Raw genomic sequence first — 57671 nt, 5'->3', positions numbered from 1 at the left:
ACAACGGCGCGCCCCGGCCGGGAACAGGACCCCCGTGAAGACCATGGAACCCGGGCACACCGCGCCCCCAGGCAGAGAAGAAGGCCCGCCCGTGACCTCTGCGCAGTCCGCGCGGCCGAAGCGGCCGACGCGTTCAGGGCCCAGGAAACACGACTGGCTGCACGGACTGCTCATGTCCACCCCCGCCGTCGCCGGGATCATCGCCTTCGTCGGCGTCCCGTTCGGCTACGCCGTCGTCCTCTCCTTCTACAACGTGCGCCTCGGCTCCCCCTTGGCGCCCACGTTCTTCGGCCTGGAGCAGTACCGGCGGCTGTTCACCGACCCGGACCTGTCCGGCCCGTTCCTGCGGGCCCTGCTCAACAACCTGACCTTCGCCGTGGTCGTCGTACCGCTCCAGACGGGCCTGGCGCTCGCCCTCGCGATCCTCCTCAACCGCAAGCTGAAGGCGATCGGCCTGTTCCGGTCGCTGTTCTTCATGCCGGTCGTCTTCCCCATGACGCTGGTCGCCGTCATCTGGCGGCTCATCCTCGCCCGCAGTGACCAGGGCCTGCTCAACTCCGCACTGCACGCGGTGAGTTTCGGAAACTGGGGCGCCTTCGACTGGCTCGGCGACGCCGCCACCGCCATGGCCTCGATCATCGTGCTGTCCGTCTGGCAGGGCGTCGGCTTCCAGATGGTCATCCTGCTCGCCGGCCTCCAGCAGATCCCCGGCGAGCTCTACGAGGCCGCCGAACTCGACCGCGCCTCCCGCTGGCAGCGGTTCCGGCACATCACCCTGCCCGGCATCCGCGGCACACTCGTGTTCGTCGCCATGCTCACCTCGGTGCTGTCCTTCCGCGTCTTCGACCAGGTCTACGTCCTCATCCATGGCGGCGGCCTCGACGAGGACGCCACCCGCACGGTCATGTACCAGGCCGTCACCACCGCCTTCGACCAGAACAACATCGGCCAGGCGTCCGCGATCACCGTCGTCTTCTTCCTGATCGTCGTCGTCCTGACCCTCGTCCAGCGCCGCGTCGTCCGGCCCGACAACGAGGACTGACAACCATGGCCACGATCCTCGCGCCGCACCGCCGTCTGCGCCGCCTTGCCGACTACGCCGTCCTCAGCATCCTGGCGTTCGTCTTCGTCCTGCCCGTCCTGTACCTGCTCCTGGGCAGCCTCAAGCCCTCCGACCAGGTGCTCGGCGGCCTGACCGGCTTCCTGCCCACCCATCTGTCCTTCGACAACTACGCGCAGGTCCTCGACGCCCTGAACTCCGACAGCACCGGCTACTTCTGGCGCTTCACGGGTGTCTCGCTGGTCGTGGCGTTCGTGGTCGTGACCGGCGGCCTCTTCGTCAACTCGATGGCGGCATACGGCATGTCACGGCTGAAGTGGCGCGGCCGGGAAGCCGTCTTCACACTCGTTCTGCTGCTGATGCTGGTGCCGTTCGAGTCGGTGGCCGTACCGCTCTTCTACATGTTCAACGACCAGCGCAACACCCTCTACATCCAGGCGGTCCCCTTCATCGCCAACGCCTTCTCCATCTACCAGTTCCACACGTTCTTCCGGAAGATCCCGCCCAGCATCGAAGAGGCGGCCCGGCTGGACGGCGCGGGCCCCTGGCGCACCTTCTTCGCGATCATCGTCCCGATGTCGAAACCGGTGTTCGCCTCGGTCGCGATCCTCACCTTCCTCACGCAGTGGGGCTCGTTCCTCTGGCCGGTCCTGATGGTCTCCGATCCCTCCGTTCGCCCCCTCCCCCTGGAGATGAGCGTCTTCCAGGGCCAACAGCCCCCGGACTGGGGGCAGATCCTCGCCTTCGGGGTTCTCCTCGTCCTGCCCGTCCTGGTCGTCTTCGCCTTCTTCCAGCGCTGGTTCGTCCAGGGAGTCGCCAGCTCCGCGGTCAAGGGGTGAGACCGAGAGTCTTTTCAACAGGTCAGCACGCATGCGGCCAGAACGTCAGTACCATCACCGCCCATGGACTGGCTTGAGCGCACCGCGAAGCTGAGGCAGTGGAGCAGGAGCGGGACACGGGCTCCGCACAAGCCGCTACTGCTCCTCTACGCCCTCGGCCGGTTCCAGGAGGATGCCGACGGCGCGTTGCGGTACAGCGCGGTGGAGCAGGACCTGCAGCGGCTGCTGGCCGAGTACGGGCCGCCCAACAGAACGACGCCCGCCTACCCGTTCCATCACCTGGTGAGCGACGGAGTCTGGGAGGTACGCACCGACCGCGGGCCCGGCAGCCCCGGAAGCGGAGTGCGGGATCTCCGGGAGACGGGGGCCACCGGGCGCCTCTCCCAGGACCTGAGAGCGGCGCTGCGACGCGAACCGCCTCTGCTCGGCAGGATCGCGCGGTTGCTGCTCGATCTGCACTTCCCGCCCTCCCTCCACAGTGAGCTGTGCGAAGCCGCCGGCCTGGAACTGGAGCCGGCGGAGACCGAGGGGCTCTCGACGGCGCGCAGGCAGCGGGACCGGCGGATGCGGGAACGAGTACTGACCGCTTACGAGTACCGGTGCGCCTTCTGCGGTTACGACGGCAGGATCGGCGTCGTACCGGTCGGGCTGGAAGCCGCCCACGTGCGCTGGTGGGCGTTCGGCGGCCCCGACGACGTCGAGAACGGGCTCTGTCTGTGCTCGCTGCACCACAAGCTCTTCGACAAGGGCGTCCTCGGTGTCGGATGGGGTTCCCCCCGCTCGAGCGAAGCCGAGAGTGGGGGAGGTCACCGCATCCTGGTCTCGCAACGCTTCGTCGGTCACAGTCCCGCCGCCCGTGAGCAGGTGACCGCGCTCGCGGGCCGTCCGCTCGTCGGCCCGCAGCCGGGCATGCATCCCGTCGCGGCCGCCCACCGCGACTGGCACACCAGTCAGGTCTTCCACGGCGAGCCACGCCCAGCTACGGCCGCCGTACTGTCGGGGCTTTGAAAAATCTCCGTACTGCACCAAGAAGCCCCAGCGCGTGGTCCTACTTGGTGCCGGCCGTGCGCAGCACCGTGAGGACCAGCGTGCGCGTCACCTCCACGATCTCCGGCAGCCTGACGCGCTCGCGCGCGCTGTGGCCGTGGCGGATGTCGCCGGGCCCGTACTGGAGGGTCGGGATGCCCGCCGCGGTGTACAGCCGCAGGTCACTTCCGTACGGGGCGCCGCGCTCGCGCACCCGCACGCCCCCGTTCGCGTCCGCGTGCGCGTCTCGTACGGTGTCCCGGAGCGGGTGCCCGGCAGTCAGGCGGCCGCTGGCGAACCGGCCGCCCGGCCAGGTCACCGTCACCGGGTGCTCGCGCAGCCACGGGTCGGCCGCGCACGCCTCGGCCACACACCGCTCCAGCGCGGCACGGGCTACCGCCGGGTCCTCGTCGAGCCGTACGCCCAACCGCCCCTCGGCGACGAGGAGATCGGGCACGCTGCTCGCCCAGTCACCGGAGCGCAGGGTGCCGACCGAGAGCGCGTACGGGATCGGGTACTCGGCCATCAGGGGGTCCGGGGCAGTGTTCCGTTCGGCCTCCAGTTCCGACAGGGCGCGGTGGACCGGCAGGTACGCGTCGATGGCGCTCACCCCCTCGTCGCGCGAACTCGCGTGGGCGGAGCGGCCCGGGACGCCGAGCCGGAAGGTCAGCGCGCCGGCATTCGCCGTGATCAGCGTGCTCGCGGTCGGCTCGGCGATGACGCACGCGTCACCGGTGTGACCACGCTGGAGCGTGCCGAAGGCGCCCAGCCCGCCGTCCTCCTCCCCCACCACGAAGTGCACCGCCGCCCGACCGCGCAGTCGCACCCCGCTCGCCCGGATCGCCGCGAGCGCCGCGAGGTGGGCGGCGAGCCCGGCCTTCATGTCGCAGGCGCCGCGGCCGTGCACGGTGTCCCCGGTCACCCGCGGCACGAACGGATCGCCCTCCCACTGCTCCGGGTCGCCCGGCGGCACGACGTCGACGTGCCCCTGGAGGATCAGCGTCGGCCCGTCCCCACCGTCCCGCGTCGTCCCCACCAGTCCCCACGCCTCGTCCCGCGGCGCCTCCGAGCCGGGGAAGTCCGGGTGCGCCAGCAGCGCGGGCAGGTCCATCGGCCACAGGTCCACGTCCAGGCCGAGCCGGTCCAGGCGCCGGGACAGGTCGTGCTGGAGCTCGGACTCGGCGGGGCTGCCGGTCACGCTCGGTATCGCGATCAGCTCCAGCAGGGTCCGGGCGAGGGCCGCCTCGTCGATCGCCGCGAGGGCCGCGGCCTCCTGGGCGCTCAACTCACTGGTGGTCATGGGTGGTTGCTCCCTTCGCGGCACGGTCCGGGTTCGGGTCCGGGTCCGGGTCCGGGTCCGGGTTCGGGTCCGGGTCCGGGTTCGGGTTCGGTCCAGTTCCAGGTCCGCGGCCCGGCTGCAGAGCGTCTCTATCAGTCCGGATCGTACGAGGAGGCCGGTAGGAGGAGAAGGTGGGCGTGAGACGACGACCGGGAGCAGGAGTGGATGCGCGTCAGCGGTCCTCAGCCGCCCCCGTCCCCACCGTGAACCCGATGACCGTCCCCCCGCCCTCCCGCCGGAACGCGAAGGGCTCGCCCCCGTGTGCCGTGGCGACCTCGCGGACGATGGACAGGCCGAGTCCGGAGCCGGGCAGGCTGCGGGCGGCCGGGGCGCGGTAGAAGCGGTCGAAGACGCGGATCAGGTCGGCGTCGGCGATCCCCGGCCCACGGTCGAGCACCTCCACGCGGACGGCGCCGTCCCTGTGTCCGTCGCTCCCGCTGTCACGGCCCGCGGTTCCCTCCGACTCCGTACCCGGCAGACCCGACAGCACGCCCCCGCTCGCGCCCGTACCCGGCCCCGTCACCACGACCTCGATCGCCCCCGTCCACCCGCGATCGAACTTCGCCGCGTTCTCCACCAGGTTCGACACCGCCCGCTGCAGCGCCCCCACCCGCCCGGCGACCGTCGTGTCCCCGTGTGCCAGCACCACGACCTCCCGCCCGGTCCGCCGGCGGGCGACCGCCGCCACGTCCTCGACGATGTCCGCGAGCTCCACCCGCTCGACGGGCTCGGTGCTGGACTGGCCGGCCGCGAGGTCGACCAACTCGTTGACGAGGTCGGTGAGTTCGCGGGCCTCCTGGGCGAGGTCGGCGACCAGTTCCTCACGGACCGACGCCGGGAACTCGTCGATCCGGCGCAGCAGGGAGATGTTCGTACGCAACGACGTCAGCGGGGTGCGCAGTTCGTGGCCCGCGTCCTGGACCAGCCGCCGCTGGTCCTCCTCCGACTGGGCGAGCCGTACCAGCATCCGGTCGAAGGAGCGGCCGAGCCGGCCCACCTCGTCGCGCCCGGTGACCGGCACCTGGATGGAGAGGCGACCGGTGCGGGCCACGTCCTCCGCCGCGCCGGCGAGCCGCACCAGACGCCGGGTCATACGCCGCGCCAGCCACCAGCCGAACAGCCCGGCCGAGACGACGACGGCCGCCTCCAGCAGCACGGTCCGCTGCTGCAGCTCCCGCAGCAGGTCCTCGGTGTCGCTGAACTCCTGCGCGACCTGGATGGCACCCCGGCCGTGCCCGAGGGCGACGGTGGCCACGCGGTAACGGCCATCGCCCAGGGCGACCGTGTCGTGCTGGACCGTGCGGCCCGCCAACGCCTCGTCGGCCGTACCGCGGTCACTGGCGCGCACGGGCAGGGCGGGGCTGCCCTTGTCGACGAGTTTGCCGCGCGGACCGAGCACCTGGACGTCCGTACGGCCCGAGTCCATCAGCTCTTCGCGCGGTCCGCCCCGGTCGGAGGGCGCGTAGTCGTCGGGGCCGAGCTCCCGTTCCCGTACCTGTTGCTGCACGTCACGCACGACCCCGGCGAACACCGTCTGCTGGTCCACCCGCACCAGCCGGGCGGCCGCGCTGTAGCTGAGGACCCCGACGACGACCGTGACGGCGGCGGCCACGGCGGCGAAGGACAAGGTGAAGGTCGCCCGCAGGGAGGAGACCCGGCGCAGGCGGGGACGGAGGCGCACTCAGTCCTCCCTCAACACGTACCCCACGCCGCGCACCGTGTGGATCAGCACCGGCGCGTCCGGCTCGTCGAGCTTGCGCCGCAGGTAGCCGACGTACACCGCGAGGTTCTTGGAGCCCGGGCCGAAGTCGTAGCCCCAGATGCGGTCGTAGATCGTCGCGTGGTCGAGGACGATCCCGGCGTTGCGCATGAGCAGTTCGAGGAGGTCGAACTCGGTCCGGGTGAGCTCCAGCTCGCGCGCCCCGCGCCAGACCCGCCGGGCGTGCACGTCCATCCGCAGTCCGGCGGCGGACAGCAGCCCGGCGATGTCGCGGTCACCGGGCGGCTTGGGCGCCGCGACGGCGTTACCTGTTCGGCGCAACAGGGCCCTCAGGCGGGCGAAGACCTCGTCTACGTCGAATGGCTTAACGACGTAATCGTCCGCTCCGGCGTCCAGACCGGCGATCCGGTCGGCCGTCTCGACGAGCGCGGTGAGCATCAGGATCGGCGTCCGATCACCCTCCGCCCGCAGGACACGGCACACCTGGAGGCCGTCGATGCCCGGCATCATCACGTCCAGTACGAGGACGTCCGGGGTCGTGCGGTGCGCCTGCGCGAGCGCCTCCACGCCGTCAGCGACGGCCGTGACCTCGTAACCCTCCAGGGTCAGCGCGCGTTCCAGGGCATGTCGGATGGCGCGGTCGTCCTCGGCGAGCAGCACATTCTGGGGCACCCCACCAGTCTGCCAAGGTCGCGGCCGCGAACCACCTGACGGAGTCGGACAGAGGTGGGCTTCTTACCCGCCTCTCACCCGGGCCGGGCGGGTGCCTTACCTCGCCGGGCCACCGTGTCCGGTGTGCCAGGCGGACCACCGGACCGAGGTCACGCCGGGAAGGATCGTATGGATCACATGGGTCGCGTGGGTCATATGGGTCGCAGGGAGCGCGGGGAAGGCAGCGCGCGCGGTGAAGGCGATGAGGCCGCGGAGGGCGGGGATCGGAATCAGACGATCCGCGTGGATCGCACGGACCGTACGGAGCGAACGTACCGGCCGGACCGGACGGACCAGCCGGGGCAGGGCACGCACGGGGATCACGGCGACGGGACGGACTGCGGCGAGCAGCACGGGTACGCGTCCCCTACGGGACTGACGACGAGCAGGTCCCACACCGGGCGGCCACCCGCCCCGCGCACGACGATCCACCGCACGACGACGAAGGTCCAGCGCATGAAGATCGTGTTCCTGCTGCACAACGCGTACGCCATCGGCGGCACCGTCCGCACGACGCTCAACCTGGCGTCGGCGCTGGCGGACCACCACGACGTGGAGATCGTGTCGATGTCCCGGCACCGCGACACCCCGCGCTTCGCGGTCGACCCGCGGATCGCACTGGTCCCGCTGGTGGACACGCGCCCGGGCAGCAGAGACCTCGGCGACCCCGCCTTCGCGCAGCCGGCCATCGACTTCCCCGCCGAGGACAAACGCCACCACCAGTACACACGCCTCACCGACCGGCGGGTCCGCGCCCTTCTCGCCCGCTGCCACGCGGACGTCGTGATCGGCACCCGCCCCGGCCTCAACGTGTACGTCGCCCGCTTCGCGCCCCGCCGCGCCCTGCGCATCGGCCAGGAGCACCTGCGCCACGACGCGCACGACAAGCGGCTGCGCAAGGTGCTGGCCCGGCACTACCGGGCCCTGGACGCGTTGGTCACGACCACCGAGGCGGACGCGAACGCGTACCGCGCCCACATGCCCCTGCAGGGCGTGCAGGTGATGTCGGTGCCGAACATCGTGCCGGCGGCCGGCGTCTCCCCCTCCCCCGGCACCGCCCCGGTCATCGCGGCGGCGGGCCGACTGGCCCCCGGCAAACGCTTCGACCTGCTCCTGGAGGCGTTCGCGCAGGTCGCGTCGAAGGAACCGGACTGGCGGCTGCGCATCTACGGCGGCGGCAAGCAGAAGGAACGCCTGAACCGCCTCATCGACGAGCTCGGCCTCTCCGGCCGGGCCCGCCTCATGGGCCCGCGCACCCCCATCGAGGCCGAGTTCGCCAAGGCGTCGCTGGTGGTGAGCGCCTCGGACGCGGAGTCGTTCGGGATGACGCTGGTCGAGGCGATGCGCTGCGGGGTGCCGGTCGTCAGTACGGACTGCCCGCTCGGGCCCGCCGAGATCATCACCGACGGCGTCGACGGCCGCCTCGTCCCGGTCGGCGACTCCCGCACCCTCGCCGACGCCATCCTCGAACTGATCGCCGACGAGCCGACCCGCCGCGCCATGGGTACCGCCGCCCTCAACAGCGCCCACCGCTACGACGCGGCCCCCATTCTCGCCCGCTACGAGCTCCTCTTCGCCGAACTCCGCGAGACCCGCTGCCGCCGCGCCTGGGATCGGGAACGGTCCCGGATGACGGCCTGGACCCTCCGCCGGAACCGCTCGCTGCGCCGCCGGGTACGGGCCTGGGCCACCCGCATGGGGTGGCCGGGGACGCGGGCGGCCCGGGAGACGTGAGGGCACCCGAATCCGGCCGGCCGGCCCCGGTGTGCCCTCAGCCCGGGGCCGGCCGTGCCACCTGCGCGCCTACGCGCTCCGTGAAGGGTTCAACGCCGCGAGCTGCTGCTCGAAGGGAATCACGGCCGGCAACTCCGACTCCGTCCGACGGAGCAGGGGCTCGGGGCTTGACGGGAACGCGGACGCGAGCTCAGGGCTCGACGCGGGCCCGGACGCGAGCTCGGACCCGGACCCCGACGCGAGCTCGGGCTCGGGCGCTGACTCGGATACGGACCCGGCCGCGCCGCCCCGCAGCCCGCCCATCAGCCCCGCCAGCTCCCCCGCCGCCCTCTGGACCCGCCCGGCGAGCCCCTCGGCCCCCCAGTCCTCGGACGCCGCGTACACGGCCGTCGGTACGACGATCGCGCGCAGGTAGGCGAACAGCGGGCGCAACGCGTGCTCCAGGACCAGCGAGTGGCGGGCCGTACCACCGGTCGCCGCGACCAGCACCGGCTTCCCCACCAGCGCGTCCCGGTCGAGCACGTCGAAGAACGACTTGAACAGCCCGCTGTACGAGGCGGAGAACACGGGCGTGACCACGATCAGCCCGTCGGCGGCCTTCACCGCGTCCAGCGCGGAGGTCAGCCGCGGCCCCGGGAAGCCGTTGGTGAGGTTGTGGGCGATCTCCACGGCCAGGTCGCGCAGCTCGACGACCTGGACCTCGGCGTCGGTGCGCTCGGCGGTCGCGGCGGCGAGCCGGTCCCCCAGCAGCCGCGTGGACGACGGAACGCTCAGCCCGGCCGACACGACGACGAGCCTCATGCGGTACGCACCTCCTCGGCGGACGCCCCGCCCTTGTCGCCGTTCTGCTTGTTGCTGTTCAGCTTGTTGTCGTTCTGCTTGTTGTCGTTCTGCGTGTCCTGGTCCTTGGCGGCCAGCAGTGACGCGTGCGTCGGCGCGTCCGGGACATCCGCCGGGCGTCCCTTCGCGAACTCCTCGCGCAGCACCGGCACGACCTCCTCGCCGAGCAGCTCGATCTGCTCCAGCACGGTCTTCAGCGGCAGCCCCGCGTGGTCGACCAGGAACAGCTGGCGCTGGTAGTCACCGGCGTACTCCCGGAAGGCCAGCGTCTTCTCGATCACCTGCTCCGGCGTCCCGACCGTCAGCGGCGTCTGGTCCGTGAAGTCCTCCAGGGAGGGCCCGTGACCGTACACCGGCGCGACATCGAAGTACGGCCGGAACTCGCGCACCGCGTCCTGGGAGTTCTTCCGCATGAAGACGTGCCCGCCCAGTCCGACGATCGCCTGCTCGGGCGTGCCGTGCCCGTAGTGGGCGTACCGGGTGCGGTACAGCTCGACCATCTGCTTGGTGTGGGAGGCCGGCCAGAAGATGTTGTTGTGGAAGAAGCCGTCGCCGTAGTACGCGGCCTGCTCGGCGATCTCCGGGGAGCGGATGGAGCCGTGCCAGACGAACGGGGGTACGCCGTCCATCGGTCGCGGTGTGGACGTGAAGCCCTGGAGCGGCGTACGGAACTTGCCCTTCCAGTTCACGACGTCCTCGCGCCACAGCCGGTGCAGCAGGGCGTAGTTCTCGATGGCGAGGTTGATGCCCTGCCGGATGTCCTGCCCGAACCACGGGTACACCGGCCCGGTGTTGCCGCGCCCCATCATGAGGTCCACCCGGCCGTCGGCCAGGTGCTGGAGCATCGCGTAGTCCTCGGCGATCTTCACCGGGTCGTTGGTGGTGATGAGGGTGGTCGAGGTGGAGAGAACCAGCCGCTCGGTGCGGGCGGCGATCCAGCCCAGCATGGTCGTGGGCGACGACGGCACGAACGGCGGGTTGTGGTGCTCCCCCGTCGCGAACACGTCGAGCCCGACCTCCTCGGCCTTCTGCGCGATCGCGACCATGGCCTTGATGCGCTCGCGCTCGGTCGGCGTCCGGCCCGTGGTCGGGTCGGGAGTCACGTCGCCGACGCTGAAGATCCCGAACTGCATCATCGTTTGCCACCCTCCAGGTTGTTTACGATTCAACTATACCCGCAAACGGAGGCCCGTGCCGGACTATTCCCAGAGCCACCACTCGCGAGCCACCCCGCGATCACCCTCCGAGAAACCGGATAAATCAGCCAAATTAGCCCACTGTCAGACCCCGCCCCTACCATCCCCTCATGGCCGCCCCACGCCGTGACACCCGAGGCATCGTCGACGCACCGGAGCTCTTCGCCCGCGTCCGCTTCCGCCGACGCGAGCCGGCCGGACCACTGCGCCCCTACGTGGAGCACTACTGGCTGATCGACTGGGACCTGACCGAGCCCTACGTCTCCCATGTCGTCCCGCACCCCTCCGTCAACATCGTCTTCCAGCGGTACGGGAGCCAGGGCCCCGCCGGCTCCGGGGAGGTCACCTTCGGTGAGGTCGCCGGCATCGGCCTCGACCTGTTCGTCCAGAAGCTGGAGGGACGGGGACGCGTCTGCGGCGCCAAGTTCCGCCCCGGCGGCTTCCGCCCCTTCGCGCCGGAGCGGCCGGCCGGCGACTGGACGGGCCGGCGGATACGGCTGCCGGAGGTGTATCCGGGGCGCGACGCCGCGGCCGACACCGAGGCCGTCCTCGGCCCCGCCTCCGACGACGCCCGCGTCACCGCCCTCGACGAGTTCCTGCTCGCCCTCGACCCGAGGCCCGACCCCCAGGCCGACCTCGCCATGACCCTCGTCGACCGCATCCGCACCGACCGCACCATCCGCCGCGTCGGCGACTTCGCCCGCGGCGAGGGCATGTCCGTACGGCTCCTGCAGCGGCTGTTCGCCGCGTACGTCGGCGTCGGGCCCAAGTGGGTCATCCTCCGCCACCGCATCCACGAGGCCCTGGAACACGCCGAGACCGACCAGGCCGTCGACTGGGCCGCCCTCGCCGCCGACCTCGGCTACGCCGACCAGGCCCACCTCGCCCGCGACTTCACCACCACGGTCGGGGTACCGCCCACGGCGTACGCGGAGGCCACCGCGCGCACGTGAACCACGCGGTGACGCCTGGCCGACCGGCTACTTCGCGTGCAGAACCGCGTAGATCATCACGAACGCCACGAGGTGGATACCGAACAGGAAGTACGCGAGGTACCACCACACATAGCGCTCGTTCTTCTTCTCCTCGGCCAGACGCCGCCGCTCCAGAGAGAGCTCACCGGCCTCACCAGGCTGCAGGGACTTCCCGAGCTTCCCAGCCTGCTCGGACTCCCCAGGCTGCTCGGACTCCCCAGCCTGCTCGGACTCCCCGGACGCCTCGGGCATCAGAGCTCCCGGTGAACCTTGGTGTTGGAGGCCTGGGCGCGGGGCCGCAGGACCAGCAGGTCCACGTTGACGTGGCTGGGCCGGGTGACCGCCCATGTGATGGTGTCCGCCACGTCGTCGGCGGTCAGCGGCTCGGCCACGCCCTCGTACACCCGCGCGGCCTTCTCCTTGTCGCCGCCGAAGCGGGTCAGCGCGAACTCGTCCGTCTTCACCATGCCCGGCGCGATCTCGATCACCCGTACCGGCGTCCCGACGATCTCCAGCCGCAGCGTCTCCGCGAGCACGTGCGCACCGTGCTTGGCGGCGACGTACCCCGCGCCGCCCTCGTACGTGCCGTGCCCGGCCGTGGACGACACCACGACGACCGTGCCGTCACCGCTCGCCGTGAGCGCCGGAAGCAGCGCCTGGGTCAGGTTCAGGGTGCCGATGACGTTCGTCTCGTACATGCGGCGCCAGTCCTCGGGGTCGCTCGTGGCGACCGGATCGGCGCCGAGCGCGCCACCCGCGTTGTTCACCAGCACGCCGACGGTCCTGAACGCGGTGGCGAACTCGTCGACGGCCGCCCGGTCCGTCACATCGAGCGCGTACGCCGCGGCCGAGTGCCCCGCGGCGCTGATCTCCTCCGCCAGGGCCTCGATCCGGTCCTTGCGGCGCGCGGTCAGCACCACGCGGTACCCGGCCGCGGCCAGCTGCCGGGCCGTCGCGGCCCCGATACCGCTGCTCGCACCCGTGACGACGGCGATACGGGAGGCGGCGGACGGTGTTGCGGGGGCGGTCATGGACGTGACTCCTCGTTACCGGGCGGGCGGCTGCTCCCGGCAAGGATAGGTCTGTCTCAGCTGCCACTCCTCGGCGCGTACATGATCACCGCCACCCCGGCCAGACAGACCAGCGCACCGATCACGTCCCACCGGTCCGGCCGGTACCCGTCCGCGACCATGCCCCAGGCCAGCGAACCGGCCACGAACACCCCGCCGTACGCCGCGAGGATGCGGCCGAAGTTCGCATCGGGCTGAAGAGTCGCCACGAACCCGTACGCCCCGAGCGCGATGACCCCCGCCCCGATCCACACCCACCCACGATGCTCCCGCACCCCTTGCCAGACCAGCCACGCACCACCGATCTCGAACAACGCGGCGACGACGAAGAGGGCGATGGAACGAGCGACAAGCATGGATCAACCCTCGCACACACCCCCATGCCCTCCAGCAGGGGACCTTGGTCACCCCACCTGGCACACCCCTAACTCACAGGAGTGAACCCTCTCGATCACCCACACGACCGCCGACATTGCGACCTAGGCTCGCGCCACAACATCAACACGACGGCCCTCGGCCGGGGTGCCACCCGGACCGAGGGCCTGACCGACAAGGAAGTAGAGGCTTCCCTGTGGCTGAATGCGAGCCTAGCGCGCAGCAATTCACGCTGGACGACGCCTTGGGCGTCGACACGAGGCGGTTCATGGACCTCAGAGTCCCTGAGTACGCCTACATGTTCGGGTTTTTGCAGGCGGACGGGCACCTGTACCAGGGCGCGGGCCAAAAGGGCCGCCTCACTGTCGAGCTCAACGTCCGCGACATTGACCTGCTCCACAGGTTCAAGTACCTGACGCCTTACAACAGCAGCGTCACCGAGCGTTCGCGGTCCACGAACTTCGCCGAGAACCAGCGCTCAGCGGTCTGGTCCGTGTGCTCTCTCGACGCCAGGACGAAACTCAACGAACTCGGCCTGCCGTATGGGCGCAAGTCCAAGAACATCACCCCACCCCGAGTCGAGTTCTCGCGCCGCGACTACCTGCGCGGAGTCATCGACGCCGACGGCTCGGTTGGCTTCACCAAGCCGGGGCTGCCCTTCATCTCCCTGACCACTGCAAGCACGGCCATCGTCGCCTACCTGTGCTTCTATGCAAGGAAGATCACAAGCGTCGAGCGCCGTCCACGTCGCAACCAGCGCGATGACATCTACAACATCACGTACATCACCGAGGCGGCACAGGCCTTGTGTGAACACCTCTACTACCCGGATTGCTTGTCACTGAGGCGCAAGCAGACGGCCGCCGAAAGCGTCATGAACTGGGTTCGCCCGGCTGGTTCCAAGCCCAGGCCGCCACGCATCCATTGGACGCGCGACATGGACCGGACCCTGCTCGCGGCACCGACCGTTGCCGAGGCAGCCGTCGAACTGAACTTCTCCAGGAGCGCCTGCCAAGTCCGCCGCTGGAAGCTGCTGAACGGCGTAGTCCCCCTACCAGACTGAACGGCTCTCGATGGGCGCGGCGCACGATCGCCGCGCCCATCGTGTTTGTCAGCCCTTCACACAGACGACCTGCTTCAGCTTCGCCACCACCTGAACGAGGTCGCGCTGCTGGTCGATGACCTGCTCGATCGGCTTGTACGCAGCAGGAATCTCGTCCACTACACCGGAATCCTTACGGCACTCCACGCCCCTGGTTTGTTCTGCCAGGTCCTTCGTCGAGAAGCGGCGCTTCGCCGCGTTGCGGCTCATGCGCCGACCCGCGCCGTGGGACGCCGAGTTGAAGGACTTCGCGTTGCCGAGTCCCTTCACGATGTACGAGCCCGTGCCCATCGAGCCCGGGATGATCCCGTACTCACCAGAACCCGCGCGGATCGCTCCCTTGCGGGTGACCAGCAGGTCCACCCCGTCGTATCGCTCCTCCGAAACGTAATTGTGATGCGCGCTGATCTCCGGCTCGAAGGTGACCTTCGCCTTCTTGAACTCACGACGGATCACCTCCTTGGAGAGTGCCATCATGATGGCGCGGTTGTGCCTCGCGTACTCCTGAGCCCAGAACAGGTCGTGCCGGTACGCCGCCATCTGCGGAGTGTCCGCGACGAACACAGCGAGGTCACGGTCGACCAGGCCCTGGTTGTGCGGCAGCTTCTGAGCAACACCGATGTGGTATTCGGCGAGTTCCTTGCCGATGTTCCGAGAACCGGAATGCAGCATAATCCAGACCGAATTGTCCGTATCGATGCAAAGTTCCCAGAAGTGATTCCCTTGGCCAAGGGTTCCCATTTGCGTAGTCGCTCGCCCCTTACGGAACTTGACCGCCTCCGCAACCCCCTCGAACCGCCCCCAGAAGTCATCCCACCCCGCGGTGGCCAGCCCATGGAACCCTCCCGGATCAACGGGAGTGTCATGCATCCCCCGCCCCACCGGAATGGCCTGCTCGACCTTCGACCGCAGCCGCGAGAGATCCCCCGGCAGATCGTTCGCCGTCAGCGACGTCTTCACCGCCGACATCCCGCAGCCGATGTCCACTCCCACCGCCGCAGGACACACCGCGCCCTGCATCGCGATGACGGACCCGACCGTCGCGCCCTTGCCGTAGTGGACGTCCGGCATGACCGCCAGGCCCTTGATCCAGGGCAGGGTGGCGACGTTGCGGAGCTGCTGCATCGCGACGTCCTCGACCGACGCGGGGTCGGTCCACATGCGGATGGGTACCTTCGGTCCCGGTACCTCTATGTACGACATATCGCCCTCAATCCCCCGAAGTAACAACAGAAGTCTGAAATCGCAAAACCGGCGCCAAGGTCAGTGAAATGGGATGCCGGACCGGCGTCCACGGCAGTGCGTGCGATACACATTGTGTTCAGCGGCCGCCCTGGCGCGGCAAGCGAATAACCCCAGATCCAGGCGCAGTCCCGGATCTAGACCCGTGACCCCGGTGGTCCGTCGAGAGGAGCCCTCCGTGCAGCCGAAGGCGTACGTACCCGGCGTCGCCGTGCTCCTCACGGCATTGCTGGCCGGCTGCACCGGCTCCGACGAGTCGAGCAGCCCCGACGACAAGCCCGGCACCTCCAGCACCACCGCGCCCGCCGCCCCGCCCGGCCGCTACCGCACGCTCCCCGAGCCGTGCGGCGTGGTCTCCAAGGGCGCGCTGGACGCGCTCCTGCCCGGTATCAAGCAGCTCACGGACGAGGAGCAGCGGGAGACGGCGTACGAGGGCGAGGCGACGCAGACGTTCGACACGGACCGCCGGGTGGGGTGCCGGTGGAAGGTGGCGTCCACCGTCGCCACGGACCACCTGTTCCTCGATTTCGAGCGCGTGGTGTCGTACGACAGCGCGGTGAGCGACGACGACAAGGCGGCGGAGGTCTATGCCGCCAAGCTGGAGGCCGCGGACCTTCCCGAGCCGTCCGCCGCGGAGAGCGACGGCGGCGACAGCAAGAAGGACGGCAAGAAGGCCGACGGGGAGGGTGTCAACGAGGACGAGACCGGGGCCGGGGCCTCCGGTGACCCGAAGCCCTCCGAGTCCGCCACCGAGTCCGCCTCCGATTCCTCCAGTTCGCCTGACTCACCTGGTTCATCCGACTCGGCCGACTCATCCGGTTCACCCGACTCGGCCGATTCCTCCGCCTCCCCCAGCGGGACGCCCGCCGCGCTTCAGCCCCGCACGCTCGACGATCTCAGTGACGAGGCGTTTCTGAACGACGAGCTGAGTACGGCGCAGCAGCGGACGGTAACTGTGGTATTTCGCACGTCCAACGTCATTGTGACCGTCGAGTACGCGGAGCAGCCGACGTCCGTGACAGAGGTGCCGGACAGCAAGGAAATGCAGGACAGGGCGCGAAATCTGGCCGCGCGGCTGGCGGAGTCGTTCAACGACTGACCGCCTCCGGGCTGACTCCGCAAAGCGGCTGAAGGACAGCCACTCCTCTTGCTCAACGCGTACCGTGGCCCCTCGGACCCGATCCGGCAGCACTACCACAGGCGTCACGCAGGAACCACGAACGTCATGAGCATCATGAGTGAAGGAACCATGCACCGATCAGCACAGCGAGATCAGCATCATCATCGAGGCGGGCGAGGCCACGGAGGCAGGGGCGTCCGGCGGCTCCTTGTGGGCGCCGCGGCACTTCCGGTGATGCTCGTCGCGGCCGGCTGCTCCTCGGGCTCCGGCTCCGGTGACGACGCGGCGAAGGCGAAGGAGTCGGCGAGCCCGACGGCGAAGCAGTCGGCGACGGCTTCGGCGAACGAGGTGAAGGCGGCGGCGTACGGGAAGCTGCCCGAGGCGTGCACGGTGTTGTCGAAGAAGACCCTGGAGGACCTGGTCCCGGAGGGTGCGAAGTCGGGCAAGGCGATCAATGACGGTGAGCCGGACGTCAGTGGCGACTGCCGCTGGACCAGTCTCGACAACAAGGGTGTGAAGGGTTCGCAGTACCGCTGGCTGAGCGTGTCGCTGCTGCTGTTGGACTCGGACGCGGCGCGTGGTGCCGGTGACGAGCGGGCGCGGGCCCAGTTCGACAAGAGGCTCTCGGAGGCGCAGGCGGTCGAGGGTGCGAAGAACGTGAAGTCGGAGCCGGTGACCGGTACGGGTGACCAGGCGACGGCGGTGCGCTACGACCTGAAGAAGAAGGAGGGTTCCTTCAAGCAGCAGACGGTCGTGGCGCGGGTCGAGAACGTGGTGATCACGCTCGACTACAACGGTGCGGGCCTGGCGGGTGACAAGACGCCGGACGCGGACGAGCTGCTGAAGAGTGCGAAGGCGGCTGCCAAGCAGATCGTGGCGGCCATCGGCGCGGCGAACGACGAGGCCGAAGGGTCGGGTTCGAGCGCGTCGCCGTCGAAGTCGGCTTCGAAGCCTGCTTCGGAGTCGGGGGACAAGGCCGCGGACAAGGGTTCGGGTTCCGAGAGCGGCGAGCCGTCGGCGTCGGCGAGCAACAAGTAGAACTCGGTCTGTAGCTGCGGCTGCGGCTGAACGCGCGGTGTCACCAGGCTTTTTGTGGGAGCCCGGCCGTTCCGCGGACCGGGCTCCCCGATGACCGGCCAAACGCACGACACACACATGTGCCACCCTGTTGCGCGCAACAACACGCACTGGGAGGGGATTACGGGTGGCGACGCCACAGCTGACACGGACGCACCGCATTCTGATAGGCGTTGTCGTGACCGGCGCCGTGATCATCGCCGCTATCGGTTTCGCGGGTTCGTACGCGGCCGTCCGTGAGCTCGCCCTCCAGAAGGGCTTCGGGAACTTCAGTTATGTCTTCCCGATCGGTATCGACGCGGGTATCTGTGTCCTGCTGGCTCTGGATCTGCTGCTCACGTGGATCCGGATCCCGTTCCCCCTGCTCCGTCAGACGGCGTGGCTGCTGACGCTGGCGACGATCGCGTTCAACGGCGCGGCGGCCTGGCCGGACCCGCTGGGTGTCGGTATGCACGCGGTGATCCCGGTGCTGTTCGTGGTGTCGGTGGAGGCGGCCCGGCACGCGATCGGCCGGATCGCGGACATCACGGCGGACAAGCACATGGAGGGGGTGCGGCTGACGCGTTGGTTGCTGTCGCCGCTTCCGACGTTCCTGCTGTGGCGCCGTATGAAGCTGTGGGAGCTGCGGTCGTACGACCAGGTGATCAAGCTGGAGCAGGAGCGGCTGGTGTACCAGGCGCGGCTGCGGTCCCGTTTCGGGCGTGCGTGGCGGCGCAAGGCTCCGGTGGAGTCGTTGATGCCGTTGCGTCTGGCGCGGTACGGCGTGCCGTTGGCGAACACGGCTCCGGCGGGTCTGGCGGCGGCGGGCATCGAGCCGGCGCTGCTGCCTCCGGCGGCGCAGCCGCAGCCGGAGTTGGAGTTGGAGCGGGCGTCCGGTGGGGCGGTGGATGGTCGCGGTACCGGCCCGGCGCAGGCTCAGGTGCAGACGCCGGTGCGGGCACAGGCCCAGGAGCAGGCTCAGGTGGGCCCGGCGGCGCCGCAGCGCCCGCTTCCGCAGGGTGGAGGGCCGGTCGAGCAGCCGGAGTACCTTCAGGAGTTCCCGGAGGAGCAGAGCCCGTGGTTCGCGGCGGCCGGGCCGCAGGAGGTCGAGTACCGGGGCGGCTACAACCCCGCGTACGAACCTGAGGAGCCGTACGAGCAGTGGTACGAGGAGCAGCTGACCGATCAGCAATTCGATGAGCCGCAGGCGGAGCAGCGCCGGTACCAGGAGCGGCGGCCCGGACAGCAGCACTTCCAGAAGCAGGGACCCGAGCAGCAGCAGTACCCGGAGCAACAGCCCCAGTTGCCCCAGCAGCCGTACCAGGAGCAGCCCGGTGAGGCGCTGGAGTCCGCGTCCGAGACGACGGGGAGTTTCCCCATCCCGTCCGGTCCGAACCGTACGCGTCAGCTCGGTGAGGGCGGTGGGCCCCCGGAGCCGGACGACGAGGCGTACTACCAGGTCTTCAAGCAGTCGATAAGCGGCAGCGGCTACCCGACTCCACGCGAGTTCAGCGACAACGTCGAGGCGACCTATGGTGTCCCGCTCCTGGACGCCGACGCCAAGAAGTTGGTCCTGCGCTTCACCGATCGCCACGACGCGCAGATGCAAGAGGACCACATTGCCTGAGACGGCCGCGGACTTATGCCGCGCACATGGCCGCCGTCCCGTACATGACCGCACGAGGAGAGCCCTCGAAGGAACCTGTCGTTCCTTCGAGGGCTCTCTCGTGCTTCAGGTGTGTCGGGCTATCGCGCCGCGTAGCCGAAGCGGGCGCCGGCCGAGGGGAGTCCGCCCTGGCCGGGCTGGTACGTGGTGACGGCGGCCACCGTGCCGCCGGCGGTCACGTTGGACATCGGCAGGGCGTAGAGGGTGCCGTAGGCGGACGGGCCGTACGGCATGCCCGCGTACAGGTGGGTGCCGGTGAAGTGGATGCTGGAGCCCAGGTTCTGGTTGGCGCCGGGCGTGCCCGGGATGCCGGTGCCGTTGCCCGCCTCCAGCCAGCGGTCGTTAGCGCCGGGTGTGCCGAGGAGCGAGAAGGTCTGGATCGCGCCCGCCTTCGTCACCGTGCCGATGGCCTCGCCCGTGACGCCGACGGCCAGCTTCAGCGTCTCCGTGGTGCTGACGGCACGCGGCGCGGTGTTCACGGCGGTCAGGGTCGAGCCGAAGGCGTCGCCGACCTCGGCGGTGCCGGTCACGTCGTCGGTGGCGGTGCCCTGCGAGAAGCCGCTGAGCTGGCTGTACGTGCCCGAGGCGGTGACGCGGAAGGTGTGGACGCTGCCCACGTCGGCCTTGTCGACGCCGTCGATGGGCAGGTCCTCACCGGGTGAACCGACGGCGAGGATCGACTCGTTGGCGGTCGCCGCGCCCGCCGGGCGGTACGGGACGAGGGCGAGGGACTTGCCGAACTGGTCGCCGGCCTCGGCGCCGCCGGAGACCGTGTCCAGGTCCTGGTCGAGGCCGAACAGCGGGGTGGGCCTGCCTTCGGCGTTCAGCTTGTTGGGGTCGAAGACGGCGAGGTTGCCGGCGTCCGCCTTGGTGCCGATGGCCTCGCCGGGGGCGCTGATGGCGATGTGGTTGGAGTCGGCCGCGACGGCGCCGCCGAAGCCGTCGTTCGCCTCCACGGCGCCGGGCACGTCCAGGCTGTCCTGGTGGATGGAGACGTTGGTGGTGCCGTGCACGTAGAACGCCTGTCCGGCCTTGACGACGGAGCCGAGGGCCTCGCCGGGCTCGCCGATCACGATGAACGGCTCGCCCGCGTTGGTGGTGGCGGCGGCGAGGGTCTGGCCCAGGCGGTCGCCGCTCTCGTTGGCGGAGGCGCTGAGGGAACCGTTGCCGGCGCCCTGCTGGTAGTGGGTGTTCTTCTTCGTGCCCGTGCCGAGGCCGCCGGGAGCGCCGTGCAGGATGTCGACCACGCCGGTGTCGGTGGCGGTGCCGATGTCCTCGGAGGGGGTGCCGACGACGAGGTCGGTGCAGCCGTCCTCGTCGTAGTCGACGGTGGCGATGGCCTCGCCGAACCAGTCGTCGGTCTCGGCGGTGTCGGGCACCCAGTCGAGGTCCTGGTGGATCTCGGCGGTGCCCTTGCCGCCGCCGTAGACGATGCGGACGAGGCCCGCGCCGGCCTTGCCGCCGACGGTCGCCTTGGGGTCGGCGATGGCGATGTCCTCGGTGCCGTCGCAGTTGAAGTCGGTGATGCGGGGCGCACCCACCTTGGAGTCCACCCAGGAGGCAAGGTCGTCGACGCGGGTGGCGATGCCGCCGGTTCGGGTCTCGGTGGCGTCGGTGCCGAAGCAGCCGCCCTGGTACGACCGGCTGCTCAGGGCGGCCAGTTGAGGGGTGCCGCCCGTCACGCGGACCAGGGGGCCGCCGGTGTCGCCCTTGCAGGCGGCCGCGCCGTCCTTGCCGGTGACGGTGGCGGTGGTGGCGTCGGAGGTGTCCACCGAGAACGCGCCGGTGTGCAGGTTCAGAGGGGCCCACTCGGTGGTGCTGCGCCCGTAGCCGGCGAGCTTCAGCTCCTCGCCCGTGGTGGGGGCGGTGGTGGCCAGGGCGATGGGGGTGACGTTGGTGACGGGGCGGTTCAGTCGGGCCAGTACTACGTCGCGGTCGGTGCGGGGCACGAGTTCGACGACCTGGCGGACCGCGCCCGCGGTGCTGGTGAGGTCGGAGCGGCCGATGGTCGCCGTGGTCTTCAGCTTCGGCTTGCCCGCGGGCACCGTCAGGTCGGCGACCGGGTTGTCGGCGAAGCAGCTGGCCGCGGTGAGCAGCCATTCGCGGTCGACGAGGACGCCGGAGCAGCCGCGGTCGTGGTCGCCGAGGACGAGTTGCGCGGTGTAGGCGTGGGTGGTGTCGGAGGCGGGGGTGGCGGGGCCGGTCACGGCGGTGGCGGGTGCGGCGGTGAGCACGACGGGTCCGGCGATCAGGGCGGCGGCCAGTGCGGCGAGGCGCACGGGTCTGGTGTGTCGCATCAAGGGGTTCCTCGGTGGCAGGTCTGTGGCAGGTCAGGTCTGTGGCAGTCGGATCTGTGACAGCCAGATCTGTCGCAGTCAGATCCGTCGCAGTCGGATCTGTGGCCGTCGGATCTGTGGCAGTCAGGTCTCTTGCAGGTCTGGCAACGGGCTCGGGTTGGTGGGCCCTACTTGGATGGTTGGTGGGCCCTACTTGGAGGTCCTGATCTCCACGAGCATGTGGGGGCGCGCCTGATCGTCCGCGCTCTCGCCCACCGCCTTCCAGGAGTTCGCGGGGACGTCGTAGGACTTCTCCTCCGTGCCGACGGTCATGTCGAGCTCGGTCGCGTACTCGTTGGACTTCACGCCGTAGACGGAGGGGATCTCCAGCGTCAGCCAGCCGGTGTCGCCGGTGACCTTGAAGCAGACGTTCAGCGTTTCGCGGGACCAGATCTCCAGCAGTCCGCTGCCGGCGGCGCAGTCGGCGAGCGTGATGTGGCCGTCGCCGCGCTTGAGGACGATGTTCTGCTCTTCGAGGATCCTGTCGGCCCCCGGGTAGTCGAAGTCCTCGACGGCGAAGCCCGGGGCCTCGTCGGCGATGGCCCGGGCGGTGGCGGCGTCCTTCTCGGCGGGTGTTCCCGCCGGGGTGCCCGCCACCACGAGCCAGGCCAGGGCGCCCGCTGCCGCGGCCGCGCCCAGAGCGCGTCCCATGAGGCGTCTCGTTGTTGACGCGGTTCTGCTACGTGCCTTCATTGCAGTCCTCGTGCTCGGTTCCGATGGAACGTCCGGAACACGTCCGGAACGCATGGAAAACGGTTGTGAAGGCTACGGCGCCACGGCACGACGGAGAAATAGAAGCTAAACGCGCATGACCGGAAACAAATGCGGTCACGAACACCCCCCGACACCCCCGAAATTCGGCGGGAGAGCCCCCTGATCGGGGATCGCAAAGCGTGGCTCACTCCCGCAGCCAAGGGAATGCAAAACCGAACCCAAGATTTTGTCCATCGAAATAAATCAGGCCAAACGGCCGATAACGCTTGGCTCGATTGTGACTCCCGTCACTGCGCGGAATGGTTGCGCTTCCGCTTGTGAGGGCCCCATGAAAGGTAAATAAATATTCGATAACACACCTGCCTTTCATTAATCCACAGCTGACGCTCTCTTTACTCTTGTCCGGAAATTCACTGGCCAGAAAACCGATACGCCCCGCCGTGTCACCTTTTGGGTGCGCGGCGGGGCGTCACGTCGTCGTATCCCGAACGGGAAGGATGCACACTGTGTCAGCGCCGTTGTCGTCAGCGTCGTTGTGGAGCAGACGCCGAATACTCACTGCTCTCGCCGGGGCGACCGCCGTCCCCGCCCTGCCCTCCATCGCCACCCTCACCGCCACCCCCGCCCACGCCGCCGACCCGGACACCGGCGACAGCGCACTGCCCGACACCGACCGGGGCAGGGCCGTGTGGGAGTACAAGGTCGGCGGCCGCGCGGTCCGTGAGGCCGCCGCAGCCGCCCTGGCCGGCACCCCGGCCGCCGTGTCCGCCTTCCTCACCGGCGAACTCCCCACGGCGAAGGCGGAGGACAACCGCTTCGCGGTCCTCGCCGGCCTCGCCTACGCCGGCAAGTCCGTGCAGGAGTCGGCCGAAGCGGCGTTGTCCGCGGGGGACGACGCAATCGCCGCCTACCTGCGCGACGGCTACGCACAGCCCGTCGAGACGGACCTGCGGGTGGCCGTCCTCACTGTCATGAACAACAGCGGCACCGCCGTCAAGCGGGAGGCCACCAAGGCGCTGAACCTGGGCACCCAGGCGGCGCTGCGGACGTTCCTGACCCAGACCCAGTACACGGCGCTGCAGGAGGACGAGCGGGTCGAGGTCTTCACCATCCTGAGCACCGCCTCCCCGGAGGTGAAGAAGTACGCGGAGCGCGCCCTGAACGACGGATCGCCCGAGGCGATCCACCAGTTCCTCGTCTCCGGCCAGTACATCGCCCGTGCCCGCGACGAAGAAGCCGCGACCATCGACCAGTTGGTCAAGATCGTGGAACGGGAGGGCAAGCGGGCGCAGCTGCAGACGGAGCAGGCCGTCGCCGCCTCCGACCAGGCGAAGAAGGCGGCCGAGAAGGCCAAGGCCGCCGCTCTGAAGGCGGCCGAAGAAGCGAGGGCGGCCCAGAACGACGTCCGCAAGTCGGCAACGGCGGCGAACAACGCGGCCAACGCCGCACGCGGGGCCGCCGACGCCGCGGGCACCGCGATCTCCGCCTCCCGCACCGCCCAGGCCGCCTCCAGCCGTGCCGCGCAGGCCGCGCAGGCCGCCGCTGCCGCCGCCGCGTCGGCCGGGAACGCCGCCTCCCGCGCCTACAACGCCGCGATCGCCGCGTCCAAGGACGCCTCCAAGGCCTCGGCCGCCCGCGCGGCCGCCCAGGGCGCACGGGACGCCGCCGCGCGCGCGAGCACCGCGGCCAAGGCCGCCGACCAGGCCGCCATCTCCTCCCAGCAGGCCTCTTCCGCCGGTTCCGCCGCGGCGAGCGCGGCCCAGAACGCCGCCGCGGCCGCGAACGCCGCCGCCGACGCCGCCACCTCCGCGGGTGTCGCCCAGTCCCAGGCGGCCAAGGCGAGGCAGGCCGCGGCCGAGGCCGACGCCGCAGCCGCGCGGGCCACCCGGGCCGCCAACAGCGCCCAGACCCTGGCGAACCGGGCGGCCGCCGCCGCCCGCGTGGCACGCGACGCCGCCAACAGCGCCGCCGCCCACGCCCTGAAGGCCGCGGACGCGGCCGACGAGGCGGCGGCGAACGCGGGCAAGGCGATCGAGTACGCGAAGCGGTCCACCGAGTACGCCGAGGCGGCGATGCAGGCGGCGACCACGGCCTCCGACGCGGTCAAGGAAGCCCAGGAGGTGGAGCAGGCGGCCCGCGAGGCGGAGACCGCCCGCATCGCCGAGGACACGGAACTCGGCATCGAGGAGGCACGCCTGAGGGCGAAGGCCGAGACCGACGACGCCACCCGGGTCGACAGGCAGCGCACACAGGTGGACCAGACCGCCACGGAGATCAAGGACCTCATCGCCGCGGCCGACTCGGCACTGAGGTCCGGGGACACCGACACGGCCGTCACCACCGGCCGGAAGGCCGCCGTCAAACTCCTCGACTCGACCGGCACATGGACCAGGGAAGCCGCCGAGTTCGCCCTCTCCGGCACCGACGAGGACGTGGTCAACTGGCTCGACGCCGACCGCCTCCTCGCCCAGCGGCAGGACGACCGGGAGAACGTTCTCGCCATCGCGACGGCCGCCCCGGCCGCCGTCGCCGGGGCCGCCCACCAGGCGCTGGCCGCCGAAGACCCGGACGCGCCCAGCGACTTCCTCGCCAACGGAGTCATCGAGGCGGCCGCCACCGACAACCGCGTCATGGTGTTCGAGATCCTGAACCAGAACCCGGGCGCGGCCGTCAAGGCGAAGGCCGAGGCGGCACTGGACGACGGAAGCGCCCTGGCCCTGCACCGCTTCCTCACCCTCGAACTGGCGGAGGCGACGAAGCAGGACGACAACGTCGAGGTGTTCCGCCTCCTCGACTCCGGCGGCCCCTACATGCAGTCGGCGGCGAAGATCGTCCTGGAGGGCTCCGCTCGTATGCGGCACTCCTTCGTCGTCCGCGACCAGTTCAACATCGCCCGCCTCGACCACGACCACGCCACCCACGTCGCCGCCATCCGCGCCGCCATCGCGCACGCCGCGAAGGTGGCCGCGAAGGCGCTGGAGGACGCCGCACTGGCGTCCAAGGCGGCGGCGGAGGCCCGCCAGGCGGCGCAGGAGGCGTCCGACTGGGCGGCGAAGGCGAACGGCTACGCCAAGGACGCCGAAGACTCGGCCGCCGAGGCGAAGCGGAACGCGGACGACGCCGACAAGTCCGCGGCCTCCGCGGCCCAGTCGGCCAAGGACGCCCAGTCGGCGGCGGCCACCGCACGCGGCGCGGCCCGCACCGCGAACTACTCGATGCGGCAGGCGGTCGCGTCGGCCAAGCAGGCGGTGACGTTCGCCTCCCAGGCGCAGGCCTCCGCCACCCAGGCCCAGGCCGCCGCCCAGCAGGCCGGCCAGGACGCGCGGGCCGCGGCCGCTGCCGCCAGCGAGGCCCGCTCGATCGCCGTCGCGAAGCGGAAGGCCGAGGCCGCGGAGGCGGCGCGGAAGGCGGCCGAGCAGGCGAAGCTGAACGAGCAGAGCGGCACCAACCCCTCCGACAGCCCCGAGTACGACGACACCGGTGACACCAAGTACTGGGGCATGTGGCCCGAGGACACCGGTGACGACAAGGACTGGGCGGCAGCCACCGGGCACTGGAGCACGGTCTTCGGAACAGCCGCCGTCGTACTCGGAGCGGGCGCCCTGCTCTTCCCGCCGGCCGCACCGGTCCTCGGACCGCTCGCTTTCGGCGCCGGTCTCATTTCCTGGGGTCTGCAAGGGGTGAGTGCCTACTTCACCGGAGAGGGTTACGGCTACGGCAGCAGCAAGTTCAATGAGGCCCTCGGCATTTTCGTGGTCGGCGGCATATTCTTCGGCAAGGGCCAGCTCTTCAAGAAGTTCGGACTGGCCGAGGAGGTCGGCGCCAAGGTGTCGGGCGTCGTCGGCGATGCGGCGACCTCGGTGATCGGCTGGCTCGGCTGGTAGATACCGCACGCATACCGGTGGGGGTGATGCGTGCCGTGCACCACGAGTACGCATCACCCCTACGTCATCCCGTCATCCCGTTCCCGGCATCCGGTTCCCGTCATCCCGTCATCCGCGGCACCCGCCCGCCCCATCAACAAAGGGGAAATTCCGTGCTGACCTCTACGTTCTCCGTCACCGACTGGTGGATAGCGGCCATCGTGTCCGGTATCGCCCTGGCGCTGGCGGTGCAGTCCATGGTCATCACGAAACGGGACAAACTGAAGGCGGTACTGCTCCCCCTGGTCGGAGCGGCCTGCATCGTGCTGAGCTCGGCGGTAAACGGGTACGAGGGAAAAACGCCGCTGATGCTGTTCACGGCGACCATGCTGGGCCTGACCTTTACGCGGATCATTTTCGCCGGATACATCAGACGTCAGGTCGAACTGGTGCGTTCGGGAAAGCCCATGAAGGAACTGACGGGCATGCAGGCCGTGCTCTTCTTCGTCACCTTCACGGCGGTCGTGGCGGCCATGGCCGTAGTTCTGTAAGAAGCCGGCAGGCAGTGAGGCAGAAGGTCCTCGTACGGTGACGGGGCGCCCGGAGATACCCCGGACGCCCCGTCACCGTACACACGCCAGACCGCTCACTCGCCTTACTCGCCAAGCAGCATGCGCACCCGGTCCTGCCCGACGGCGAGCAGGAGGGTGGGCAGCCGCGGACCGGTGTCACGCCCCACGAGCAGGTGGTAGAGCAGGGCGAAGAACTTCCGCTGATCGCTCTTGATCTCGGCCGGCAGTTCCTTGGGGGTGGCGTCGGCGGAGAAGCCGGCCTGGACCTTGGGCACGCCGTAGACGAGGTGACTGAGCCCGTCGAGGGACCAGTGCGAGTCGAGCCCGTCGAGGAGGAGCCGCAGCGACCCCTGCCCCTGCTCGTCGAGGGACTTCAGCAGCTCGGCGTCCGGCTCGTCACGCACGATGGTGCGCTGGTCGGCGGGCACCTGGGTGTTGATCCACGCCTCGGCCTTGTCGAGCCGCGGCCGTACCTCGTCCAGCGAGGCGAGCGGGCTGGCGGGGTCGAACTCGCTGAGGATGCGCAGGGCCTGGTCCTGGTGGCCGGCGGTGATGTCGGCGACGGAGGCAAGCGTGCGGTACGGCATGGGCCGGGGCGTGCGCGGCAGCTCGCCTCCGGCGGTCCGCACGGCACGCGAGTGCGCGGCGACGTCGGCGGGAAGAGCGGCCCCCTCGGCGACCTTGGCGTCGAGCTTGTCCCACTCGTCGTACAGCCGCTGGATCTCCTGGTCGAAGGCGATCTTGAAGGACTGGTTGGGCCTGCGGCGGGCGTACAGCCAGCGCAGGAGCTGCGGCTCCATGATCTTCAACGCGTCGGCAGGGGTCGGGACCCCGCCCCGGGACGACGACATCTTCGCCATCCCGCTGATCCCCACGAAGGCGTACATGGGCCCGATCGGCTGCTTCCCGCCGAAGATCCCGACGATCTGCCCACCGACCTGGAAGCTGGACCCCGGCGAGGAGTGGTCGACGCCGCTCGGTTCGAACACGACCCCCTCGTAAGCCCACCGCATCGGCCAGTCGACCTTCCAGACCAGCTTGCCGCGATTGAACTCGCTCAGCAGCACGCTCTCGGAGAAGCCACAGGCGTCGCAGACGTACGACAACTCGGTCGTGTCGTCGTCGTACGAGGTGACGGTGGTGAGGTCCTTCTCGCACCGCCCGCAGTAGGGCTTGTACGGGAAGTACCCGGCGGAACCGCTGCTCCCGTCGTCCTCGGCGGCGGCGCCCGACCCCTCGGCGGCCTCCACCTCGGCCGCGTCGACGGGCTTCTGGGACTGCTGCTTCTTCTGGGCGGGCTTGGCCTTGGTCCGGTACTGGGCGAGGACGGCGTCGATCTCGCCCCGGTGCCGCATCGCGTGCAGGACCTGCTCGCGATAGACACCCGAGGTGTACTGGGCGGTCTGGCTGATCCCGTCGAACTCGACGCCCATCTCGGCGAGCGACTCGATCATCGCGGCCTTGAAGTGCTCGGCCCAGTTGGCGTGGGCGGAGCCCTTGGGGGCGGGCACGGAGGTGAGCGGCTTGCCGATGTGCTCGGCCCAGGACGGGTCGACCCCGGCGACGCCGTTCGGAACCTTCCGGTACCGGTCGTAGTCGTCCCAGGAGATCAGATGGCGTACCTGGTACCCCCGCCGCCGGATCTCGTCGGCGACGAGGTGGGGCGTCATGACCTCGCGGAGGTTGCCCAGGTGAATGGGCCCCGAGGGGGACAGCCCGGACGCGACGACGACAGGTTTGCCCGGGGCCCGACGCTCCGACTCCTCGATGACCTCATCCGCGAAACGGGAGACCCAGTCGGTGGTCTCGGTGCTCTGAGCCACGATCGGCACGTCCTCTTTTTCTGGAAGTTCCTCATCCGCAGCCGGTACGGTCACACGGCTGACCGGACCATTCTCCCAGCTACGGCCACAACAACGAAAACGCCTTTTCAAGACCCGAGACGAAGGCCCGAGCTCATGGCCCGAGGCCGAGGCCGAGGGACCCACCCACCCCACGGGGGCATGGGGCGGAGCCCCCGAGGATGGGACGGGTAGGGGCGGCGGGGGCGAGAAAAGCCCACCCGGCACCCGCACACAGCCAGGAACCCAAGCCCCCACCCCCACACCACCCCACCCACCCGCGCCCGAGAAATTCGCTTTACCCCCCATGGGATACTGACCGCATCCACCCGTACCCACGAGGAGAACGGCACCCACTCCTATGGCCCCGGTCACGTCCCTCACCGCCTCCGTCCACCAGCGCCTCGCGACCGCCCTCTCGGCAGCCCTGCCGGAGGCCGACGCGGACCCGCTGCTGCGACGCAGCGACAGGGCGGACTTCCAGGCCAACGGCATCCTCGCCCTCGCGAAGAAGGCGAAGGCCAACCCCCGCGAGCTCGCCACCCAGGTCGTCGCCCGGGTCGAGTCCGGCGATGTGATCAAGGACATCGAGGTCTCGGGCCCCGGCTTCCTGAACATCACGATCACCGACAGGGCGATCACGCAGAACCTCGCGGCGCGGTACACGGACACGGACGGCCGCCTGGGCATCCCGTACGCGGAGCACCCGGGCACGACGGTCATCGACTACGCCCAGCCGAACGTGGCGAAGGAGATGCACGTCGGCCACCTCCGCTCCGCGGTGATCGGCGACGCGGTGGTCCAGATCCTGGAGTTCACCGGCGAGAACGTGGTCAGGCGCCACCACATCGGCGACTGGGGCACCCAGTTCGGCATGCTCATCCAGTACCTGGACGAGCACCCGCACGAGCTGGACCACAAGGCGGCCGCCGAGGACACCGCGGCCTCCGGCGAGGAGGCGATGTCGAACCTCGACCGCCTCTACAAGGCGGCCCGCAAGCTGTTCGACGCGGACGAGGAGTTCAAGACGCGGGCGCGTCGCAGGGTGGTCGACCTGCAGGCCGGCGACCCGCACACCCTCGCCACCTGGCAGAGGTTCGTCGACGAGTCGAAGATCTACTTCTTCTCGGTCTTCGAGAAGCTGGACATGGAGATCCGGGACCCGGACATCGTCGGCGAGTCGGGTTACAACGACATGCTGGACGAGACGTGCCGCCTGCTGGAGGAGTCGGGCGTCGCGGTGCGCTCGGAGGGCGCGCTGTGCGTGTTCTTCGACGACATCAAGGGCACGGACGGCGAGCCGGTCCCGCTGATCGTGCGGAAGTCCGACGGCGGCTACGGCTACGCGGCCACGGACCTCTCCGCGATCAGGGACCGGGTCTTCAACCTGAAGGCGAACACGCTCCTGTACGTCGTCGACGCCCGCCAGGCGCTGCACTTCAGGATGGTCTTCGAGACGGCCCGCCGGGCGGGCTGGCTGAACGACGACGTCAAGGCGCTCCACCTGGCCTTCGGCACGGTCCTCGGCAAGGACGGCAAGCCGTTCAAGACGCGTGAGGGCGAGACGGTCCGGCTGGTGGACCTGCTGGACGAGGCGATCGACCGGGCCACGGCGGTGGTGCGGGAGAAGGACACCCAGCACCAGCTGTCCGAGGAGGAGATCGCCGAGCGCGGGACCCAGGTCGGCATCGGCGCGGTGAAGTACGCGGACCTGTCGACGTCGGCGAGCCGGGACTACAAGTTCGACCTGGACCAGATGGTGTCGCTGAACGGCGACACGTCCGTCTACCTCCAGTACGCGTACGCCCGTATCCAGTCGATCCTGCGCAAGGCGGGCGAGGCGAAGCCGACCGCGCACCCGGAGCTGGACCTGGCCGCGGCCGAGCGTGCCCTTGGCCTGCACATCGACAGCTTCGGGGAGACCATCGAAGAGGTGGCCACGGAGTACGCGCCGCACAAGCTCGCGGCGTACCTGTACCAACTGGCGGCGCTCTACACGACGTTCTACGACAAGTGCCCGGTCCTGAAGGCCGAGACGCCGCAGCAGGTGGAGAACCGCCTGTTCCTGTGCGACGTCACGGCGCGGACGCTGCACCAGGGCATGGCCCTGCTGGGCATCCGGACGCCGGAACGGCTCTGAGCGCCTGAAGAAACGGACACGGCCCGTCCTCTCCCCCGCAGGGAGGACGGGCCGTGACGTTCGCTTCGCCGGCCAGTCGGCACAGCTCCTGCACCGCCGCGCGCGGCGGCAGGGGCCGCCTGTGAGGGCAGGAGCCCGATGCGGATGAGATGCGGCGCCGGTCCGAAGACCCTCGCCGCGCACCACACCACCACCGGCGCCGATCTGGAGCTGCGCTACAGCAACAAGTGCGGGACGAGTTGGGCCCGGATGTGGAACACGCGGATCGGCGACCGGCTCGAGTTGACCGCGGGCGGTCGAGACGACCGCGTCCGCCGCGCCGAGATCGAGGACGGCGCCGACACGCAGTCCTACGTCTACACCCCGATGACCGCGATCCGCCCCGGAACGGTCGTCCGGGCCTGTTTCCGTCCGGCGGAGGGCAGGGCTGAGTGCTTCGACGGCCGTGTGCGCTGAGGTCTTCTTCGCCCGGCCGTCGCTCGTTGAACAAGTCCCGGCAGCCGGAGAGAACAACGGGAAGACAACCCAGCAGGGCGTCAGTCAGTGCCCGAGTCACGACCACTGGAACCTGCGCACCGCTATCAATGTCAGTGCCACCCCCTACAGTCACCGGCATGGCGACTCTTCCCAACCCGCTGCCCAAGCTGGCGGCCGACCCGAGCGGGCGTTCCCTCGGGCTTCAGCTCCCGCCGGGGCGACTGATCGATGCTGGAGGCCCCTCCCACGCCCTTGAGGCAGTGAGGGAGGACGAGGGTCCGGGGCACGAGCCGCTGCTGTGGCACGCCGAGCGGCAGGCGTCCCCGGGCAACTGGGCGGCGCTGGGCTCCACCGCCGGCCGGGCAGGGCTCCTTCCGCTGCTGCTGGACACCGGCGGCGCTCAAGGAGGCCCGGCGGAGTGGGAGTTGATGCCGGGCGAGATGTCGTATCCCGGGGACCACGACGCCGAGGAGGTGCTGGCGGAGTTCTGGGAGGACTACGCGGCGGACGAGCCCGACGCGGACGAGGACCACCCCGGCAGGGAGCGAGTCGTCGAGGTCTTCGGCGAGCCTCTGACGTACGACGAGACGGTCGCGCCGTACGGTGCGGTGTGGCCCGGCCTCTCCCCCGCGCTTCCTCTGGCCGCGGCCCCCGACGCCCGTGCCGCCGAGGTCGCCGACTCCCTCGCCGACGCGGGCTCCGGCTTCAAGGAGCCGCGCCTCGCCCTCGTCCCGGCCCGCCGTTCCGCCGACATCCCGGCGGCCGTCGGCTGGACCGGCCCCATGAACCACGAGGGCGACACCGCCCGGCTGTGCGCGGTGCTCCGCTCCTGGGAGGACCGCTTCGGCATACGTGTCGTCGCCCTCACCTTCGACCAGCTCGTCCTGTCCGTGGCGGCCCCGCCCACCACACAGGCCGAGGCCGAGGCCATCGCCGCCGAGCACTTCGCGTTCTGCCCGGACAACATCACGCAGGGGCACCACGAGACCCTGCGGGCGTACGCGGCGCACGAGGTGCTCGGGCAGCGGGCGTGGTCGTTCTGGTGGGACTGAGGAGGGGCGGCACCCCGCCCGCCGGCCGCCGAGCCGGCCGCATCGTACAGGCGACCACACGCCACGGTCCTGCATTGGTCCCTCTCCACACTCGAAAGAGGTACCTACCCCGTGCACCCACGGACTTCGCGGTGCGGGCGGCTCCCGGCACGCCCTAGGCTGCCCGCATGCTGCCCAGCGTGGACACGGTCGACGAGTTGAACGCGGTCGTACGGGACGAGGCTCTGCTGCGACCGGCGGCACAGGACCTCTGTAAACAACTGGGGCTCGAAGGGGCCCGGTTGGTGCGGTTCGAGGACGGTTCGCTGCCGGTGTACTCGGTCGGTGAATCGCTCGTCCTGAAGCTCTATCCCGGTTTCGAGGCGGCCGAAGCCATCAGGGAGGCACGGGTGTTGTCCCACCTTTGGGGTCAACTTCCCGTTGCCACACCGCGATTGCAAGCGGGCGACCTGTACAAGAACGGCTGGCGGTTCGTGCTGATGTCGCGGCTGCCCGGTGAGAGCCTGGCCATGGAGTGGCACCGGATCCCGGCCGCCGACCAGGACCGGATCGTCACCGAGGCGGCCGAGACGCTGGCCGCGCTGCACGCCCTGGACCCGAAGCCGGTGACCGACGTGGTCGGGCCGCCGGACTGGAACCGGTTCCTGGCCGTGCAGCGGGCCAAGGCGGTCCGGCACCACCGCACGAACGGCCTCACCGAGCCCTGGCTGGAGCAGATCCCGGACTTCCTGAGCTCGGTACCGCTCGCCCCGCCCTCACAACGCGTGCTGCTGCACACCGAGTTCATGCGCGAGCACCTGACCGTCGCCCCGCAGGGCGGCTGGCGGATCACCGGCCTCTTCGACTTCGAACCGGTCATGATCGGCGACCCGGCGTACGACCTCGCGGGCGCCGCCCTGTTCGTGACGTGCGCCGACGCCCGGCAGCTCAGGCGCTTCTACGAGGCGTACGGCCGCACCCCGCACCCCCCGCGCGAGCTGCTCGCGCACGCACTGCTGCACGTCTTCAGCGACCTGACCTGGTCCCTGCGCGAACTGCCCGCCCCGCCCCGCCCACACCTCGACGACCTCGCGGAGGCTTGGTTCAGCACGGACAAGTGAGAAGGCAGTTGAGGAGGCAGGCAGGGAGGCAAGTGAGGAGGGTGGTCACCTCAGCTTCTGCGCCACCTCGGTCGCCCAATACGTCAGGATGTTCTGCGCGCCGGCCCGCTTGATCCCCGTGAGGGTCTCCAGAATCGCCCGATCCCGATCGACCCAGCCCTTCTCGGCTGCGGCCTCGATCATCGAGTACTCGCCGGAGATCTGGTACGCGGCGACCGGCACGTCCACGGCGTCCGCGACCCGGGCCAGGACGTCGAGGTAGGGCCCCGCGGGCTTGACCATCACCATGTCGGCCCCCTCCTCCAGATCGAGGGCCAACTCCCGCATGGACTCCCGGACGTTGGCGGGGTCCTGCTGGTACGTCTTCCGGTCGCCCTTCAGGGACGAGGCGACAGCCTCCCTGAAAGGCCCGTAGAAGGCGGACGAGTACTTGGCGGTGTAGGCGAGGACGGCGACGTCCTCACGCCCGATCTCGTCCAGGGCGTCCCGGACGATCCCGATCTGCCCGTCCATCATCCCGCTCGGCCCCACCACGTGCGCGCCCGCGTCGGCCTGCACCTGCGCCATCTCGGCGTACCGCTCAAGGGTCGCGTCGTTGTCCACGCGCCCCTGCTCGTCGAGCACCCCGCAGTGCCCGTGATCAATGGTCTCGTCGAGACACAGATCGGACATGACGAGCAGCTCGTCCCCGACCTCGGCCCGCACATCACGGATGGCGACCTGCAGAATCCCGTCCGGATCCGTCCCGGGTGTCCCGAAGGCGTCCTTCTTGCTCTCCTCCGGCACCCCGAACAGCATGATCCCGGACACCCCGGCCTCGACCGCCTCCAGGGCCGCCTTCTTCAGGCTGTCCCGTGTGTGCTGCACGACCCCGGGCATCGCCGCGATCGGCACCGGCTCACTGACGCCCTCCCGGACGAAGGCGGGCAGGATGAAGTCGGCCGGGTGCAGGCGGGTCTCGGCGACCATGCGGCGCATGACGGGCGTGGTACGGAGCCGGCGGGGCCGCGTACCGGGGAAGGATCCGTACTTCGACATGCCACCTACGCTACGCCCGCCCCGAGGGTCCCTTTGCCGACGGAATGTCGGTCCGGCCCAGGCCGCGGTGGCGGCCGCTGTCAGCAAGGGAACGACAGTCAGGTGCGGCGTGCGGCCCACACCGTGCGCTCGGTGCGCACCCGCAGGTCGCTGCGGTGCAGGATGCTGCGAGGACTGTCGGTGTCGAGCAGCTGGTCGAGAGCGGTCAGGTCCTTGGCCGTCAGGGCGGATGCGGCGCTGCCGCGCATGCGGCGCAGACTGCTCAGCGCGTAGCGGCCCACCGCGTTGGTGTGGGTCGGGCCGATGCCGGCGGTGATGGTGCGTTCGCCTTCGACGGTGAAGCCGGCTTCCGTCAGCTTGGTTCCCCAGTCGGCGCCGCGGTGGGGGACGTGCTCGGCGTAGTGGTGCTCAAGTGCGGCATGGCAGCGCTCCTCAAGTCCGGGAGCGTCTTCGGGAGCGCCTTCGGGCAGGAACCGGGGGAAGCCGGCCAGCTCGACGACGGCGAACAGCCCGCCCGGTGCCAGCAGGCCGTGGACCTGTCGCAGGGTGCGGTCGGGGTCGGCCATGTGGTGCATGGAGGCCGAGGCCCAGACCAGCTCAGGGTTGCCGAGGTCGGGCCACGCCGTCGCGTCGAGGTCGGCCTGGACGAGGCGCACGCGGTCGGCTGCTCCGGCTGCGGCTGCTTTCTCCCGCAGGCGGTGCAGGTGGGCGGCCGAGGAGTCGACGGCCGTCAACTCGGCCTCGGGAAAGTGCTTGAGCAGGGCGAGGGTGCCGGCTCCGGTCCCGCAGCCCAGGTCCACGATGCGGCGGGGGCTGGTCCCGATGGGCAGCCAGGCGATGACGGACGCGATGTGTTCGGCGAGCACTTCCGCGTCCAGGTCGAGGATCTCCGCCTGGTCGGCTGCGTCGTGCTCGTGAACGTGGTGCGCGCCGTGCTGCGCCGTGTGCGGGGAGGCATGGTTCATGCGCCCACGCTAAGCAGGCCGTCCGCGTGTGGCCCGGTGGCTTTCGGAATGCGCAAGGCGATGGCCCACTGCACTGCGAAACACGCAAGACAGCTACGGCGACGGGCGGTTCGCTTTCCCGGCGTCCTCGCCGCGCTGGTGGCCCCGGCGGGCGTCGCGGTCGAAGATGCCCAGGATCTCGCACGGTCCGCCTTCGGCGCCGATGGCGTGCGGGAGCATGGTGGGGAACTCCGCTGCCTGGTTGGTCTCGATCCGAAGGCGCCGGTTGCCCAGGAGCAGGATCGCGGTGCCGGAGAGGACGACGAGCCATTCGCGGCCGGAGTGGGCGCGCATGCGCGAGGGATTGTCGGGCGGCGGGTTGGTCATGCGCTGGCGTACGACGGTCATGCCGGGTTCCGCCTTGATGGGCCAGCGCATCAGCCCGTGGGCTCCGTCGATCATCGGATTCGAGACGACGTCGTCCGTGGCGGTCTCGACCAGTTGGTCCAAGGACGTGTCCAGTGCGCGCGCGAGGGTGACGAGCTGGTCCAGCGCCAGGCGGCGCCGGCCGTTCTCGATGCGGCTGAGCGTGGACTGACTGACATTGGCGCGGGCGGCCAGCTCCTCCAGGGACCAGCCCTGAGCCACGCGCAGGGCGCGGATGCGTTTGCGTACCAGGCTGTCCAGCTCATCAGTCTCTTGCGCCATAGGCAACATCGTATGCCTTTACGGCAAGTCGCGCTTAGCGTAGTTCGCGTTCGGCCCCGCAACGACTGGGGGCGGCGAGCCGCGCACTCACCGGCCCCGTAGCCCGCCGCACACCAACCGCGCGAGCGAAGGGCGGGGGCCCACCGCTGTCCCCCTTGGCGCTTCGGCTTTGCTCCGGCCCCGACGTCTGCATGCCTTCTTGAGAGGAATCCAGAGGACTCCATGAGTACGAACCATCCTGGCCAGGTGAGCGCCGAGCCGAGCGGCGTCGCCGACGAGGGCGTGCCCGACGCTCGTCAGCGTCGCACGATCCTGATCGCCGTCTGTATCGCGTTGATGGCCGTCATCGCCTCGGTCTCGGGGCTCAACGTCGCCCAGCCCGACCTCGCCGTCGCCTTCGGCGCCTCGCAGAGCACGATCCTGTGGATCATCAACATCTACACCCTCAGCCTGGCCGCACTCCTGTTGCCGCTCGGCGCGATCGGCGACCGCTTCGGCCGCAAGCCCATGCTGCTGGCGGGCCTGAGCGTCTTCGGCGTCGCCAGTGCGGCGGCAGCTCTCGCCCCGTCGGCAGAGGTCATGCTCGCCGCACGCCTGTTCAGCGGCGTCGGTGCGGCGATGATCATGCCCATCACCCTCGCCGTCATCACCTCCACCTTCCCCGAGGGCGAACGGGGACGGGCGATCGGCGTGTGGACCGGTGTCGCCGGAGGCGGCGGCATCCTGGGCATGTTCCTCTCGGCCGCCCTGGTCGACGTGGCCAACTGGCGGTGGCTGTTCGTCCTGCCTGTCGCACTCGTCATCGTCGCACTCACCATGACGCTGCGATCCGTCCCCAACTCCCGCGAGGCGTCCGGGCATGCTTTCGACACCGTCGGCGCGCTGACCTCCGTCGTCGCCGTGGTCGGGCTCATCTTCGTCCGTCAGGAAGGCCCGGAGCGCGGCTGGACCTCGCCCGCGACCCTGCTCGGCCTCGCCGTCGGCACCATCGCCGCCGGTGCCTTCGTGGCCTGGGAACTGCGCCGCCGGGATGCCGCGCTCCTGGACGTGCGCCTGTTCGGCGAACGCTCTCTGGCCGGCGGCTCGATCACGCTGTTGGTGCTCTTCGGGGTCCAAGCGGGCATCTTCGTGGTCCTCTTCCCGTTCTTCCAGGCCGTCCTCGGCTGGTCGGGTCTGCTGTCCACCCTGGCGCTGATGCCCATGGCCGTGCTGATGATGATGGCCTCCGGCCTCGCCCCCAAGCTGGCCGCGCACGTCGGCCCCCGAGCGACCATGACCACCGGAATCCTCCTGGCCGGTGCCGGTCTGGCGCTCATGGCCGCCATCGTCTCCGTCGACGGCGGCTATCCGTCCGTCCTGCCCGGCATGCTCGCCATGGGCATCGGCATGGGTCTGTCGATGACACCCTCCACCGAGGCCATCACCAGCGCCCTCCCACGCGAGCGCCAGGGCGTCGCGTCCGCACTCAACGACGTCACCCGCGAGTTCGGGACCGCGCTCGGCGTCGCCCTGCTCGGAGCACTCCTGTCCTCCGGCTACCGCAACGCCATCGACTCCCGCCTCTCCGGCGTTCCCGAGGGACCGGCCGACACCGCACGCGAAGGCGTCGCCAACGCCCTCGACGCCGCGCACCAGGCCGGCCCGCATGCGCGGGTTCTGATCCGTGCCGCCCAGGAGTCGTTCGTAGACGGCTGGCAGCACGCCATGTGGGCAGGAGTCGCCGTCATGGCCGCCCTGTTCTGCTACATCCTCGCCCGAGGACCACAGCACCCCACCCGCACGCCGGCGAACGAACCGGAACCAGCCGGCGCGACCGCCTGACAACCCCGGACCAACGCCCCGGACACGCACGGATGGCGGGGCACCCCGCAGGCCCCCGCCATCCCGTGTCAGGTCGTCGTCAACTCGTCGTCACGTCGACGTGGAGCGACGCCTCCGCGCCCCCGGCCGCCGCTCGCTCGGCCGAGTCACCGGGTCTCCCGCCTCCACGGCGGCAGCCCTCCGTCGTGAACCGAAGTCCGCCAGCGCCTCCGCCAGCTTGTGGACCGACGGCTCGGGAGCCATGACGTCGACCCGCAGCCCGTGCTCCTCGGCGGTCTTGGCCGTGGCGGGCCCGATGCACGCGATCACCGTCACGTTGTGCGGCTTGCCCGCGATACCCACCAGGTTCCGCACCGTCGACGACGACGTGAAGAGCACGGCGTCGAACCCGCCGCCCTTGATCGCCTCCCGGGTCTCCGCCGGCGGCGGCGACGCCCGCACGGTCCGGTACGCCGTGACGTCGTCGACCTCCCAGCCCAGCTCGATGAGCCCGGCGACCAGCGTCTCCGTGGCGATGTCGGCGCGCGGCAGGAACACCCGGTCAATGGGGTCGAAGACCGGGTCGTACGGCGGCCAGTCCTCCAACAGGCCCGCCGCCGACTGCTCACCGCTCGGCACCAGGTCCGGCTTCACGCCGAAGGCCACCAGCGCCCTCGCCGTCTGCTCGCCCACCGCCGCGACCTTGATCCCGGCGAAGGCCCGCGCGTCGAGCCCGTACTCCTCGAACTTCTCCCGGACCGCCTTCACCGCGTTGACCGAGGTGAACGCGATCCACTCGTACCGGCCCGTCACCAGGCCCTTCACGGCCCGCTCCATCTGCTGGGGCGTCCGCGGCGGCTCGACGGCGATCGTCGGCACCTCGTGCGGCACGGCCCCGTACGACCGCAACTGGTCGGAGAGCGACGCCGCCTGCTCCTTCGTCCGCGGTACGAGAACCTTCCAGCCGAACAGCGGCTTGGACTCGAACCAGGACAGCTGGTCGCGCTGGGCGGCGGCGGAGCGCTCACCGACCACGGCTATCACCGGCCGGCCGCCCTCCGGCGAGGGCAGTACCTTGGCCTGCTTCAGGGTCTGCGCGATCGTGCCGAGCGTCGCCGTCCAGGTGCGCTGCCGGGTCGTCGTACCGGCGACGGTCACCGTCAACGGGGTGTCCGGCTTACGGCCGCCCGCCACCAGCTCACCGGCCGCCGCGGCGACCGAGTCCAGCGTCGTGGACACGACGACCGTCCCGTCCGACGCCCCGACCTCCGTCCAGCACCGGTCGGAGGCCGTGCGCGCGTCCACGAACCGTACGTCCGCGCCCTGCGCGTCCCGCAGCGGTACACCCGCGTACGCGGGCACGCCCACGGCGGCGGCCACACCGGGCACGACCTCGAACGGCACGCCCTCGGCGGCGCACGCCAGCATCTCCTCGGCGGCGTACGTGTCGAGGCCGGGGTCACCGGACACCGCACGGACGACCCGCTTGCCGCCCCGCGCGGCCTGCATGACAAGATGTGCCGCATCCCGCACAGCGGGTGCACCAGCGGTTGTTGACGCGCCGTCAACAACCGCGAGCTGCGGCGTGCCCGTGCCCGGAAACGTATCCGCCGAGGACGCGGCAGCCGAATCGGCGTCGGTGTCCAGGACGGCGACGCCCGACCGCGCGTGCGCACGGACCACGTCGAGCACCTCGTGCTCAGCGACGAGGACGTCCGCGTTCGCCAGCGCCTCCACGGCGCGCAGTGTGAGCAGTCCCGGATCCCCGGGTCCGGCACCGAGGAAGGTGACGTGCCCGTGGTCCTGACCGGCGGGAAGGGTGGTGGGGCTCAATGTGCTCGCTCCCCCATCAGACCGGCCGCGCCCTTGGCAAGCATCTCGGCGGCGAGTTCACGGCCGAGCGCCATTGCTTGGTCGTACGTCTCGGGCACGGGACCGGTGGTGGACAACTGCACCAGCGTCGAGCCGTCGGTGGTGCCGACGACGCCGCGCAGGCGCATTTCCTTGACAATCTGCCCGTCGCCCAGAAGGTCGGCGAGCGCTCCCACGGGGGCACTGCAACCGGCCTCGAGGGCGGCGAGAAGGGACCGCTCGGCGGTCACGGCGCCCCGCGTGTGCGGGTCGTCGAGCTCACTGAGCGCGGCGACGAGATCCGCGTTGTCCGCGGCACACTCCACCGCCAGTGCCCCCTGGCCGGGGGCAGGCAAAACCATGTCGGTCGGCAGGAAGTCCGTGACCTCGTCGATCCGGCCGATCCTGTTGAGGCCGGCGGCGGCGAGGACGACGGCGTCCAGCTCACCGTTCCTCACGTATCCGATGCGGGTGTCGACATTCCCCCGGATCGGCACGGTCTCGATGCTCATCCCGTGGCTGCGCGCGTACGCGTTCAGCTGGGCCATGCGCCGCGGGGAGCCGGTCCCCACGCGCGCGCCCTCGGGCAGGTCGGTGAACCGCAGACCGTCCCGGGCGACCAGCGCGTCACGCGGGTCCTCCCGCTTCGGCACGGCGGCCAGCGCCAGGTCGTCGGGCTGTGCGGTGGGCAGGTCCTTGAGCGAGTGCACCGCGAAGTCGACCTCGCCGCGCAGCAGTGCGTCCCGCAGCGCGGTGACGAAGACTCCGGTTCCGCCGATCTGCGCGAGGTGCTCGCGGGACGTGTCGCCGTAGGTGGTGATCTCGACGAGCTCGACGGGCCGTCCGGTCACCTGGCTCACGGCGTCCGCCACCTGCCCGGACTGGGCCATGGCGAGCCTGCTCCGCCTGGTCCCGAGCCTCAGGGCTCCTTGTACGTGTGGCTCACTCATGCTCGCCCTCGGTTCTCGGCGTCCCTCTTGGAGCCGTCGGTCTCATCGTCGGCCCGCGAGACGGCGGCGACCGTCTCCGGGTCCAGGTCGAACAGGGTCCGCAGCGCGTCCGCGTACCCGGCGCCGCCGGGCTCGGCCGCGAGCTGCTTGACCCGTACGGTCGGCGCGTGCAGCAGTTTGTCCACGACACGCCGCACGGTCTGCGTGATCTCGCCGCGCTGCTTGTCGTCGAGGCCGGGCAGCCGCCCGTCGAGCCGTGCGATCTCAGCTGCGACGACGTCGGCGGCCATGGTCCGCAGGGCCACGACGGTGGGTGTGATGTGGGCGGCCCGCTGAGCGGCGCCGAACGCGGCCACCTCGTCGGAAACGATCCGCCGCACCTGGTCCACGTCGGCCGCCATGGGCGCGCCCGCGGAGGCCTCGGCCAGCGACTCGATGTCGACCAGCCGCACTCCGGCCAGCCGGTGCACGGCCGCGTCGATGTCCCGCGGCATCGCCAGGTCCAGCAGCGCGAGCACGGGCTCCGGCCGGGGCACCTCGACGACGGGCTCGGGCCTGCGCCGCTCGGGGATCCGCCCGCTGACGCGGACGGTGGCGGCGAGCGCGGTGATGAGCTCGGCGTCGGCGACGGGCGCACGGCCGCGCTCGCGGCGGTCGACGGTCGCGTTGTCCACCCAGGCAGCGTGCTGCTCCAGCGTGGCCGCGTCCATCCCGGCGACCGCGGCTTCCCCCGCCACGGAGAAGCCGCCGCCCGGCACGGCCGCCAGGTCGAGCGGGCAGCCCTCCTCGGTACCGACGGAGGTGGGGGGCAGCGGGACCTCGGAGCCCGCAGTCTCGGAGCCCGCAGTCTCGGAGCCCACCGACGCGGAGCCCTTCTGCGCGGGGAGACGTCCCTCGACCGCCGTGGCCACCGACTCGGCCGTCAGGACCAGTCCGGTCGCACCGGTACAGGACACGACAAGCCCGGCACGTGTCACCTCGGCCGCCACCGCGTCCATCGGGACCGCGCGGGCCGTCACGTCCGTGTCGCCCTGTGCGGTGAGGATCTGCACGAGGCGCTCGGCCCGCTCGTACGTCCGGTTGGCGATCACGATCTCGCGCACGCCGGCGCGGGCGAGGGTCGCCGCGGCGAGGGAGGACATGGAGCCCGCTCCGATGACGAGGGCGCGCTTGCCCCTGGCCCAGGTCTCGACGTCGGTGCCGGAGGCCAGCTGCTCCAGACCGAAGGTGACCAGGGACTGGCCGGCGCGGTCGATACCGGTCTCGGAGTGCGCGCGCTTGCCGACGCGCAGGCCCTGCTGGAACAGGTCGTTCATCAGCCGGCCGGCGGTGTGCAGCTCCTGCGCCTGGGCCAGCGAGTCCTTGATCTGCCCGAGGATCTGGCCCTCGCCGACCACCATCGAGTCGAGCCCGCAGGCCACGGAGAAGAGGTGGTGGACGGCCCGGTCCTCGTAGTGCACGTAGAGATAGGGCGTGAGCTCGTCGAGCCCGACCCCGCTGTGCTGGGCGAGCAGCGTCGACAGCTCGGCGACGCCCGCGTGGAACTTGTCCACATCGGCGTACAGCTCGATGCGGTTGCAGGTGGCGAGGACCGCGGCCTCGGTGGCCGGCTCGGCGGCGACCGTGTCCTGAAGCAACTTGATCTGGGTGTCCATGGACAGCGCTGCCCGCTCCAGCACGCTGACCGGGGCGCTGCGGTGGCTCAGCCCGACGACGAGGAGACTCATGCCGGCATCACCGCGGGGACGTCCCCGTCGGGCCCTTTCCCGGAGTCCTTGGGAGCCCGGACGACGGCCTCGGACTCGCCCGTGGCCTCCTCACCGGCCTTGCGCTGCTCGTGGAAGGCGAGGATCTGGAGTTCGATCGACAGATCCACCTTGCGTACGTCGACGCCGTCCGGCACGGACAGCACGGTCGGCGCGAAGTTCAGGATGGAGGTGACTCCGGCGGCGACGAGCCGGTCGCAGACCTGCTGGGCGGCTCCGGCGGGGGTGGCGATGACACCGATGGACACGCCGTTGTCATCGATGATCTTTTCCAAGTCATCCGTGTGCTGCACGGGGATGCCCGCGACGGGCTTCCCGGCCATCGCCGGATCGGCGTCGATCAGCGCTGCGACACGGAAACCACGGGACGCGAACCCGCCGTAGTTGGCCAGCGCGGCGCCGAGGTTACCGATACCAACGATCACAACCGGCCAGTCCTGGGTCAGCCCCAGCTCACGCGAGATCTGGTACACGAGATACTCGACGTCGTATCCCACACCCCGTGTCCCGTAGGAACCCAGGTAGGAGAAGTCCTTGCGCAGCTTCGCGGAGTTCACTCCCGCCGCGGCAGCGAGTTCCTCGGAGGAGACCGTGGGTACCGAGCGCTCCGACAGTGCGGTCAGGGCCCGGAGGTACAGCGGAAGCCTGGCGACGGTGGCCTCGGGAATCCCTCGGCTGCGGGTCGCCGGTCGGTGAGTTCTGCCAGTTGCCACGGTGCTCCTGCGGGTAGCGCGGGGCTGTAGGCGGCCATACGTCCCCAGACCGCCCCGTCGAATGCAGGCTATGTCTTTGTGAACGCGTGCACAAAGATGGTGTCCGATTTGCCCGGGCAACGTGACCGGGGTCACGCGCCCCCGGCGCATCCGTATGGAACCGGCGCGCGGGCACACGCGTTCCTCACTCGATGGGGGCAAAACCGCACACTCTCCTCAACGATCCCCGCCCCCGAGACCAGTTCGGCTCGATCCTAAGCGACGTTCTGGACCAGTTGGACTACTCAGTCAGGCCGGATGTGAGCGCTTTACGGAGGCGCTGCTCGTTCACGCGCCAGAACGTGTGCTGCTGTCCGTCCACGAGCACGACCGGAATCTGCTCCCAGTACTTCCGGTACAGCTCCTCGTCCTGAGTGATGTCCTTCTGCTCCCAGGGCACCCCGAGCTCACCGCAGACCTTCTCGATGACGGCATGGGCGTCATCACACAGATGGCAGCCGGGCTTACGGATCAGGGTGACGAGACGGTCCTGAGGCTTCCGGAGCTCTTGGGCCTCCTGGGGCTGCTGGGACCCTTGAGACCCCTGAGATCCCTGAGATGTGTGTTTATCCGTACGCCGTTCAGCACGCCTGAAGAAGGGACTCATGTCGGCCATTCTCGCGCTCCTCACGGCGCGCGGGACCCCTGGCACCGCAGGGCCGCGCCCGAGCCCGCGGCCGGCCGCCTCCGCATGGGGACACGCCGATCGGACCGCTTCCTTAACGACACGGCCTCGGAGAGTTCACACCCTCCAAACCTCTCAACTCCGGAAGCACCGAACAGACTGGCTATGCTCGCGTTATGGCCGCTCTCGGATGGCTCACTCCCCGTAGGCGCTCCGCCACGGCGCGGAGCGTTTTGGCAGGCGAGGCCTCGGCTGAGGCAGCGCGCAAGTCCTCGCAGGAACAGGAACTGACCGGCGAGGCCGAACCGCAGTTCCCCGTGCACGGCGACGACCGGGCCGCCGCCTTCTTCGACCTCGACAACACCGTCATGCAGGGTGCCGCCCTGTTCCACTTCGGTCGGGGCCTGTACAAGCGGAAGTTCTTCGAGACCCGCGACCTCGCACGGTTCGCCTGGCAGCAGGCGTGGTTCCGGCTGGCCGGGGTCGAGGACCCCGAGCACATGCAGGACGCACGCGACTCCGCCCTCTCGATCGTCAAGGGCCACCGGGTGGCCGAACTGATGACGATCGGCGAGGAGATCTACGACGAGTACATGGCGGAACGCATCTGGCCGGGCACACGCGCGCTGGCCCAGGCGCACCTGGACGCGGGCCAGAAGGTGTGGCTGGTGACGGCGGCCCCCGTGGAGATCGCCACGGTGATCGCCCGCCGCCTGGGCCTGACCGGCGCCCTGGGTACGGTCGCGGAGTCGGTCGACGGCATCTACACGGGCAAGCTGGTCGGCGAGCCGCTCCACGGCCCGGCGAAGGCGGAGGCGGTACGCGCGCTGGCGGCCGCGGAGAGCCTGGACCTCTCGCGCTGCGCGGCCTACAGCGACTCGCACAACGACATCCCCATGCTCTCGCTGGTGGGCCACCCCTACGCGATCAACCCGGACACCAAGCTCCGCAAGCACGCCCGCCAGTTCGACTGGCGCCTGCGCGACTACCGCACGGCACGCAAGGCCGCCAAGGTCGGCCTCCCCGCAGCAGCGGGTGTCGGCGCGGTGGCCGGCGGCACGGCCGCCGCGATCGCCCTGCACCGCCGCCGCCGCTGACACCTGCCGACGGGCGGAGGTTCGCGCCGCCTGCGGTTTCGTCATGGGTCGGGGGCGCGCCGAGAGGTCTCCGTCCTCGGTCCGGCGGTTCTGTGGGGGGGCGGGTCCTCGGCGGCGGACGCCGGCCGCTGCGGGCGGACACCTCCCGGCACACCCCCTGCCGTACGTACGCGACTGCGGGTGCGTGGCGGGCGCGGGCTCGGGTGCGCCCGTGCTTTTAAGGGGCGCGGGGCTGTGCTGAATATGGCGCGGGGCTGTGCTGAATATGCGGCTCCGCCTCGTGGGCGCGACCAGCCACATACGCCCCGCAGTCGGCCACACACAGAAGCCCGGCAGACGAGTCACCCCCGGCCACACCCCCGGAGGGAGCCGTATTCACAACCCCTTACCCCCACATCACCCCCGCCAGTCACACCCTCCGAACCCGGCCACAACACGCCCCCGAGCGAAGCGCAATGCGGACTCATATGAACAACAAGCGGTACCAGAACGGCACTTGAACAGGCGTCAATCGGTATCAGAAGCGACGTAATCGATGATTTGAGCAACTGGGTGTAGCAGTGCCTGCACGAAGCGTTATTCTCCTCAGACGCAAACCGGTACCCCTCCGTCGCTACGACGGGTGAACGGTCCCGTACTGCACGTGATGGAAGCTCTGCCTCTGGGAGTCCCGTGTACCCACACGTCGGGGTTGACGCCTCGGGCCTGGCTACGCTGCGCGCAACGGTCCTCGACATGTTGCGCCGCTTCGTCCCCACCGCGTACGCCGCGCCCGCGCTCGCCGTTCCCGCTGCCCCCGCCAGCCCGTGCTACGCGCTCGCCGACAGCAGCGCGGTGGTCAGCAGACGCGGCCGCACCGGCTCGACCACCACCGCCCGCCGTCCCGCCGCGGACAGCGACAGCGCACGCATGATGGACCTCGTGGAGCGCGCCCAGGCCGGCGAGGCCGACGCGTTCGGACGGCTCTACGACCAGTACAGCGACACCGTGTATCGCTACATCTACTACCGGGTGGGCGGAAAGGCGACCGCCGAGGACCTCACCAGCGAGACCTTTCTGCGCGCCCTGCGCCGGATCGGGACCTTCACCTGGCAGGGTCGCGACTTCGGCGCCTGGCTCGTGACGATCGCCCGCAATCTGGTCGCCGATCACTTCAAGTCCAGCCGTTTCCGCCTGGAAGTCACCACCGGGGAGATGCTCGACGCCAACGAGGTCGAGCGCTCCCCCGAGGACTCCGTCCTGGAGTCCCTGTCCAACGCCGCGCTCCTCGATGCCGTACGACGCCTCAACCCGCAGCAGCAGGAGTGCGTCACCCTCCGCTTCCTCCAGGGCCTCTCCGTCGCCGAGACGGCCCGTGTGATGGGCAAGAACGAGGGTGCGATCAAGACCCTCCAGTACCGCGCCGTCCGCACTCTCGCCCGGCTCCTGCCGGAAGACACCCGCTGAGCACCCCGCCTACGCTCAGCGACTCCCAACTCACCTTCCGTAAAAGACCGTTGGGTTCTCGGAGCGATCATCCGCCGTCCGTAACCCATGTGCCGCGCCGCTCGTTGTGCGGGATGCAGGCTCCCTGTGGTCACACCATGGCTGACACCGGTCACTCGATCGTGTGGAAATGGTCGGGGTGTGGAACCCTCAGAATCCCCTGGGGAGCCGACCGTCATGACGAGAGGAGGTGCCGCCAGTGATCGCAAACGTATCGGCGCACCGGCGGGCGAACGCCTTCGCCCAGGCTCTGGAGGAGCTGCCCGACCGGGACACGGCGGCCGAGCAGCCCGAAGGACCGGCCCCGGCCGCCGCGGCACAGACCGAGCAGGGCCGCCTGTTGGCCCTCGCGACCGGCCTCGGCGAGCTGCCCAAGCCGGAGCTCGATCCCGAGGTCAAGGTCGTCCAGCGGGCCCAGCTCGTGGCCGCGATGGAGACCATGCTTCAGGAGGGCACGGTTTCGGGAGGCGAGGCGGCGGACCCTTCGGTGCCCAGTCAAGTGGGGAGCGGAGCGACTTCCGCAGAAGGGCGGTGGTGGGAGACGGGCGGGCGGGGCAAGCGGGCGCGGGGCGCTCACCGAGCGGGCCCACTGGGGAAACTGCGACCACGTACACGGCTGACCAAGGGGCTCGCCGCGGGCGGGCTCAGTGTCGGTGTGGCCGCGGGTGCCTTCGGCGGTGTCGCCGCGGCCAGTTCGGACGCCCTCCCCGGTGACTCGCTGTACGGCCTGAAGCGCGGCATCGAGGACTTCAAACTGACCTGGGCCGAGAACAGCACGGACCGGGGCGAGCTCTACCTCGACCAGGCGTCCACCCGGCTCAACGAGGCCCGCCGGCTCATGGAGCGCGACCGGCGCGGCGCCCTCGACCACGAATCACTCGGCGAGGTCCGCCGCACCCTCATGGGCATGCGGCACGACGCGTCGGAGGGCCACCGTCTGCTGCACGAGGCGTACCAGCGGGATCCCGAGTCCCTGGGCCCCATCCAGGCCCTCTCCTCCTTCTCGCGTTCCCACCGCGAGGCCTGGGGAGCGCTGCGTGACCGGCTCCCCGTGCAGCTCGGGGACGTCAGTCAGCAGGTCTCGTCGGTCTTCGACGCCATAGACGAAGAGGTCGCCCCGCTCCAGTCGCTCCTGCCACAGCCCCCGGTACAGCCCGGCGACGAACAGCGCGGCACGGGCCCGGGCTCCACCGGCTCAGCGCACACCGACCGCCCGGCCCCCAGCGCCAGCGGCAGCGGCTCCTCGGGGCACAGCCAGAGCAGCGGCAAACCGCAGCCCTCCAGCTCGGACAGCGGCAGCGACGGTCTGCTCGGCGGCAACACGGGCGGCCTGCTGGACCCGCCCAAGGACAACACCAGCAGCCCGTCCCCGTCGTCCGGCAAGAGCACCCCGGCCCCGGCCCCGGACGTCACCCTGCCCCCGCTCCTCCCTGGCCTCCTGCCCGGCCTGGGCATCGACAGCAAGGACGCGAACTAGATTCCTGCGGTACGGCGGTGGGGGCGCCCCTCAACAGAAGGGCGCCCCCACCGCCGTACCTGCGTACCCGCCCACGACGCGGCGCTCGGCAGAAGCGCCCCTCAGAAGAACACCGACCGCCGCTGCACCAACAGCTTGTACAGCGTGTGCTGAATCTGCTCCCTGACCTGGTCCGTCAGGTTGAACATCAGCATCGGGTCATCGGTGGCCTCCGGCGGATAGCCGTCCGTCGGGATGGGCTCGCCGAACTGGATCGTCCACTTCGTCGGCAGCGGAACCGCGCCCAGCGGACCGAGCCACGGGAACGTCGGCGTGATCGGGAAGTACGGGAAGCCCAGCAGCCGCGCCAGCGTCTTGGCGTTACCGATCATCGGGTAGATCTCCTCCGCGCCCACGATCGAGCACGGGATGATCGGCGTGCCCTGCCGCAGGGCGGTCGACACGAAACCGCCGCGGCCGAAGCGCTGGAGCTTGTACCGCTCGTTGAATGGCTTGCCGATGCCCTTGAACCCCTCGGGCATCACCCCGACCAGCTCACCGCGCGCCAAGAGCCGCTCAGCGTCCTCCGCGCACGCCAGTGTGTGGCCGGCCTTGCGGGCCAGCTCGTTCACCACCGGCAACATGAACACCAGGTCCGCCGCCAGAAGCCGCAAGTGGCGGCCCGCCGGATGGTTGTCGTGCACCGCGACCTGCATCATCAGGCCGTCCAGCGGCAGTGTCCCGGAGTGGTTGGCAACGATCAGTGCCCCACCCTCGGACGGGATGTTCTCGATGCCCTTCACCTCGACCCGGAAGTACTTCTCGTACACCGGCCGCAACAGGGACATCAGGACCTGGTCGGTCAGCTCGGCGTCGTACCCGAAGTCGTCGATCTCGTAGTCGCCGGTCAGCCGCTTCCGCAGGAAGGCCAGCCCACCGGCGATACGACGCTCCAGACCGCCGTCCTGGGACTTCTGGGGCCCTCCTGGAGCCTCCGGCTGCTCACTCGTCACAGGAACATCATCCTGCCCGAGCTGCCGTTCCTGCAGTTCCTGAACCTCGGCGACCCGCGCGGAGTCGCGCTTGCGCCGGCTCCCCCCAGCACTCCGGCGACGCGGCGGGCGCTGCGGGGCACCGGCGCGCGACCGGTCGTCGTCGAACGGAATGACCTTGGCGTCCGCCATCGTTGATGCGCTCCTCAGTTGGCGCTCTGCGTCGGGGGGTGGCCACCACCCAGTGCGGGCAGTGCGGCAATCCGGTCGACGGCCCTCGAAAGGGCCTCCGGCGGCAGCAGCCCGGAACCGCGGCTGCGAGCGAAGTCCGCGAACGTCTCCGCTGTCGTGTACTTGGGTCTGTAGCCCAACGTCTCGCGCATCTGGGCCGTCGACACGACCCGCCCGTGGGTCAGCAGCCGGAGCTGCTCCGGCGAGAAGTCCGTCACACCCAGGGTACGCACCACGGAGCCCGCCCAGCTGAGCGCGGGCATCAGCAGCGGCACCGTGGGCCGCCCGAGCCTCCGCGCACACTGCGACAGCAGCAGCACCCCGTCGCCGGCGACATTGAACGTGCCGCTGTTGAGCGTGGAGCGCGCCGGCTCGTGCGAGGCGATCCGCAGCACCTCGATCACGTCGTCCTCGTGCACGAACTGCAGCCGCGGGTCGTAGCCGAGCACCGTCGGCAGCACCGGCAGCGAGAAGTACGAGGCGAGCGGCGAGTCGGCGCACGGCCCCAGGATGTTGGCGAACCTCAGCACGCACACGGCCACATCGGGCCGCCGCCGCGCGAACCCGCGCACATACCCCTCGACCTCGACCGTGTCCTTCGCGAAGCCACCGCTCGGCAGCGATTTGGGCGGCATCGTCTCCGTGAACACGGCCGGATCGCGCGGCGCGGACCCGTACACGTTCGTACTGGACTTCACCACGAGCCGCTTGACCGCCGGGGACTTCTGGCAGGCGCCGAGCAGCTGCATGGTGCCGATGACGTTGGTCTCCTTGACCGTTGTCCGGCTGCCGCTGCCCAACGGGGTGCCCGTGACGTCCATGTGGACCACGGTGTCCACGCCGTGCTCGGCCAGCACACGCCCTATCGTCGGCTGCCGGATGTCGGCCTGCACGAAGTCCGCGCCGCCGAGATGATGCTCGGGCGGCAGCGCGTCCACCGCGACCACACGGTCGACCTCCGGGTCACGCTGGATCCGTCGTACGAACCGACCTCCCAGCTGACGGGCCACCCCGGTCACGAGCACGACCTTGCCCAAGATCAACGCCTTCCTTCCAGACGCCGGCACACACCTGTGCGGTGCTGCTCGTACTCTGTCGCGTTCCTCGTATGTCCGGCCACGTTAGCGGGTCGGCGTTGCGCTGTGATGACCGCCCGATGCACGAAGTGACGAGTTCCCGCTGTCGTACGAGCGGTCGCACGACGGGACCGGGCCACCGGGCACACACAGACGTACGCACAGCGCGGGATGCTCCATGCGTTCCATGCCCCCGGACATGGCTGTGGCCCCCCACCGACTGGTGGGGGGCCACAGAGCGCGCTGTCGCAGCGCTCGCACAGAGCCGTAAGGCGCACCCCTGGAGGGACCTGCCCTCGACGGGTACGAACCCCTCGCGGGGCCGTACCCCGTGGACGGGGTCAGCCCCCGGGTGGATTCACCACCCTCGGGGTCTGCCTTACTTCTTGTTGCGACGCTGAACGCGGGTGCGCTTGAGCAGCTTGCGGTGCTTCTTCTTCGCCATCCGCTTGCGCCGCTTCTTGATAACAGAGCCCACGACTACCCTCGCTCACTTCTCTTCACTCGGTGCTGAGGGCCATGGGCCCACACGACCTACGAGGGGCTAGCCTACCCGCCCGAGAGCTGAGCTCGTAATCGAGGGGGAGCCGAGGAGCCCCGGGAGTCCCGCAGGAACCCGTGACCCCTCAACACCCGTACGCCGTCAGGCTGTCTCCACCCCCACATAACTCTCGCGAAGGTACTCGTGGACCGCTTGCTCCGGCACCCGGAACGACCTCCCCACCCGGATCGCCGGCAGATGACCGCTGTGCACCAACCGGTACACGGTCATCTTCGACACTCGCATCACCGAGGCGACTTCCGCCACGGTCAGGAACTGAACCTCGTTCAGAGGCCTCTCGCCAGCTGCAGCCATGACACACCTGAACCTTCCGCACTCGACGGCCACCGGCTTCCCCTTCCGGTGACTCTTCGTCGTTGCGTGCTCACTCCCCAATGTAGGGGCGGGTGATGCGAGTGGGGAAGAGGGGATGGCATCGGCGCCTTACTGTGACAGACACGCTCGATTGAGTACGTAGCGGGTAAGCGGTCGGTAGTAATCAGACCGCACAGCGTCATCAAGTGGAACGACCACGGACACTCGCCCCTCCGCCTGGCCGACGAAGAGCGCGGGATCGTCCGTATCCGCGAGCCCCATCACCTCGAACCCCAGCTGACCTGCCCCGCAGACCCAGCCGTGGTCCCCGATGACGAGTTCCGGGAGCGGCCCCCCGCGCTCCGCGGCAGCGGCCAGAACGGTACGAACCGGGAGTGGTGAATGCGTGTGCGCGCCGGTCTCACAACCGGAGCTCCGGGCGCCGGGTTCGCGTACCAGCGCGACCCCTCGTGCGTAGTCGAGGTTGTGCGTGCGTAGACCGAACCGGGTCGTTATGTCGACACGTCTACCCTTCGCGGGGGTGAGGACCTCACACCCAGCCGCCGACAAGGCGTCTGCCAGGCCGCCGTAGAACCCGAGCAGTCGATGGGGATGTCCTGTCCCGAGAAGCACCGGCACCCTGCGCCGCGCGGCCTCCGCAAGACGTTCCGCAAAGGCGTCCAGAGCCGCCAGAGTCAGTTCCGGATCGATCGCATCCAGACCGGAAGTGATCCTCGGGTCCTCCGAAACCCCGCACCTGTCCGCCATCAACGCGATCAGCTCCGACTGTCCCCAACTCCCCTCGGGATCCAGCCCCATCAACACCCGGGGATCCCGAGCCGCGAACAGCCGATAACTCCGCAGGCTCGCCTCCCGCGTAGTGGCCACGACCCCCGCAAGCCCGGCAGCCAACAGATGCTCCCGCAGCGCTCCGGTGCTCAACACGGGGGTGATGGTGGCGTATCGGCGGGGAGGGATCGTCGGGAACAGGGAAAGACCGCACGGTCGGCGTAACCCAAGCAGCCAGGACGGTGTCTGAGGCCGTCAGGCCAAAAAGGGGCGCGGGCTGTGCCGACATGCGGCTCCGCCGCGTGGGCGCGACCAACCACGACGAACCCGCAGCCAACCCACCCACCTCAACCACCCCCCCAACGCGGGCCTGGGGGCGAAGCCCTCTGGGGATGGGAAAGGTAGGGGCGGCGGGGGCGAGAAAACCCCTTACGGCAACAACCCCCGCAACGGAAACACCGCCCGACGCGTGGCCAGCACGGCCTGATCCAGCCGGTCCGCCGGGTCGTACCCCGCCTCCCAGTCGGCCCACACCACCGGCCACCGCCCATCGGTCATCCTCGCGGGCGCCAGCTGCCGCGTCCGCGCGAACACCGTCTGCCGCCACTCCTCGGGAATCATCGCCTCGGGCTCGATCGGCCGCCCCGCCGCAATGGCCACAAGATGCGTCCACGACCGCGGCACCACTTCCACCACGGCGTACCCGCCCCCGCCCAGGGCGACCCACCGCCCGTCCGCGTACTCGTGCGCCAGGTCGTGACAGGCGACCTGCACGGCCCGCTGAGCGTCCAACGAGACCGCAAGATGCGCCAACGGATCCTCGAAATGCGTATCGGCCCCGTGCTGCGTCACCAGCACCTGGGGCCGAAAGTCCTCGATCACCTCGGGTACGACCGCGTGGAACGCCCGCAGCCACCCCGCGTCCCCGGTCCCCGCCGGCAGGGCCACGTTCACAGCCGACCCCTGGGCACTCTCCGCCCCGGTCTCCTCCGGCCACCCGGTCTGCGGGAACAACGTCCGAGGATGCTCGTGCAACGAGATCGTCAGCACCCGCGGATCCTCCCAGAACGCGGCCTGCACCCCGTCGCCGTGATGCACGTCCACGTCGACGTACGCGACCCGCTCAGCGCCCAGCTCGAGCAACCGCGCGATCGCCAGCGAGGCGTCGTTGTAGATGCAGAACCCGGACGCCCCACCCGGCATCGCGTGGTGCAGCCCACCGGAGAAGTTCACCGCGTGCAGCGCGTCCCCCCGCCACACGGCCTCCGCGGCCCCCACGGACTGCCCCGCGATCAGCGCGGACACCTCGTGCATACCGGCGAACGCGGGATCGTCCATGGTTCCCAGCCCGTACGACCCGTCGGCCGCCCCCGGATCCCCGGACGCGGCCTTGACCGCCTCCACGTAGTCCTCACGGTGCACGAGCCGCAACGTCGACTCCCCGGCAGGCTTGGCGGAAACGACCTCAAGCCCTTCCGCACCGCCCCCAGGCCCCTTGTCGAGCCCGAAGGCACTCACCAAGTCCCTGGTCAGCGCCAGCCGGACCGGATCCATCGGATGGTCCGGACCGAAGTCATAGCCCGTTACTGCCTCGTCCCACATCAGCTGTGCGCGACCGCTCATGCCCGCCACCGTATCGGGCCGGTTGAGGATCGAACGACCGGGCGTACACGAGGGTCACCAGCACCAACACCATCGGCACGAGCATCGCCCCGCGATAGCTCCAGGCGTCCCCCAGCACCCCCACCAACGGCGAACCGACCAGGAACCCCACATAGTTGAAGATGTTCAGCCGCGCGACGGCCGCATCCGAAGCCCCCGGAAACAGCCTCCCGGCCGCCGCGAACGTCTGCGGCACGATCACACACAGCCCGAGCCCCAACAGGGTGAACCCGAGCATCCCGACCCACGCCCCCGGCGCCCCGGCCACCACCGCGAACCCGAGCCCGGCCACCAGCGAGCCCATCCGCACCACGGCCACCGCCCCGAACCGCCGCACCCCGAAGTCCCCGATGGCCCGCCCGAGCAGAGTGGTGACCATATAGACGTTGTACGGAACGGTCGCGAGCTGCTCCGAGCTCCCCAGCACGTCCTGCAGGTACTTCGCGCTCCAGTTGGAAACGGTCGAGTCCCCGATATAAGCGAACGCCATCACGAGACAGAGCGGCAGCAGCACCTTGAAGACGACGCCCCCGCTCTCCCCCGCTGCCGCGCCCTCCTCCTGCTTCTGCTCCGGGGCACCCGCGTCCACGTACCACCGGCTCCCCACGAACGCGGCCGGCAGCAGCACCACCACGACCGGCAGATACGACACGACCAGTGCGAGCTCCCAGTGCGCCCCCACCCACGCGAGCGAGGCCCCCAGGATCCCGCCCAGGCTGTACGCGGCATGAAAGCCGAGCATGATGCTCTGCCCGTACGACCGCTGGAGGCTCACCCCGAGCATGTTCATGGACGCGTCCAGCGCCCCCACAGCGAGCCCGAACGCGGCCAGCGCGACAGCGAGCTCGGCCATGTGCTCCCCGGCTCCCACGCCGAGAAGGGCGAGCAGCACGACGGGCTGCGACCAGCGCAGCACCCGGCTGGGCGGCACCCGCTTCACGAGTTGCTCGGTGCACACGCTCCCCACACCGGCCAGAACCGGCACGGCGGCAAGGAAGGCCGGCAACAAGGCGTCGGAGACGCCGTACCGATCCTGAATGGCCGGAATCCGCGTCACCAGCAGTGCGAAGGCGACACCCTGGGCGAAGAAGCTGAACGCCAACGAGGCCCGGCCACGCCGCAGCACATCTGTCATGGCGGCACAGCGTAGGGCCCTGAGCTACCCATGGGTAGAGGAAGTTGAATACTGCTCAACTAAGCAGTCCGACCAGCTCCCCCATGTCCGAGAAGCACCCCCTGGCCCCAGACAGCCTCTCCGCGGGCGTCATCCCCGTGAACCCGTACACGTCCATCCCGGCCGCCCGGGCCGCCAGCACCCCGAGAGGACTGTCCTCGACGACCACACACCGGTCCGGGGCAACCCCCATCCGCTGGGCCGCGTACAGGAAGAGATCCGGCGCCGGCTTCCCCCGCCCCACGTCCTGCGCGCTGAAGACGAGTCCGTCGCCGAACCACCGGTCGAGCCCGGTCTTCCGATGCCCCACCCGAATCCGCTCATGGTTCCCGGACGACGCCACGCAGTACGGCACCCTGTCCGCGACGAGTTTCTCCAGCACAGCGACCACACCGTCCACCGGCTCCAACTCCCGCTCGAACGCGGCGAATACCCGCCGGTGAAAGACATCGTCGAAATCCCCGGGCAGCGGCTCCCCCGTCCGCTCCAGGACGAGTTCGTGCACCCTGTGCATGGCCGACCCCATGTAGTCCCGTATGGACTCCTCGTACGAGGTGGGGTGCCCCAACTCGGTGAGGTACGCGGCCAGGAGCCGGTTGGAAATCGGCTCACTGTCGACGAGAACACCGTCGTTGTCAAAGATCACGAGGTCATAGCGCATAAGTCGACCCTAAACGCAGAAATCCCCCGTGCCGAATGGCACGGGGGATTTCTCAATATTTGTTCGGCGGTGTCCTACTCTCCCACAGGGTCCCCCCTGCAGTACCATCGGCGCTGTAAGGCTTAGCTTCCGGGTTCGGAATGTAACCGGGCGTTTCCCTCACGCTATGACCACCGAAACACTATGAAACACTCAACCGCACCACGCCTGTGGCAAACGTGGGGTTGTTCGTGGTTTCAGAACCAACACAGTGGACGCGAGCAACTGAGGACAAGCCCTCGGCCTATTAGTACCAGTCACCTCCACCCGTTACCGGGCTTCCAGACCTGGCCTATCAACCCAGTCGTCTACTGGGAGCCTTACCCCATCAAGTGGGTGGGAGTCCTCATCTCGAAGCAGGCTTCCCGCTTAGATGCTTTCAGCGGTTATCCCTCCCGAACGTAGCCAACCAGCCATGCCCTTGGCAGAACAACTGGCACACCAGAGGTTCGTCCGTCCCGGTCCTCTCGTACTAGGGACAGCCCTTCTCAAGACTCCTACGCGCACAGCGGATAGGGACCGAACTGTCTCACGACGTTCTAAACCCAGCTCGCGTACCGCTTTAATGGGCGAACAGCCCAACCCTTGGGACCGACTCCAGCCCCAGGATGCGACGAGCCGACATCGAGGTGCCAAACCATCCCGTCGATATGGACTCTTGGGGAAGATCAGCCTGTTATCCCCGGGGTACCTTTTATCCGTTGAGCGACGGCGCTTCCACAAGCCACCGCCGGATCACTAGTCCCGACTTTCGTCCCTGCTCGACCCGTCGGTCTCACAGTCAAGCTCCCTTGTGCACTTACACTCAACACCTGATTGCCAACCAGGCTGAGGGAACCTTTGGGCGCCTCCGTTACCCTTTAGGAGGCAACCGCCCCAGTTAAACTACCCATCAGACACTGTCCCTGATCCGGATCACGGACCCAGGTTAGACATCCAGCACGACCAGACTGGTATTTCAACGACGACTCCACATGAACTGGCGTCCACGCTTCACAGTCTCCCAGCTATCCTACACAAGCCGAACCGAACACCAATATCAAACTGTAGTAAAGGTCCCGGGGTCTTTCCGTCCTGCTGCGCGAAACGAGCATCTTTACTCGTAGTGCAATTTCACCGGGCCTATGGTTGAGACAGTCGAGAAGTCGTTACGCCATTCGTGCAGGTCGGAACTTACCCGACAAGGAATTTCGCTACCTTAGGATGGTTATAGTTACCACCGCCGTTTACTGGCGCTTAAGTTCTCAGCTTCGCCCACCCGAAAGTGAGCTAACCGGTCCCCTTAACGTTCCAGCACCGGGCAGGCGTCAGTCCGTATACATCGCCTTACGGCTTCGCACGGACCTGTGTTTTTAGTAAACAGTCGCTTCTCGCTGGTCTCTGCGGCCACCCCCAGCTCACCAAGAAAATTGGATCACCAGGAATGGCCCCCCTTCTCCCGAAGTTACGGGGGCATTTTGCCGAGTTCCTTAACCATAGTTCACCCGAACGCCTCGGTATTCTCTACCAGACCACCTGAGTCGGTTTAGGGTACGGGCCGCCATAAAACTCGCTAGAGGCTTTTCTCGACAGCATAGGATCATCCACTTCACCACAATCGGCTCGGCATCAGGTCTCACCCTGCAAGAGCGGCGGATTTACCTACCACTCGGGCTACACCCTTACCCCGGGACAACCACCGCCCGGGATGGACTACCTTCCTGCGTCACCCCATCACTCACCTACTAACCGCTTGGTTCAGCGGCTCCACCACTTTCCATTCCCCGAAGGGTCCGGAACGGCTTCACGGCCTTAGCATCACGATGCTCGATGTTTGACGCTTCACAGCGGGTACCGGAATATCAACCGGTTATCCATCGACTACGCCTGTCGACCTCGCCTTAGGTCCCGACTTACCCTGGGCAGATCAGCTTGACCCAGGAACCCTTAGTCAATCGGCGCACACGTTTCCCACGTGTGAATCGCTACTCATGCCTGCATTCTCACTCGTGAACCGTCCACAACTCGCTTCCACGGCTGCTTCACCCGGCACACGACGCTCCCCTACCCATCCACACACCCGTTAGGGCCATATGTGTGAATGACACGACTTCGGCGGTACGCTTGAGCCCCGCTACATTGTCGGCGCGGAATCACTAGACCAGTGAGCTATTACGCACTCTTTCAAGGGTGGCTGCTTCTAAGCCAACCTCCTGGTTGTCTCTGCGACTCCACATCCTTTCCCACTTAGCGTACGCTTAGGGGCCTTAGTCGATGCTCTGGGCTGTTTCCCTCTCGACCATGGAGCTTATCCCCCACAGTCTCACTGCCGCGCTCTCACTTACCGGCATTCGGAGTTTGGCTAAGGTCAGTAACCCGGTAGGGCCCATCGCCTATCCAGTGCTCTACCTCCGGCAAGAAACACACGACGCTGCACCTAAATGCATTTCGGGGAGAACCAGCTATCACGGAGTTTGATTGGCCTTTCACCCCTAACCACAGGTCATCCCCCAGGTTTTCAACCCTGGTGGGTTCGGTCCTCCACGAAGTCTTACCTCCGCTTCAACCTGCCCAT

The 57671-nt window shown here is 69.4% G+C and carries 47 protein-coding genes, 2 rRNA genes and 1 pseudogene (1 of these 50 cut by a window edge); 19 read left to right on the top strand and 31 right to left on the bottom strand.

The features are described from left to right. Positions 1-172: 172 nt before the first annotated feature. The 3 genes from E0500_RS12335 to E0500_RS12325 all read left to right on the top strand — a co-directional run bounded on the left by E0500_RS12335 (position 173) and on the right by E0500_RS12325 (position 2907). On the top strand, positions 173-1042 hold the full coding sequence (locus tag E0500_RS12335) for a carbohydrate ABC transporter permease (protein WP_258572754.1): 870 nt from the start codon (positions 173-175) through the stop codon (positions 1040-1042). Between the two features lie 5 nt (positions 1043-1047). After that, positions 1048-1899, top strand: coding sequence for a carbohydrate ABC transporter permease (locus E0500_RS12330; protein ID WP_131570833.1), 852 nt, complete (start codon positions 1048-1050; stop codon positions 1897-1899). A 63-nt stretch (positions 1900-1962) separates the two neighbouring features. Then, positions 1963-2907 carry a phosphorothioated DNA-binding restriction endonuclease gene (locus E0500_RS12325; protein ID WP_131570831.1) on the top strand — a complete coding sequence of 315 codons (945 nt, stop codon included), beginning with the start codon at positions 1963-1965 and terminating at the stop codon, positions 2905-2907. Positions 2908-2947: 40 nt separating this feature from the next. On the opposite strand, the gene E0500_RS12320 is transcribed toward E0500_RS12325, so the two are convergent. The 4 genes from E0500_RS12320 to E0500_RS12305 all read right to left on the bottom strand — a co-directional run bounded on the left by E0500_RS12320 (position 2948) and on the right by E0500_RS12305 (position 7153). Next, positions 2948-4225, bottom strand: a complete 1278-nt coding sequence (locus E0500_RS12320; RefSeq protein ID WP_131570829.1) for an ArgE/DapE family deacylase — start codon at positions 4223-4225, stop codon at positions 2948-2950. A 211-nt stretch (positions 4226-4436) separates the two neighbouring features. Continuing rightward, a complete protein-coding gene (locus E0500_RS12315; RefSeq protein ID WP_131570827.1) occupies positions 4437-5945 on the bottom strand; it encodes a HAMP domain-containing sensor histidine kinase in 1509 nt (502 codons plus the stop codon). Beyond that, positions 5946-6656, bottom strand: coding sequence for a response regulator transcription factor (locus tag E0500_RS12310; protein WP_131570825.1), 711 nt, complete (start codon positions 6654-6656; stop codon positions 5946-5948). A 359-nt stretch (positions 6657-7015) separates the two neighbouring features. Then, the gene (locus E0500_RS12305) at positions 7016-7153 is read right to left on the bottom strand and encodes a hypothetical protein (RefSeq protein WP_181586969.1); all 138 of its coding nucleotides are present in this window, start codon (positions 7151-7153) and stop codon (positions 7016-7018) included. Here E0500_RS12305 and E0500_RS12300 point away from each other — a divergent pair. Beyond that, positions 7152-8429 carry a glycosyltransferase family 4 protein gene (locus tag E0500_RS12300; protein WP_131570839.1) on the top strand — a complete coding sequence of 426 codons (1278 nt, stop codon included), beginning with the start codon at positions 7152-7154 and terminating at the stop codon, positions 8427-8429. The two genes, E0500_RS12305 and E0500_RS12300, sit on opposite strands and share 2 nt — an antisense overlap. A 69-nt stretch (positions 8430-8498) precedes the next feature. Here E0500_RS12300 and E0500_RS12295 read toward each other — a convergent pair whose 3' ends face one another. Further along, a complete protein-coding gene (locus tag E0500_RS12295) occupies positions 8499-9230 on the bottom strand; it encodes an FMN reductase (protein ID WP_181586968.1) in 732 nt (243 codons plus the stop codon). Beyond that, positions 9227-10402 (bottom strand): LLM class flavin-dependent oxidoreductase, encoded by a 1176-nt coding sequence (locus E0500_RS12290; protein WP_165935193.1) that lies wholly within the window; start codon positions 10400-10402, stop codon positions 9227-9229. The genes E0500_RS12295 and E0500_RS12290 overlap by 4 nt, the downstream gene beginning before the upstream one ends. A 173-nt stretch (positions 10403-10575) precedes the next feature. Here E0500_RS12290 and E0500_RS12285 point away from each other — a divergent pair, with 173 nt between their 5' ends. Continuing rightward, positions 10576-11418, top strand: a complete 843-nt coding sequence (locus E0500_RS12285) for a helix-turn-helix domain-containing protein (RefSeq protein WP_131570136.1) — start codon at positions 10576-10578, stop codon at positions 11416-11418. Positions 11419-11445: 27 nt separating this feature from the next. Here the strand turns inward: E0500_RS12285 and E0500_RS12280 are convergent, their stop codons facing one another. The 3 genes from E0500_RS12280 to E0500_RS12270 are packed head-to-tail and all read right to left on the bottom strand — an operon-like array spanning position 11446 to position 12865. Next, a complete protein-coding gene (locus E0500_RS12280; protein ID WP_131570134.1) occupies positions 11446-11691 on the bottom strand; it encodes a hypothetical protein in 246 nt (81 codons plus the stop codon). Further along, positions 11691-12470 (bottom strand): SDR family NAD(P)-dependent oxidoreductase, encoded by a 780-nt coding sequence (locus tag E0500_RS12275; RefSeq protein ID WP_131570132.1) that lies wholly within the window; start codon positions 12468-12470, stop codon positions 11691-11693. The genes E0500_RS12280 and E0500_RS12275 overlap by 1 nt, the downstream gene beginning before the upstream one ends. A gap of 56 nt (positions 12471-12526) precedes the next feature. Then, complete coding sequence (locus E0500_RS12270; protein WP_131570130.1) at positions 12527-12865, bottom strand: YnfA family protein; 339 nt, start codon at positions 12863-12865, stop codon at positions 12527-12529. 287 nt (positions 12866-13152) lie between these two features. Between E0500_RS12270 and E0500_RS12265 the strand changes: the two genes are divergently transcribed. After that, positions 13153-13947: an LAGLIDADG family homing endonuclease gene (locus tag E0500_RS12265; protein WP_131570142.1), complete on the top strand. Its 795-nt coding sequence runs from the start codon at positions 13153-13155 to the stop codon at positions 13945-13947. A 48-nt stretch (positions 13948-13995) separates the two neighbouring features. On the opposite strand, the gene E0500_RS12260 is transcribed toward E0500_RS12265, so the two are convergent. Continuing rightward, on the bottom strand, positions 13996-15189 hold the full coding sequence (locus E0500_RS12260; RefSeq protein WP_131570129.1) for an RtcB family protein: 1194 nt from the start codon (positions 15187-15189) through the stop codon (positions 13996-13998). Between the two features lie 217 nt (positions 15190-15406). Here E0500_RS12260 and E0500_RS12255 point away from each other — a divergent pair, with 217 nt between their 5' ends. From E0500_RS12255 to E0500_RS12245, 3 genes are all read left to right on the top strand, one after another. Beyond that, positions 15407-16327: a DUF3558 domain-containing protein gene (locus tag E0500_RS12255; protein ID WP_131570127.1), complete on the top strand. Its 921-nt coding sequence runs from the start codon at positions 15407-15409 to the stop codon at positions 16325-16327. Between the two features lie 255 nt (positions 16328-16582). Further along, positions 16583-17386, top strand: a complete 804-nt coding sequence (locus E0500_RS12250; RefSeq protein ID WP_309505038.1) for a DUF3558 domain-containing protein — start codon at positions 16583-16585, stop codon at positions 17384-17386. 166 nt (positions 17387-17552) lie between these two features. Beyond that, positions 17553-19031 (top strand): DUF2637 domain-containing protein, encoded by a 1479-nt coding sequence (locus E0500_RS12245; protein WP_131570125.1) that lies wholly within the window; start codon positions 17553-17555, stop codon positions 19029-19031. 119 nt (positions 19032-19150) lie between these two features. Here the strand turns inward: E0500_RS12245 and E0500_RS12240 are convergent, their stop codons facing one another. Both E0500_RS12240 and E0500_RS12235 read right to left on the bottom strand, forming a co-directional pair. Beyond that, complete coding sequence (locus E0500_RS12240; protein ID WP_181586967.1) at positions 19151-21367, bottom strand: trypsin-like serine protease; 2217 nt, start codon at positions 21365-21367, stop codon at positions 19151-19153. A 189-nt stretch (positions 21368-21556) separates the two neighbouring features. Then, a complete protein-coding gene (locus E0500_RS12235; RefSeq protein WP_131569902.1) occupies positions 21557-22057 on the bottom strand; it encodes a hypothetical protein in 501 nt (166 codons plus the stop codon). 569 nt (positions 22058-22626) lie between these two features. Between E0500_RS12235 and E0500_RS44945 the strand changes: the two genes are divergently transcribed. Both E0500_RS44945 and E0500_RS12225 read left to right on the top strand, forming a co-directional pair. Further along, positions 22627-26004, top strand: a complete 3378-nt coding sequence (locus E0500_RS44945; RefSeq protein WP_309505037.1) for a hypothetical protein — start codon at positions 22627-22629, stop codon at positions 26002-26004. A gap of 26 nt (positions 26005-26030) precedes the next feature. Then, positions 26031-26534 (top strand): hypothetical protein, encoded by a 504-nt coding sequence (locus E0500_RS12225; RefSeq protein WP_181586966.1) that lies wholly within the window; start codon positions 26031-26033, stop codon positions 26532-26534. A 104-nt stretch (positions 26535-26638) separates the two neighbouring features. Here the strand turns inward: E0500_RS12225 and lysS are convergent, their stop codons facing one another. Continuing rightward, positions 26639-28387, bottom strand: a complete 1749-nt coding sequence (gene lysS / locus E0500_RS12220) for a lysine--tRNA ligase (RefSeq protein WP_131569908.1) — start codon at positions 28385-28387, stop codon at positions 26639-26641. Between the two features lie 370 nt (positions 28388-28757). Here lysS and argS point away from each other — a divergent pair, with 370 nt between their 5' ends. The 4 genes and pseudogenes from argS (at position 28758) to E0500_RS12200 (ending at position 33165) form a co-directional block, all read left to right on the top strand. Continuing rightward, positions 28758-30536, top strand: a complete 1779-nt coding sequence (gene argS, locus E0500_RS12215; protein WP_131568402.1) for an arginine--tRNA ligase — start codon at positions 28758-28760, stop codon at positions 30534-30536. 129 nt (positions 30537-30665) lie between these two features. Beyond that, a pseudogene (locus E0500_RS12210) lies at positions 30666-30992 on the top strand (DUF2690 domain-containing protein); the annotation flags it as partial. 158 nt (positions 30993-31150) lie between these two features. Next, positions 31151-32065: a DUF4253 domain-containing protein gene (locus tag E0500_RS12205; RefSeq protein ID WP_131568398.1), complete on the top strand. Its 915-nt coding sequence runs from the start codon at positions 31151-31153 to the stop codon at positions 32063-32065. Positions 32066-32232: 167 nt separating this feature from the next. Further along, the gene (locus tag E0500_RS12200; protein ID WP_131568396.1) at positions 32233-33165 is read left to right on the top strand and encodes a phosphotransferase family protein; all 933 of its coding nucleotides are present in this window, start codon (positions 32233-32235) and stop codon (positions 33163-33165) included. Positions 33166-33210: 45 nt separating this feature from the next. Here E0500_RS12200 and hemB read toward each other — a convergent pair whose 3' ends face one another. From hemB to E0500_RS12185, 3 genes are all read right to left on the bottom strand, one after another. Beyond that, complete coding sequence (gene hemB / locus E0500_RS12195; protein ID WP_131568393.1) at positions 33211-34203, bottom strand: porphobilinogen synthase; 993 nt, start codon at positions 34201-34203, stop codon at positions 33211-33213. A gap of 98 nt (positions 34204-34301) precedes the next feature. Further along, entirely contained in the window at positions 34302-35168 is an 867-nt protein-coding gene (locus E0500_RS12190) for a trans-aconitate 2-methyltransferase (RefSeq protein WP_131568391.1), read from the bottom strand. 93 nt (positions 35169-35261) lie between these two features. Continuing rightward, positions 35262-35855: a helix-turn-helix domain-containing protein gene (locus E0500_RS12185; protein ID WP_131568389.1), complete on the bottom strand. Its 594-nt coding sequence runs from the start codon at positions 35853-35855 to the stop codon at positions 35262-35264. Between the two features lie 222 nt (positions 35856-36077). Between E0500_RS12185 and E0500_RS12180 the strand changes: the two genes are divergently transcribed. After that, positions 36078-37676, top strand: a complete 1599-nt coding sequence (locus tag E0500_RS12180) for an MFS transporter (RefSeq protein WP_131568386.1) — start codon at positions 36078-36080, stop codon at positions 37674-37676. Between the two features lie 90 nt (positions 37677-37766). Here the strand turns inward: E0500_RS12180 and E0500_RS12175 are convergent, their stop codons facing one another. The 5 genes from E0500_RS12175 to E0500_RS43750 all read right to left on the bottom strand — a co-directional run bounded on the left by E0500_RS12175 (position 37767) and on the right by E0500_RS43750 (position 43449). After that, positions 37767-39488: a bifunctional uroporphyrinogen-III C-methyltransferase/uroporphyrinogen-III synthase gene (locus E0500_RS12175; RefSeq protein WP_131568384.1), complete on the bottom strand. Its 1722-nt coding sequence runs from the start codon at positions 39486-39488 to the stop codon at positions 37767-37769. Next, a complete protein-coding gene (gene hemC / locus E0500_RS12170) occupies positions 39485-40456 on the bottom strand; it encodes a hydroxymethylbilane synthase (protein ID WP_131568382.1) in 972 nt (323 codons plus the stop codon). The genes E0500_RS12175 and hemC overlap by 4 nt, the downstream gene beginning before the upstream one ends. Then, entirely contained in the window at positions 40453-42183 is a 1731-nt protein-coding gene (locus tag E0500_RS12165) for a glutamyl-tRNA reductase (protein ID WP_131568380.1), read from the bottom strand. Before E0500_RS12165 ends, hemC begins: the two co-directional genes overlap by 4 nt. Next, positions 42180-42935 (bottom strand): redox-sensing transcriptional repressor Rex, encoded by a 756-nt coding sequence (locus E0500_RS12160; protein ID WP_131568378.1) that lies wholly within the window; start codon positions 42933-42935, stop codon positions 42180-42182. Before E0500_RS12160 ends, E0500_RS12165 begins: the two co-directional genes overlap by 4 nt. A gap of 280 nt (positions 42936-43215) precedes the next feature. Next, complete coding sequence (locus tag E0500_RS43750) at positions 43216-43449, bottom strand: glutaredoxin family protein (protein WP_258573267.1); 234 nt, start codon at positions 43447-43449, stop codon at positions 43216-43218. A 326-nt stretch (positions 43450-43775) separates the two neighbouring features. Between E0500_RS43750 and E0500_RS12150 the strand changes: the two genes are divergently transcribed. The 3 genes from E0500_RS12150 to E0500_RS12140 all read left to right on the top strand — a co-directional run bounded on the left by E0500_RS12150 (position 43776) and on the right by E0500_RS12140 (position 47658). Further along, positions 43776-44696 carry an HAD family phosphatase gene (locus E0500_RS12150; protein ID WP_131568376.1) on the top strand — a complete coding sequence of 307 codons (921 nt, stop codon included), beginning with the start codon at positions 43776-43778 and terminating at the stop codon, positions 44694-44696. A gap of 672 nt (positions 44697-45368) precedes the next feature. Beyond that, positions 45369-46142, top strand: a complete 774-nt coding sequence (locus E0500_RS12145; protein ID WP_131568374.1) for an ECF subfamily RNA polymerase sigma factor, BldN family — start codon at positions 45369-45371, stop codon at positions 46140-46142. A gap of 238 nt (positions 46143-46380) precedes the next feature. Next, complete coding sequence (locus tag E0500_RS12140; protein WP_181586965.1) at positions 46381-47658, top strand: DUF5667 domain-containing protein; 1278 nt, start codon at positions 46381-46383, stop codon at positions 47656-47658. 101 nt (positions 47659-47759) lie between these two features. Here E0500_RS12140 and E0500_RS12135 read toward each other — a convergent pair whose 3' ends face one another. From E0500_RS12135 to E0500_RS12090, 10 genes are all read right to left on the bottom strand, one after another. Further along, positions 47760-48821, bottom strand: coding sequence for a lysophospholipid acyltransferase family protein (locus tag E0500_RS12135; RefSeq protein WP_131571689.1), 1062 nt, complete (start codon positions 48819-48821; stop codon positions 47760-47762). Between the two features lie 14 nt (positions 48822-48835). Continuing rightward, positions 48836-49897, bottom strand: coding sequence for an NAD-dependent epimerase/dehydratase family protein (locus tag E0500_RS12130; RefSeq protein WP_131571692.1), 1062 nt, complete (start codon positions 49895-49897; stop codon positions 48836-48838). 418 nt (positions 49898-50315) lie between these two features. Next, positions 50316-50414 (bottom strand): 30S ribosomal protein bS22, encoded by a 99-nt coding sequence (locus E0500_RS12125; RefSeq protein ID WP_003948845.1) that lies wholly within the window; start codon positions 50412-50414, stop codon positions 50316-50318. A 165-nt stretch (positions 50415-50579) separates the two neighbouring features. Then, positions 50580-50792, bottom strand: coding sequence for a helix-turn-helix domain-containing protein (locus tag E0500_RS12120; RefSeq protein ID WP_004984898.1), 213 nt, complete (start codon positions 50790-50792; stop codon positions 50580-50582). Positions 50793-50921: 129 nt separating this feature from the next. Further along, positions 50922-51737 carry a phosphatase gene (locus tag E0500_RS12115; protein WP_131571695.1) on the bottom strand — a complete coding sequence of 272 codons (816 nt, stop codon included), beginning with the start codon at positions 51735-51737 and terminating at the stop codon, positions 50922-50924. Positions 51738-52010: 273 nt separating this feature from the next. Then, on the bottom strand, positions 52011-53204 hold the full coding sequence (locus tag E0500_RS12110) for an acetoin utilization protein AcuC (RefSeq protein WP_131571698.1): 1194 nt from the start codon (positions 53202-53204) through the stop codon (positions 52011-52013). Next, positions 53155-54378, bottom strand: a complete 1224-nt coding sequence (locus tag E0500_RS12105; RefSeq protein WP_131571701.1) for an MFS transporter — start codon at positions 54376-54378, stop codon at positions 53155-53157. The genes E0500_RS12110 and E0500_RS12105 overlap by 50 nt, the downstream gene beginning before the upstream one ends. A gap of 55 nt (positions 54379-54433) precedes the next feature. Next, entirely contained in the window at positions 54434-55078 is a 645-nt protein-coding gene (locus tag E0500_RS12100; protein ID WP_131571703.1) for an HAD family phosphatase, read from the bottom strand. Between the two features lie 61 nt (positions 55079-55139). Further along, positions 55140-55256, bottom strand: a 5S ribosomal RNA gene (gene rrf / locus E0500_RS12095). A gap of 88 nt (positions 55257-55344) precedes the next feature. Beyond that, positions 55345-57671 (bottom strand): 23S ribosomal RNA (locus E0500_RS12090); it runs 797 nt beyond the window's last position.

It is taken from the genome of Streptomyces sp. KM273126 (assembly GCF_004337435.2).
Classification (GTDB): Bacteria; Actinomycetota; Actinomycetes; order Streptomycetales; family Streptomycetaceae; genus Streptomyces; species Streptomyces acidicola.
Note: the sequence above shows the minus strand (reverse complement) of the source record. Positions and strands in the feature narration are given on the sequence as shown.

Coding starts and splice junctions, on each gene's coding strand:
- hemC (WP_131568382.1), bottom strand. CDS start 40,456: ATGAGTGAGCCACACGTACAAGGAGCCCTGAGGCTCGGGACCAGGCGG.
- E0500_RS12280 (WP_131570134.1), bottom strand. CDS start 11,691: ATGCCCGAGGCGTCCGGGGAGTCCGAGCAGGCTGGGGAGTCCGAGCAG.
- E0500_RS12320 (WP_131570829.1), bottom strand. CDS start 4,225: ATGACCACCAGTGAGTTGAGCGCCCAGGAGGCCGCGGCCCTCGCGGCG.
- E0500_RS12105 (WP_131571701.1), bottom strand. CDS start 54,378: ATGACAGATGTGCTGCGGCGTGGCCGGGCCTCGTTGGCGTTCAGCTTC.
- E0500_RS12240 (WP_181586967.1), bottom strand. CDS start 21,367: ATGCGACACACCAGACCCGTGCGCCTCGCCGCACTGGCCGCCGCCCTG.
- E0500_RS12330 (WP_131570833.1), top strand. CDS start 1,048: ATGGCCACGATCCTCGCGCCGCACCGCCGTCTGCGCCGCCTTGCCGAC.
- E0500_RS12325 (WP_131570831.1), top strand. CDS start 1,963: ATGGACTGGCTTGAGCGCACCGCGAAGCTGAGGCAGTGGAGCAGGAGC.
- E0500_RS12120 (WP_004984898.1), bottom strand. CDS start 50,792: ATGGCTGCAGCTGGCGAGAGGCCTCTGAACGAGGTTCAGTTCCTGACC.
- E0500_RS12285 (WP_131570136.1), top strand. CDS start 10,576: ATGGCCGCCCCACGCCGTGACACCCGAGGCATCGTCGACGCACCGGAG.
- E0500_RS12235 (WP_131569902.1), bottom strand. CDS start 22,057: ATGGGACGCGCTCTGGGCGCGGCCGCGGCAGCGGGCGCCCTGGCCTGG.
- E0500_RS12190 (WP_131568391.1), bottom strand. CDS start 35,168: ATGAACCATGCCTCCCCGCACACGGCGCAGCACGGCGCGCACCACGTT.
- E0500_RS12185 (WP_131568389.1), bottom strand. CDS start 35,855: ATGGCGCAAGAGACTGATGAGCTGGACAGCCTGGTACGCAAACGCATC.
- E0500_RS12295 (WP_181586968.1), bottom strand. CDS start 9,230: ATGAGGCTCGTCGTCGTGTCGGCCGGGCTGAGCGTTCCGTCGTCCACG.
- E0500_RS12135 (WP_131571689.1), bottom strand. CDS start 48,821: ATGGCGGACGCCAAGGTCATTCCGTTCGACGACGACCGGTCGCGCGCC.
- E0500_RS12225 (WP_181586966.1), top strand. CDS start 26,031: ATGCGTGCCGTGCACCACGAGTACGCATCACCCCTACGTCATCCCGTC.
- hemB (WP_131568393.1), bottom strand. CDS start 34,203: ATGTCGAAGTACGGATCCTTCCCCGGTACGCGGCCCCGCCGGCTCCGT.
- E0500_RS12335 (WP_258572754.1), top strand. CDS start 173: ATGTCCACCCCCGCCGTCGCCGGGATCATCGCCTTCGTCGGCGTCCCG.
- E0500_RS12200 (WP_131568396.1), top strand. CDS start 32,233: ATGCTGCCCAGCGTGGACACGGTCGACGAGTTGAACGCGGTCGTACGG.
- argS (WP_131568402.1), top strand. CDS start 28,758: ATGGCCCCGGTCACGTCCCTCACCGCCTCCGTCCACCAGCGCCTCGCG.
- E0500_RS12290 (WP_165935193.1), bottom strand. CDS start 10,402: ATGCAGTTCGGGATCTTCAGCGTCGGCGACGTGACTCCCGACCCGACC.
- E0500_RS12100 (WP_131571703.1), bottom strand. CDS start 55,078: ATGCGCTATGACCTCGTGATCTTTGACAACGACGGTGTTCTCGTCGAC.
- E0500_RS12275 (WP_131570132.1), bottom strand. CDS start 12,470: ATGACCGCCCCCGCAACACCGTCCGCCGCCTCCCGTATCGCCGTCGTC.
- E0500_RS12165 (WP_131568380.1), bottom strand. CDS start 42,183: ATGAGTCTCCTCGTCGTCGGGCTGAGCCACCGCAGCGCCCCGGTCAGC.
- E0500_RS12300 (WP_131570839.1), top strand. CDS start 7,152: ATGAAGATCGTGTTCCTGCTGCACAACGCGTACGCCATCGGCGGCACC.
- E0500_RS12180 (WP_131568386.1), top strand. CDS start 36,078: ATGAGTACGAACCATCCTGGCCAGGTGAGCGCCGAGCCGAGCGGCGTC.
- E0500_RS12265 (WP_131570142.1), top strand. CDS start 13,153: ATGGACCTCAGAGTCCCTGAGTACGCCTACATGTTCGGGTTTTTGCAG.
- E0500_RS12150 (WP_131568376.1), top strand. CDS start 43,776: ATGGCCGCTCTCGGATGGCTCACTCCCCGTAGGCGCTCCGCCACGGCG.
- E0500_RS12260 (WP_131570129.1), bottom strand. CDS start 15,189: ATGTCGTACATAGAGGTACCGGGACCGAAGGTACCCATCCGCATGTGG.
- E0500_RS12110 (WP_131571698.1), bottom strand. CDS start 53,204: ATGAGCGGTCGCGCACAGCTGATGTGGGACGAGGCAGTAACGGGCTAT.
- E0500_RS12250 (WP_309505038.1), top strand. CDS start 16,583: ATGCTCGTCGCGGCCGGCTGCTCCTCGGGCTCCGGCTCCGGTGACGAC.
- E0500_RS12305 (WP_181586969.1), bottom strand. CDS start 7,153: ATGCGCTGGACCTTCGTCGTCGTGCGGTGGATCGTCGTGCGCGGGGCG.
- E0500_RS12205 (WP_131568398.1), top strand. CDS start 31,151: ATGGCGACTCTTCCCAACCCGCTGCCCAAGCTGGCGGCCGACCCGAGC.
- E0500_RS12270 (WP_131570130.1), bottom strand. CDS start 12,865: ATGCTTGTCGCTCGTTCCATCGCCCTCTTCGTCGTCGCCGCGTTGTTC.